The organism is Candidatus Kaelpia aquatica, assembly GCA_030765335.1.
In the GTDB taxonomy this organism is placed as follows: domain Bacteria; phylum Omnitrophota; class Gorgyraeia; order Kaelpiales; family Kaelpiaceae; genus Kaelpia; species Kaelpia aquatica.
In genome coordinates, this window is the sequence record JAVCCU010000001.1 from 1 (window position 1) to 57,671 (window position 57,671).

At 39.0% G+C, this 57,671-nt stretch carries 51 protein-coding genes and 4 tRNA genes (1 of these 55 running past the window's edge); 27 read left to right on the forward strand and 28 right to left on the reverse strand.

What is annotated here, in order from left to right:
* The 27 genes from P9X27_00005 to dnaA form a co-directional block, all read right to left on the reverse strand.
* On the reverse strand, nt 1-1,370 hold a 1,370-nt coding region (locus P9X27_00005; GenBank protein MDP8252775.1), incomplete at its 3' end, for a hypothetical protein.
* Nucleotides 1,371-1,566: 196 nt separating this feature from the next.
* Complete coding sequence (locus P9X27_00010) at nt 1,567-2,988, reverse strand: hypothetical protein (protein MDP8252776.1); 1,422 nt, start codon at nt 2,986-2,988, stop codon at nt 1,567-1,569.
* 114 nt (nt 2,989-3,102) lie between these two features.
* On the reverse strand, nt 3,103-3,765 hold the full coding sequence (locus tag P9X27_00015) for a rhomboid family intramembrane serine protease (protein ID MDP8252777.1): 663 nt from the start codon (nt 3,763-3,765) through the stop codon (nt 3,103-3,105).
* A 42-nt stretch (nt 3,766-3,807) separates the two neighbouring features.
* On the reverse strand, nt 3,808-4,254 hold the full coding sequence (gene dtd, locus P9X27_00020; GenBank protein MDP8252778.1) for a D-aminoacyl-tRNA deacylase: 447 nt from the start codon (nt 4,252-4,254) through the stop codon (nt 3,808-3,810).
* Nucleotides 4,251-5,744 (reverse strand): hypothetical protein, encoded by a 1,494-nt coding sequence (locus P9X27_00025; GenBank protein ID MDP8252779.1) that lies wholly within the window; start codon nt 5,742-5,744, stop codon nt 4,251-4,253. Before P9X27_00025 ends, dtd begins: the two co-directional genes overlap by 4 nt.
* A gap of 17 nt (nt 5,745-5,761) precedes the next feature.
* Complete coding sequence (locus P9X27_00030; GenBank protein ID MDP8252780.1) at nt 5,762-6,514, reverse strand: glycosyltransferase family 2 protein; 753 nt, start codon at nt 6,512-6,514, stop codon at nt 5,762-5,764.
* Nucleotides 6,515-6,734: 220 nt separating this feature from the next.
* The gene (locus P9X27_00035) at nt 6,735-9,281 is read right to left on the reverse strand and encodes a glucoamylase family protein (protein ID MDP8252781.1); all 2,547 of its coding nucleotides are present in this window, start codon (nt 9,279-9,281) and stop codon (nt 6,735-6,737) included.
* Between the two features lie 73 nt (nt 9,282-9,354).
* The gene (locus P9X27_00040; protein MDP8252782.1) at nt 9,355-9,930 is read right to left on the reverse strand and encodes a carbohydrate binding domain-containing protein; all 576 of its coding nucleotides are present in this window, start codon (nt 9,928-9,930) and stop codon (nt 9,355-9,357) included.
* Nucleotides 9,931-9,999: 69 nt separating this feature from the next.
* A complete protein-coding gene (locus tag P9X27_00045; protein ID MDP8252783.1) occupies nt 10,000-11,193 on the reverse strand; it encodes an ROK family protein in 1,194 nt (397 codons plus the stop codon).
* Between the two features lie 19 nt (nt 11,194-11,212).
* A complete protein-coding gene (locus P9X27_00050) occupies nt 11,213-12,481 on the reverse strand; it encodes a sugar ABC transporter substrate-binding protein (protein ID MDP8252784.1) in 1,269 nt (422 codons plus the stop codon).
* Nucleotides 12,482-12,560: 79 nt separating this feature from the next.
* Nucleotides 12,561-13,748: a hypothetical protein gene (locus P9X27_00055; GenBank protein ID MDP8252785.1), complete on the reverse strand. Its 1,188-nt coding sequence runs from the start codon at nt 13,746-13,748 to the stop codon at nt 12,561-12,563.
* Nucleotides 13,741-16,794 carry an efflux RND transporter permease subunit gene (locus tag P9X27_00060; GenBank protein ID MDP8252786.1) on the reverse strand — a complete coding sequence of 1,018 codons (3,054 nt, stop codon included), beginning with the start codon at nt 16,792-16,794 and terminating at the stop codon, nt 13,741-13,743. Before P9X27_00060 ends, P9X27_00055 begins: the two co-directional genes overlap by 8 nt.
* A gap of 14 nt (nt 16,795-16,808) precedes the next feature.
* Nucleotides 16,809-20,279, reverse strand: a complete 3,471-nt coding sequence (locus P9X27_00065; protein ID MDP8252787.1) for an efflux RND transporter permease subunit — start codon at nt 20,277-20,279, stop codon at nt 16,809-16,811.
* Nucleotides 20,280-20,292: 13 nt separating this feature from the next.
* Entirely contained in the window at nt 20,293-21,549 is a 1,257-nt protein-coding gene (locus P9X27_00070) for an efflux RND transporter periplasmic adaptor subunit (protein ID MDP8252788.1), read from the reverse strand.
* Nucleotides 21,546-23,789, reverse strand: a complete 2,244-nt coding sequence (locus P9X27_00075) for a TolC family protein (protein MDP8252789.1) — start codon at nt 23,787-23,789, stop codon at nt 21,546-21,548. Before P9X27_00075 ends, P9X27_00070 begins: the two co-directional genes overlap by 4 nt.
* 88 nt (nt 23,790-23,877) lie before the next feature.
* The gene (locus P9X27_00080) at nt 23,878-24,525 is read right to left on the reverse strand and encodes a hypothetical protein (protein MDP8252790.1); all 648 of its coding nucleotides are present in this window, start codon (nt 24,523-24,525) and stop codon (nt 23,878-23,880) included.
* A 111-nt stretch (nt 24,526-24,636) separates the two neighbouring features.
* Entirely contained in the window at nt 24,637-26,181 is a 1,545-nt protein-coding gene (locus tag P9X27_00085) for a hypothetical protein (protein ID MDP8252791.1), read from the reverse strand.
* Nucleotides 26,182-26,227: 46 nt separating this feature from the next.
* Entirely contained in the window at nt 26,228-26,800 is a 573-nt protein-coding gene (locus P9X27_00090) for a carbohydrate binding domain-containing protein (GenBank protein ID MDP8252792.1), read from the reverse strand.
* Entirely contained in the window at nt 26,797-27,417 is a 621-nt protein-coding gene (locus P9X27_00095) for a hypothetical protein (protein MDP8252793.1), read from the reverse strand. Before P9X27_00095 ends, P9X27_00090 begins: the two co-directional genes overlap by 4 nt.
* Nucleotides 27,418-27,455: 38 nt before the next feature.
* Complete coding sequence (gene rsmI, locus P9X27_00100) at nt 27,456-28,148, reverse strand: 16S rRNA (cytidine(1402)-2'-O)-methyltransferase (protein ID MDP8252794.1); 693 nt, start codon at nt 28,146-28,148, stop codon at nt 27,456-27,458.
* 13 nt (nt 28,149-28,161) lie between these two features.
* A complete protein-coding gene (gene glmS / locus P9X27_00105; protein ID MDP8252795.1) occupies nt 28,162-29,976 on the reverse strand; it encodes a glutamine--fructose-6-phosphate transaminase (isomerizing) in 1,815 nt (604 codons plus the stop codon).
* A 54-nt stretch (nt 29,977-30,030) separates the two neighbouring features.
* Nucleotides 30,031-30,103: transfer RNA gene (locus tag P9X27_00110), tRNA-Glu, on the reverse strand.
* A gap of 96 nt (nt 30,104-30,199) precedes the next feature.
* The gene (gyrA, locus tag P9X27_00115; protein MDP8252796.1) at nt 30,200-32,629 is read right to left on the reverse strand and encodes a DNA gyrase subunit A; all 2,430 of its coding nucleotides are present in this window, start codon (nt 32,627-32,629) and stop codon (nt 30,200-30,202) included.
* 22 nt (nt 32,630-32,651) lie between these two features.
* Entirely contained in the window at nt 32,652-35,105 is a 2,454-nt protein-coding gene (gyrB, locus tag P9X27_00120; protein ID MDP8252797.1) for a DNA topoisomerase (ATP-hydrolyzing) subunit B, read from the reverse strand.
* Nucleotides 35,102-35,386, reverse strand: coding sequence for a DciA family protein (locus P9X27_00125; GenBank protein MDP8252798.1), 285 nt, complete (start codon nt 35,384-35,386; stop codon nt 35,102-35,104). The genes gyrB and P9X27_00125 overlap by 4 nt, the downstream gene beginning before the upstream one ends.
* A 3-nt stretch (nt 35,387-35,389) precedes the next feature.
* The gene (gene dnaN, locus P9X27_00130) at nt 35,390-36,484 is read right to left on the reverse strand and encodes a DNA polymerase III subunit beta (GenBank protein ID MDP8252799.1); all 1,095 of its coding nucleotides are present in this window, start codon (nt 36,482-36,484) and stop codon (nt 35,390-35,392) included.
* A gap of 213 nt (nt 36,485-36,697) precedes the next feature.
* Complete coding sequence (gene dnaA / locus P9X27_00135) at nt 36,698-38,053, reverse strand: chromosomal replication initiator protein DnaA (protein ID MDP8252800.1); 1,356 nt, start codon at nt 38,051-38,053, stop codon at nt 36,698-36,700.
* A 101-nt stretch (nt 38,054-38,154) separates the two neighbouring features.
* Between dnaA and rpmH the strand changes: the two genes are divergently transcribed.
* From rpmH to P9X27_00255, 24 genes are all read left to right on the forward strand, one after another.
* Nucleotides 38,155-38,292 carry a 50S ribosomal protein L34 gene (gene rpmH / locus P9X27_00140; protein MDP8252801.1) on the forward strand — a complete coding sequence of 46 codons (138 nt, stop codon included), beginning with the start codon at nt 38,155-38,157 and terminating at the stop codon, nt 38,290-38,292.
* Between the two features lie 301 nt (nt 38,293-38,593).
* The gene (gene yidD / locus P9X27_00145) at nt 38,594-38,827 is read left to right on the forward strand and encodes a membrane protein insertion efficiency factor YidD (GenBank protein MDP8252802.1); all 234 of its coding nucleotides are present in this window, start codon (nt 38,594-38,596) and stop codon (nt 38,825-38,827) included.
* Nucleotides 38,828-38,833: 6 nt separating this feature from the next.
* The gene (gene yidC / locus P9X27_00150) at nt 38,834-40,309 is read left to right on the forward strand and encodes a membrane protein insertase YidC (protein ID MDP8252803.1); all 1,476 of its coding nucleotides are present in this window, start codon (nt 38,834-38,836) and stop codon (nt 40,307-40,309) included.
* A gap of 14 nt (nt 40,310-40,323) precedes the next feature.
* Nucleotides 40,324-41,166: a ParA family protein gene (locus P9X27_00155; protein ID MDP8252804.1), complete on the forward strand. Its 843-nt coding sequence runs from the start codon at nt 40,324-40,326 to the stop codon at nt 41,164-41,166.
* Nucleotides 41,087-41,920, forward strand: coding sequence for a ParB/RepB/Spo0J family partition protein (locus P9X27_00160; GenBank protein MDP8252805.1), 834 nt, complete (start codon nt 41,087-41,089; stop codon nt 41,918-41,920). Before P9X27_00155 ends, P9X27_00160 begins: the two co-directional genes overlap by 80 nt.
* Nucleotides 41,921-41,923: 3 nt before the next feature.
* Complete coding sequence (locus tag P9X27_00165) at nt 41,924-42,427, forward strand: nucleoside-diphosphate kinase (GenBank protein MDP8252806.1); 504 nt, start codon at nt 41,924-41,926, stop codon at nt 42,425-42,427.
* Nucleotides 42,424-43,284, forward strand: a complete 861-nt coding sequence (locus tag P9X27_00170; protein ID MDP8252807.1) for a YicC/YloC family endoribonuclease — start codon at nt 42,424-42,426, stop codon at nt 43,282-43,284. Before P9X27_00165 ends, P9X27_00170 begins: the two co-directional genes overlap by 4 nt.
* Nucleotides 43,285-43,298: 14 nt before the next feature.
* Nucleotides 43,299-43,532 (forward strand): DUF370 domain-containing protein, encoded by a 234-nt coding sequence (locus tag P9X27_00175; protein MDP8252808.1) that lies wholly within the window; start codon nt 43,299-43,301, stop codon nt 43,530-43,532.
* Nucleotides 43,525-44,088, forward strand: a complete 564-nt coding sequence (gene gmk / locus P9X27_00180) for a guanylate kinase (GenBank protein MDP8252809.1) — start codon at nt 43,525-43,527, stop codon at nt 44,086-44,088. The genes P9X27_00175 and gmk overlap by 8 nt, the downstream gene beginning before the upstream one ends.
* A 27-nt stretch (nt 44,089-44,115) precedes the next feature.
* The gene (locus tag P9X27_00185; GenBank protein ID MDP8252810.1) at nt 44,116-44,310 is read left to right on the forward strand and encodes a DNA-directed RNA polymerase subunit omega; all 195 of its coding nucleotides are present in this window, start codon (nt 44,116-44,118) and stop codon (nt 44,308-44,310) included.
* Entirely contained in the window at nt 44,307-44,828 is a 522-nt protein-coding gene (locus tag P9X27_00190; protein MDP8252811.1) for a flavoprotein, read from the forward strand. Before P9X27_00185 ends, P9X27_00190 begins: the two co-directional genes overlap by 4 nt.
* Complete coding sequence (locus tag P9X27_00195; protein ID MDP8252812.1) at nt 44,825-45,463, forward strand: phosphopantothenoylcysteine decarboxylase; 639 nt, start codon at nt 44,825-44,827, stop codon at nt 45,461-45,463. The genes P9X27_00190 and P9X27_00195 overlap by 4 nt, the downstream gene beginning before the upstream one ends.
* A 19-nt stretch (nt 45,464-45,482) precedes the next feature.
* Nucleotides 45,483-45,554, forward strand: a tRNA-Cys gene (locus P9X27_00200).
* A gap of 89 nt (nt 45,555-45,643) precedes the next feature.
* Nucleotides 45,644-45,729 (forward strand) — tRNA-Leu (locus P9X27_00205).
* A 14-nt stretch (nt 45,730-45,743) separates the two neighbouring features.
* Nucleotides 45,744-45,820, forward strand: a tRNA-Val gene (locus tag P9X27_00210).
* A gap of 33 nt (nt 45,821-45,853) precedes the next feature.
* Nucleotides 45,854-47,575, forward strand: coding sequence for a threonine--tRNA ligase (gene thrS / locus P9X27_00215; protein ID MDP8252813.1), 1,722 nt, complete (start codon nt 45,854-45,856; stop codon nt 47,573-47,575).
* Entirely contained in the window at nt 47,559-48,104 is a 546-nt protein-coding gene (infC, locus tag P9X27_00220) for a translation initiation factor IF-3 (protein ID MDP8252814.1), read from the forward strand. Before thrS ends, infC begins: the two co-directional genes overlap by 17 nt.
* Nucleotides 48,105-48,113: 9 nt before the next feature.
* The gene (rpmI, locus tag P9X27_00225; GenBank protein ID MDP8252815.1) at nt 48,114-48,311 is read left to right on the forward strand and encodes a 50S ribosomal protein L35; all 198 of its coding nucleotides are present in this window, start codon (nt 48,114-48,116) and stop codon (nt 48,309-48,311) included.
* 22 nt (nt 48,312-48,333) lie between these two features.
* Complete coding sequence (gene rplT, locus P9X27_00230; GenBank protein MDP8252816.1) at nt 48,334-48,690, forward strand: 50S ribosomal protein L20; 357 nt, start codon at nt 48,334-48,336, stop codon at nt 48,688-48,690.
* Entirely contained in the window at nt 48,690-49,988 is a 1,299-nt protein-coding gene (locus tag P9X27_00235) for a potassium transporter TrkG (GenBank protein MDP8252817.1), read from the forward strand. Before rplT ends, P9X27_00235 begins: the two co-directional genes overlap by 1 nt.
* A gap of 30 nt (nt 49,989-50,018) precedes the next feature.
* A complete protein-coding gene (locus tag P9X27_00240) occupies nt 50,019-50,672 on the forward strand; it encodes a TrkA family potassium uptake protein (GenBank protein MDP8252818.1) in 654 nt (217 codons plus the stop codon).
* Nucleotides 50,669-51,685: a phenylalanine--tRNA ligase subunit alpha gene (pheS, locus tag P9X27_00245; GenBank protein ID MDP8252819.1), complete on the forward strand. Its 1,017-nt coding sequence runs from the start codon at nt 50,669-50,671 to the stop codon at nt 51,683-51,685. The genes P9X27_00240 and pheS overlap by 4 nt, the downstream gene beginning before the upstream one ends.
* Nucleotides 51,682-53,793, forward strand: coding sequence for a phenylalanine--tRNA ligase subunit beta (gene pheT, locus P9X27_00250; protein MDP8252820.1), 2,112 nt, complete (start codon nt 51,682-51,684; stop codon nt 53,791-53,793). The genes pheS and pheT overlap by 4 nt, the downstream gene beginning before the upstream one ends.
* Nucleotides 53,794-53,808: 15 nt before the next feature.
* Nucleotides 53,809-55,113, forward strand: a complete 1,305-nt coding sequence (locus tag P9X27_00255; GenBank protein MDP8252821.1) for a replication-associated recombination protein A — start codon at nt 53,809-53,811, stop codon at nt 55,111-55,113.
* 9 nt (nt 55,114-55,122) lie between these two features.
* Here P9X27_00255 and P9X27_00260 read toward each other — a convergent pair whose 3' ends face one another.
* Complete coding sequence (locus tag P9X27_00260; GenBank protein ID MDP8252822.1) at nt 55,123-55,743, reverse strand: hypothetical protein; 621 nt, start codon at nt 55,741-55,743, stop codon at nt 55,123-55,125.
* Between the two features lie 291 nt (nt 55,744-56,034).
* Here P9X27_00260 and P9X27_00265 point away from each other — a divergent pair, with 291 nt between their 5' ends.
* From P9X27_00265 to P9X27_00275, 3 genes are all read left to right on the forward strand, one after another.
* Nucleotides 56,035-56,952: a hypothetical protein gene (locus P9X27_00265; GenBank protein MDP8252823.1), complete on the forward strand. Its 918-nt coding sequence runs from the start codon at nt 56,035-56,037 to the stop codon at nt 56,950-56,952.
* A 20-nt stretch (nt 56,953-56,972) separates the two neighbouring features.
* Nucleotides 56,973-57,527 carry a flavin reductase family protein gene (locus P9X27_00270; protein MDP8252824.1) on the forward strand — a complete coding sequence of 185 codons (555 nt, stop codon included), beginning with the start codon at nt 56,973-56,975 and terminating at the stop codon, nt 57,525-57,527.
* 73 nt (nt 57,528-57,600) lie between these two features.
* A protein-coding gene (locus P9X27_00275) for an HAD hydrolase-like protein (protein ID MDP8252825.1) crosses the window boundary here: on the forward strand, nt 57,601-57,671 show its start. Its footprint extends 469 nt past the window's final position; the window shows 71 of its 540 coding nt (coding positions 1-71); the start codon lies at nt 57,601-57,603; its stop codon lies beyond the right edge, outside the window.

Here is a 57,671-nt window from a genome sequence, read left to right on the forward strand (position 1 = left end):
CCAAACAATGCATAATGAGAATCTGGTATGTCATAATTTTCTGTGTTACCTTTTATAACTCCTACAAACTCTATTGGAACCTGTCCTGCCTCAACTAATAAAGCGAGCTCTTGATTCTGTGAATCAAGGGATGATAAGTCATTAGTGCCTATTACGGCATACTGAGCAGGTGCTCCACCCATCAACCCAAAAAACTCGACACCGTTATTTATATTATCTATCTCTATTTGACCACTATCTTCATAAACAACCATCGTTCTATCTGTACTAAAAACTGCAGCTTCATCTGTAATTGCAGCTCTTGCAGCTTCACCGATTAAACCCCAACCTTCCTGAAGAGCTACTACTACATTGTTATCTAAATTCTCTAAATCTACCTCTCCTGCTATAATCCCTTGAACCTGCACACCAAAAACAGTCGCCGTTAAACCATCTGCACCTAATGCTCTTTCTTCCATGTTGCTACCAGCAAGTGCATCATAGCTGCTTTCTACCTCTACCTGACTATCTGTATTACTTGCTACAACAATGGACGAGCTATTGTCTTTCTCTTCATAATAATCTATAACACCTTTAATAACAGCTAAAGTTTCCTGGGCTGTAAGATCAGCACCAGCAGCTGCTGTAGTTACATTTATAACAATACCTCTCTCCTCTAATATAGATATCTCCCCTATTAACCCTGCTTTTAACCCCATTAATATAGTTCTATTTATTGCAGAATCATCATAGCAGTCTTCCATTCTATCCTCCATTCTACGCAATATAGCAATCCGCTCCTTTTCATCAGCCACGGCAAACAACTCTAGGTCTTCATTGGTTGCTGTAATGATATCCTCTTCACTTGTATCTTCTAAGCTCGATTCAGCAACTTTAAAATCCTCAAAACTGTTTAGAAGCTGATCCTGTAAATCTATAGCTTTATTTCTTAATCTTTTCAATGTATCACCTATATCAGAGTAAATTTTATTCAACATATCTACATTATAATTTTGTTCATTCATCTTTTCTAAAGAACTTAATAATCGATTATATTGATCCTTACTTACTGTTGCCCTAAATCCCTCTGGATTAGCTAATATAGTATCTATACCACCTATAGCGTTATTAATAATCTCTGGAGTTATGCTACCATCAACTATAGAACCTAGATCAATAATACAGGAATTAACAACTGCTATGTCTAAAGGAACGATTTCTTGTAACGGCAATTGTAGCATAGTGTTAGGTGCTCCTGTTCCTATTGAAGATGTATCAAAAGATTGCTCTATATCTAAGCCATGGTTACCAGAAATAAACGCAGATGCTTGCGCTCTTAAAGGTAGTGAAACCAAAAGAGCTAAAATTATTAAATTTGTCATTCTCTTCATTTCTCTATTTTCTATTTCTACTAGTATTTATACCATATATTTTAGCTATTGCCAAATCTGTCAACAATTTTTTTTATTTTTTCTTAAAAAGTCATATCTGCAACTTTTCTACTTTTTTTCTTAAAAATATTATATAAAAGTAAAAAATAATTCCTTAGAAATAAAAGTAACATATGGAATAATAAAGAAAATACTACTAATTACTTACTAAAACTAGATTTTGATGGTTGTTCTCTATAAAATAGGCAAGCTGTTGGCGGTAAATCTCATCTTCATTTGAATCATACCTTAAAACCCAATATTCCATCTCAAATCCTTCCAAGCCGTCTTTAAAGGTAAAAACTTTCTTTTCCTTTCCTATCTCCCCATTCGAGAGAATAATATTTCTTGTAAGAACCGCGCTCTCTATTCCCCACTCATAGCCTGCCTCTAAATCACCGAAGTCTTCAAATAAGACTAGGTTGATATATCTTGCCGTATAGGCATTACCGACATCAAAAAGAAACTCTTCTTTTGAACTATCTAAATCACGTATTCTTTTAACAGATGCAAACTCTGCCTCAACCCCGAAATAATTAACACCATCTTCATAATAAAACAATTCTCTCCATAAAAGGCTCTCTAGCTCTTGGAGCTGATCTAGTATATTTAGTTGCAACTTACATAACTCTATTAAGCTAGAGTAACTCTGGAATAATGCCTGACCATAAGCATGCCAACTATAAGGCAGATCAAAAAGATGCCCTATGCCTTTTAAATCAGAGGATAATTCACCTTCTGTATTATTAACAACTGGAATAGAATTACCTAATTCATACTCAAAAAGTTTACGTGAATCTATGAATAAAGAATCATTAAAATCAAAAGGAACATCATCAAGAGGGTCATCGTCATTAAACCACCTCTCTGTTACATATCCTTTACTCAGGTAAAAAATAACAGACAACTCTTTTGTTTTTTTAGGCCCCATTTCGCCCGGATAATATAATTTTCTATTTAACTCTATAGAAGAGAGTCCTGTTGAATCAAAAACCAGAGTAAATTCTCTTAAATCATCCGAAAATCTGCCTAGCTCTACCTTGATCACTCCTTCTAAAGTATCGTAATCTGTAAAGGTTTGCGTATCTCTCATTATCTTAACCGGAAATAATGCCTCTCTCTCTGAAAAATCCTCTTCATAGGGAGGAAAATAGTACTCTCTCTCAGGTGTAAAGTAGAAGAATATCTCTCTTAGCATATCTTCAAAATGGCCCCCTTCTTCTAAGTCCATCTGGGTAAGGGATATTTGAATTAAGTCTTCAAACAACCTTCTGCATGTTACTTCGTCTATCTCAACCCACTCATCATAGGGTAGGCCTTCTACATATTCTAATATATCAAGTGGTTCTAGCTCTTCTTCCCAACTCCAGGTAATAGCATTATCTGCTAAATCAGATGCAACATCTGTGGTACCTGACAAACTAACTGAGATCATAGTTCCAGAATCATCTTCTGTTCTAACTCTATTTTGAGGTAAATCTAAATTTGGCAGGGATGCAACAATAAATGGTGCATCTACAGCAAATATACTACTACTAAATAATAAAACCCCCGCAAGAACCAAAGACAAAACTCTCATTACGCCTCCTAAATCTCCTCTATACATATATCTCATATATAAGCTGGTCTGTCAAATATTTTTACATACTTTATAAAGTCGCCCCCATGATATTAACCTCTTGATTTTAATAGCTTAACGAAAGAGTCTTTTAAATAAAAGAAATATGGGCAAGATCAATATCCCAACAACAAACCCGCCGATATGGGCAAACCAGGCAACACCTGAGATATTAGACTCAGCAGCTAATGATGAGAACCCATAGAAAAACTGAAATATAAACCAGAGCCCTATAAATACATAGGCCGGCATCTTTACTACCTGCCAGAATATAAAAATAGGTATCAGGGTAACAATACGTGTTGCAGGATAGAGAATAAGATAGGCTGCTAAGATACCTGATATCGCACCTGATGCCCCTATTGTAGGCATAGCGGACGTGGGGTGAATCGCTGCATGAATAAGCCCTGCACCTACTCCTGATATTATATAGAAATAGGTAAAGCCCATATGGCCTAAGAGGTCCTCTATTTTATTACCAAAGACCCAGAGATATAACATGTTAGACAGAAAGTGAATCCAACCAGCATGAAGAAACATATAGGTAAAGAGGGTGAGGTAAAACTTAGGATCTTGAGAAAAGAATATCTTTACTGGAATAAGAGAGAGTGTATCTCTTAAATAAATATAGCTTGAATGTTGGCGCTGGCATAAAAATACAACCCCGTTAAGCACAATAAGTATTATCGTTATAAGGGGAAAATTGCGGGTTGGAATCTCATCTCTTAGCGGAATCATGGATTTAGTATATCATCTAATAGCACTTTGAGAAACCAGAGTTTATCTATCTTGACTATCAAGTAATATCGTAACAGGACCGTAATTAACCAGTTCTATATTCATATCAGCCCCAAAGACCCCTATCTTCACTTCTACTCCTTGGGACCTTAGGCAATTATTAAATTTAATGAACAGCTCTTCTGCTTTCTCCGGCTTAAGAGCTTTATCAAAAGAAGGCCTACGGCCTTTCTTGCAATCTGCATATAGAGTAAACTGAGATACTAAGAGTACTTCACCTTTAATATCCAGTAAAGATTTGTTAAGCTTGGCTTCACTATCTTCAAATATTCTTAAGTTAGCAATCTTTGCTGCCAGCCAATCAATATCACTATCAGTATCCCCTTCACCTATTCCGAGTAAGACAAATAAGCCTTTACCTATCTCTGATATAATCTTATCTTTTACCAATAGCTTCCCATATTTAACTCTCTGTAAGACTACTCTCATCTATTCTCCTTCTTTAACTCTTCTATCCGCCTTGAGAAAAAACCACCTGTATAGGCATCAAGGGCTGCGGTTAACTCCTCAATATACATCTCCTTCTTTATTCTATCAATATTCTCCTGCGGAGGGTTGTTTATTAAATCGATCTTTGCGCTCTTTCTTTCAAAGTACAACCTGTTTACTTCGTTTAAAATATCCAGCCTTAACTGGGTATTCAAGCGCGAGCGGGTATCGATATCGTCTTGATAATGGTTCCAGATTAAATCTTCTAAATCCCAGGTTAAATCAACACTCCAGTCTCTAGGGCCAACGTGGGACTGCCCTCCACTGCTATAGGTACCATATATTGTTTTATCATATCCAAGACCAAGTTGAGGCATAAGCGCACGGTATTTTAAAGACTTTCTCCAGGCTTTTATCTTCTCAGGATTAACATCATTATAATCTAAGGATGCCTGCTGGATCTCTAGAGCACTGGGTTCAAAAGAGAAAAGACTCTTATAACCTCGCTCTAGGAACTCCCGGCCATCCTCTCCCTCTTCAAATAATCCTAAAGAAGTCGCAAGGTAGAGCTTGCCCTTCCTATCCATTGTGAGCATGTTAATGCTCTCTGTAGGCAACCCCTCATAAACCTTGATAGCCTTCTTTCTTCCCAAATAAACTTTAAAGAATCCCTTATCAGTTCCAAGATAGATAAGGTCTCCTGAGCTATCATCCTGAAGTATAGAATTAATCGCTATACTGCCCAAGCCTTGAATGTAGGCTTTTTGAAAACTAGAGCCATAATCGCTGGATATAAATAGACCTGCAGCTGTACCAAGGTAGATAACGCTAGAATCTTTACTGCTAACAGCTACAACTCTTGGAACATAGGATAGGCCTTCTTCTACCTCTTCCACTTCTTCTATCTCTATACTCTTATCCCTTCCTGGAATTGTAAAAGTCCTCTGGAACCTGCGAAAATCCTCGCTTCTATAAATACCTAGATCTGTTGCTAGATAGAGGTAGGGCTTCATATAGTCTATCCAGTAAATCTCTATATTACGAGGAAGGGCAGCAGCTTTTTGAAAGTCAGAGATACCATCTTCACCCAGATATAGCCCCGAAGATGTTCCCAGCAAGAGCTTATTGCCCTTTCTCTTAAAAGAGAGGCATCTTATATCTTTGCCCTGACCGCGAAAAAGATAATCAAACCTCCCTGAGTCTCTTGTTGATAGCAGTCCTAAGTCAGTCACAACATATAAAAGCTTATGATCTAAGGGGTCTGGATAGACAAAGTTTATTTCACCTTCCTGAGTTTTATAGATAAATTTCCACTCTCTGTTCTCCAGCTTGTATAGAGAGTCTTTTGAAGCAAGATATAAGATATTATTATCTAGAGGATGGGCTATAACAAGCTTGCAGTCTACTTCGGTTAAACCTTTGATTCTAGTGAACTCCGCCCAAGAGGTGAAAGAAAAAACCAAAACGAGAACTGATAATAAGTATCTCATTTAAACCTCCTTTATCTTTAAGTTTTTCTCTTAAGTTCCTTATATTTAATTAAGCTTAAAAACTGATAAAGGGATGCAAAATAGGCCAACACAAAACCATAGAAACCATCTTTAAAACCCTGCTTCCTAAAATAACTCCTCAAAAATCTATCGATACTTCTTCTTAAGAATCTGGAGCTCTTTATCTCTTTACCTTGGTCAACCCACTTCTGAACCTCAAGGGTTGTCTGATTGTTTAACTTGTTTATAAAATCTGTAATATCGCGGTAAGAGTAATGTATGATATCTGATTTTAAGGGAGCCGTATCACCATCTACAAAGGCTATTGGATGGACATGCGACTCTTCCCATTTGAATCTATCTTTGAAGAACATCTTAAGTTGGGGTGAAGGATACCAGCCGCCGTATTTAACCCAATAGCTGCCGATATAATTACGCCTCGGTATTGAACATGCTACAGCCTGAGGTGAAGACTTCAAGAACTCTTCTATCTCTTGTTTTAATTCCTCTGTAACTCTCTCATCAGCATCAAGGCTTAAGACCCATTCATTTTTGGCTTGCTGGTAGGCCCAATTTCTATGCCTGCCCTCGATATCCATCTTACGAACCAAGATCTTATCTGTATATTCTGAGGCCATATCTCTTGTTCTATCGCTGCTGTTATCATCAACAATGACAATCTCATCTGCCCAGCCTCTAACAGATTCGATACATTCTTTGATATTTTTCTCTTCATTCTTTGTAATAATTACTACAGATAAAGCAATCATAGTATCTCCTTATTGTTTAATTAGATAAAATCATATCTTTAAATATACGCTTTGTCAAAAAACTTATCACCCTTTGGTTAAATTTAAAAAAGCCTCTTGGATCTAAACCCATGGTTCAAGCTCTCACCGTGAAGCAATACTACAAAGAGAGTCGGAGGAAAGAATATAGTATATTTTTAAATCTAGGCTTGGTTCGAGATCTTATCCCTGCAGTTTAAGTCTATTCTTTTACTAAATTAATCTCTGCAAGCTCAAATCCATCTTTACACCCTTGATCATAGTAAGGCATAAAGAATAAATTATACTTACATTTAGGCGTGTTGTCGTTCTTATCAAAATCGTTAACCGCTATCGAGAAGCCTATTTTTAACCCTGGCTCAGGCTCAATACCTAAAATTTCAAAAGGTATTGCAATCTCAAGAATATATCCCGACTCTATAATCTTAGACTCCAGTCTTATCTCTTCAAATATTTTGTCCTGGAACCAGGCATAATGCAAAGGTCTTTTTCTGTCACTAGAGGGTGCAAAGCCAAGCTGAAACTGTTTTTCATTGCCCCAGCGAAGATTCTTATTCTCGGGAGCAATATATATCTCTATGCTATCCTGCTTATAGATTTTATCTGGAATATCCTCTGCAACAACCTCATTATCTGTTACTTCAACCCAGAAATATAGAGACTCTTCATCCCAGCCCAGGCTAAACTTGGCATCCAGATCATCAGGGGATAGCGTGACAGCTCCGTGCTCTATTGTTTCGCTAGCTTTTAAAGTGTAATCATAATCTCCAGCCTTAAAAACCCGCTTATAGTCAGCATTAATGAGGGGCTTTTCGTCTGGCTCAAGCTCCATAGTCCCGGATTTAAACCCGACTCTATCCATGGCTTTATTGATATATTTATTAGACATAAAATAATCCCAAACAGATCCTGTCAGATAGTTTTCAATCATGAGCAGCATCGCGCCTTGGTCTATCCCAATAACAATCTCTGAATACCAATCTTTGTCCCGGTTCAAACTATCGGAAAAACCATATCTACCCCAAACATAATCTTTGTAATGACTATACATCCAACGCAATGCAGCTATTGTCTCCCTAGGAGCAAAAGGAATCGAACCTCCTAGAGCCGTAAAAGCAACGGTCCCATCATAATAAGCATAGCCCGGAGGAGCACCATAAGCATCGTAGCCGGCCGGAGATTCACAAGCAGTAAGCCCCCAAGAGTTTTCGTTAAAAGTCATGGAGTTAAATTTATTGTTAATGCAGAACTCCCTGTTGGCTAAAGTTGCATTGACAGATGATTGGAAATAATCAGCATAGTCATCATGTTTATTCCGAAAATCAACCCAAATATGTGAATATTGATGAGTAAACAGAGGTGGTGAAACTAAGCAGGTATAACCCTCATAACTCCAAATAGGTCTTCTTATTTCATCCCATACCTCAGGAGAGATAGGATAAGTAGGAGACCCGATTGCAAAAAGGTACATCAGCATCTGCTCGCCGTACCTATTCCATCTATCCGGCAAAAATCCTGTCTCAGGCATCCAGCCCATACATAGAGTATCACCTTCAGCTAGCATCCAATCCCACTCTACTCTCTCATAAAGTTCTTCCGCCAGCTCTCTGACTTTAGAGCCGAAGTATTCACCGGCAGCAAGAGCCCCGGCTAAAAAAAGAGCAGTATCAATGGAGGAGAGCTCACAATTCCAGACTCTCTTGCCATTATCCATACCTACAAAGTGATAAAAAAATCCATGAACATTTTCCAATTTATCTCTAAAATAAAAGAGCGTATTTAAAGTCCTCTCTAAAGCCTCCTCTTTGCTGATCCACCCTTTTTCAACTGCAATAGGATATGAGCTTAAGGCAAAGCCAACTGCAGCAATAGAGGCTACCTGAAAATTATCATCTTTAAAGTTATTTGCCTTGTCTTTAATAAGACCTGTATCTGGATTGGCTTCGTTCCAAAAATAACCAAACGCTTTTCTCTGAATTAATTCCAGAAACTGCTGATCTGACAAACATGACATATCCGGTTTCGGAATCCTTTCCCGAGCAGTAGGAAATAGAACGGAACAAGAGTCGCTTAAAGTCTCAGCTGCTGTAAAGTAGATATCGTCTACGTATATTGTCCCTTCTTTCTGAGTTGCTTTCCAATCTTCAAAAACTATAACAAGCTTTCTCATGCTGCCCCACTCTAAGGCGCCTACAAATCGATCTAGGTCTACCGTATACTCTCTCCATTCATCGCTAAGTCCTGTTATGTAATAAGCACCTTTCTTGCCTTGAGAGTCTTGGACCTCCAATTTAAAATCTTTCGTATACCCTTTATCTCTATCTCCTTTGGCCCAAATTACTATCTGCTTATACTGACTTAAATCGACAGCTCCAAGATCAAACCAGACACCATTAAAAGCTGAGGATGGAGAGTCAACATCGTAATCTATTCTCAAAGAATATCCGCTATCACCTACATGGGTTAGGGATGAGAAAGAGTCATAACAACTCTGAGAGTAATCGTTAGGGGCTTTATCCCAAGCACCGAAATCACCTAGGCTAGACTTGTTCTCTTTTTCGTTAAAATGGCTTAAGAGAAATATTCCCGGAACTTCTGCTTGGGCTATCGGCTTTAGGTCTTCCTGGAATTCCTGGCGGGATTGTTCGCGCTTCTCTCTAATATTTTTAACTTTTAAATATCTATTTGTAGAAAATATAACTATTAAAATCACAAAAACCAAGGCTGCTATTAAAGAAATTTTCCTCATCTATAAAACTTTCTGTTTATGCAAAGGCGGAGTATGTTCTACTCCGCCTTGATAGATTAATTACAATTTTTTGTTATTCAAACATGACATCATCAAAATAGACAGTTCCCTCTTTTACTTCACATCTCCAATCTTCAAAGACTACAACAAATTCGTCCAGATTAGTGAAGTCGGATATCCCTGCTACTCTTGCAAGAGGAACTTCTATCTTCTGCCATTGATCTGTAATACCTGTAACATAATACTTTCCTATCTCACCCTTGTTGTTTTTCATCTCAACCTTGAAGAGAGGAGAGAACCCTCTGTCTTTGTCACCCTTTACCCAGATAACAAAGTTTGTATATCCAGATACATCAGAACCGTTCAGCTTCATCCAAAAACCATTGTAGGCTGGGTTTGGAGAGTCAACATCATAATCCAACCTCAAACAGAAACCTTTTCCATCTCTGGTGTCGCTAGTACTAAAACTCTCTATGGCTGTCTGAGAGAAATCCATTGGATCTCTATCCCAAGCACCAAAATCTCCACCGATATTGCTTGGTTTTACACCCGAATCAAAATCGGAAACCAGAAGATCTTCTTGTGCAAAAGATACTGCCGTAGCTACAAAGAGAGCCACCAAAATAAGATAGCTAACTTTTTTCATCATCCCACCTCCTTTTTATTTTTGAATCTTTTTATTTATGCCACATGGGCCATCTTTTGTCAAGTTTTTAACTTAAACCATTAAATAAGTAAAGATGTGCTGAATTACAAGGCTTACCGCACCTAAAGCTACGGAGTTTTCGCCCAGCTGAGTAGGTACAATCCTAACCTGATTGCCTATCTCTTCAAATGTCTTATCTCTAACAGTTTTTTTAATTACATCAAGCAGCACAGAGCCGGCTCTCTCAATACCACCGCCTATTACAACCACTTCGGGATTAAATATTTGAATAAGGTAGGCAATCCTTACGCCTAACTCCTCGCCTGCCTCTTTTACCAGACTTACTGCAAGCTCATCTCCAGCTCTCACAGCTTCAATAATGGATTTAAAGTCTATTTTAGAGCTATCTCCTCTAGCTAATTCTAAAATCTTAGAATCACTCTTCTCTTTTACTCCCTCTATTGCAGCAGCCCTAAGGCCCAAATCGGCCTCCCAGCGATCTAATCCTCTCCAGCGATTCTTCTCTTCTTTTCCTAATGTAGGCAATCCTAACTCTCCAGCGCAACCACCAGTGCCTCCATAGATCTGACCATTGATAACAATACCGCAGCCGACACCGGAATACATAAAGATAAGATTCTTAATATCGCTTTCAAGCTCAAACTCTCTCTCTCCAAAAGCAGCAACAGTTGCATCGTTCTCTACAAAGACAGGGATCTGGAACTTTTGCTCTAGCATATTCTTTAAAGTAGATATATAGACGCTGCCCATCTGTCCCGGCCAACGTATCGTACCGCCTTTTCTATCTACAATACCGGGTATACCTATACCGATACCTTTTATCTGGTCCCTCTCAACGTTAACTTCCGATATTACCTCTCCAATAATATCGGATATTGCATTTATCATAGCATCCTCAGTACCTTCAGGCCGAACCTTCTCTACTTTAATCAAAACATTTGCCTTCAAATCAGAGACAACGCCTATGATATTAAGAAGATCTAAGCCTATTCCTATGATATAAGCAGCCTTTGGGTTTAATTCTAAGACAACCGGCCTTCTGCCCCCCGTTGAAACATCAAGACCGCCTTCTATGACCAGACCCTTTTGAATATAGGTATTGACGTAGTTGGATACCGTGACGATATTTAACTCTGTCTCCTTAGATATTTCCGTACGAGTAATGGGTCCTTTTCTACGAACTAAATCGAGGATTGAAAAATTTTTCCGCTCCCTGTCCGTTAAAACCTCTGTTGCTTCTACCATGCTTACCTCCTTTTAATAATTACTCCCTCAGGAGTTTGTTACCTGCCTCTACAATCTCGGGCAAAATATCATCCAGTTCAGCTTGACCGTTAAAAAATAAATCCAATTTTGGTTTAACATACAACTCTTCTATCTCTCTCCAATTAGCACTAAATGGAGGGAAGACCACGCTCTTGACTACTTCATTGAGCATTTTTTTATTCAGTGGCTTCTCTTCACTGCCAGCCCAGTAAGGGCCTTGAGCAACAGATATCCTGCTTGGCTGCGCTAATCCTATAGAGGCAATACGTTCCATAGCTTGAGCAGAAGTTAAAGCCTTTATTGTCTTCCAGGCAAGCTCAGGATTCTTAGATGTTTTCAATATGCAATATGCTGTTCCTCCCGTTGCAACCTGCCGTATATCCTTAGGACTTTTAGGAAACATTGCTATATCCCAATCAAAGTTCTCTATATTCTGCAATGCCGGCGTCTCCCATATCCCTGAACCTAACATCGCAAGGCGTCCGGTCATAAACATCATCTGCACACCCATACCCATATTTATAAGGGCAGAGGGTGTTGGAGATACTTTATGCTTTAAAATAAGATCTCTATAAAACTCCAGTCCTTCTCGCGATGCTTGAGTATTCAGCCTTATAGAGCTAGGGACTTTAACATTATCTACAAGCCCGCCGCCGTTAGCTAAAACAAAATTCTGCCAGGCCCAAGTATAAAAACCATAGCTCTTAATCTTACCTTTTTCATCTCTTTCGGTAAGGCGCTTTGCAGTTTTAAGAAGAGCATCCCAATCCCAATCATCATCGGGGTAGGGAATATTATGCTGATCAAAGATATCCTTATTATAGTAGATGCAGGCAAAAGGGGCAATATCTCTGGGTATACCGTAAATATCACCTTCGATAGTAAAATGTTCAATAATGGGCGAGAAAAAATCATTTAATACAAAACTCTCATCTTTTTCTACAAAAGGACTAAGGCTTAAGAAAACGCCTTTAGAGTAAAAACTTGTAAAGAGTCCTACCTCTACAGCTATAACATCAGGCGCATCTCCTCCTGCTATTCTAGTTAAAATCTTGCTGCTATACCCTCCGTAAGGAGTATGCTCTAAAACAACTTTTATCCCAGGATTGTCTCTCTGCCATTCTTTAATAACAGACGTAATTATCCTAACCTCTTCGGGGGAGCCCCAAAAAGCAAAGCGTACCTTGTTACTATCTAAGGCTGGATCCTTACCACAGCCCCATGCTAGTATAGATATTAAGATTAAAATACTTTTTGTAATCTTCATAATAAACTTATTAAGGTAATTATTTAAATTTTAAAATAACTTTTTATAATTGTCAAACATATTTAAAATACTAAGAGGATCAATTGCCTGAAAACTCTACAACATCATTTTTAGCCACAGATTCTTGAGGTAAACTCAGGAGAAACTCTGCTGCAGAAGTCACCTCTCTAACCTCTTTTACTTTGAGTTTTGCAATCAGCCTACCCTCTCTATAGATAAAGCATTCCATTCCTTCTTCCACACCGTCTCTCCTGCCGCGGTCAATTACTATAAAACCATCTGCTGCGTTAACAGCAACTACTTTGGCTTGGATGCTATTATCCCCTACCTCTATTCTGGGTAATTCAACCGCAAACTCTTGGTCGTCATAACCCATCTTCTTTATCTCCTCAAGAGCCATTTCAAGATCCTGCTTTAAGCGTGTAACTTCGAGCATCTTATCTTCTAAAATTTGATTAACGTAACCTATCCGCTTTTCAAACCTATTTTTACTTTGTTCCTCTTTTAGCATTGTCTGCTTAAAATCATCCAGCCTTTTTTCAGTAGCCATCTTATCCACTTGAGCCTGTTCTAACTGAAGAGCTAAGCCCTGTTTGTCCTGCTCTAATCTTTCCAAGCCTCTTATAGATTCGAGCTTCTCTTCTTTCTCCTGCTCCAATGATTGGGAAAAAGAAGAGACTATACCTCTAGTCTCAGCTAATCTCTCCTCTAGCCCTTTTTTCTCATCTAATAGCTCTCCTGTAAGCTGGCTCAATCGCTCTCTCTCATCTTCAAATCTTAAAATCTCTTCGTCTTTTTTCTCAAGCAACCTTTTAAGATTGCTAAGCTTTAATTCTAAAGATGTCTTCTCCCGCAGTAGATTAGACCAAAAATCATCTCCCCTGCCGTCCTCTGCTTTGACTCTTTTGGTCAATCTCTCTTTTAGATCTTCTCTCTCTCTAACCAGCCTGGCAGCCTCATCTTTTAGCCTATTGTTATCATCGGCCAACTCTTCAAGCTCTTCTTCTGTTAAAAGTTTGTTCTCTTCTAATTTTGCCATCTGACTTCTATAAGCTGTTAGTTGGGTTCTAATATCTTCTACCTCTATTTTAAATTTATCTAGTTCAAACTCTAAATCTCTATTCTTTTGATGCCAGAGCGCTTTCTCTTCTACATAGCTAGAGTATATCTTTCTATTCTCCGTGCCTAACCAGAAAGCAGATACTAAAGAGAGTATCGTTAGGACTGTCACCGTTGAATATATAACTATTTTTATATTATCATTCATGCTTTATCTTTAAAAATACACTCATACGATTCAATCTATATTTTAAATCTTCCAATATCATATAGCCAGAAGGAATTACAAGGAGGGTCAATACGGTAGAGACAGACATTCCTCCAATTACAGTCTTTGCTAGCGGTGACCAGAGATTGGAAGACTCACTCTTATCTAATGCCATAGGCATAAGACTGCAGATTGTTGTAATAGAAGTCATAAAGATAGGACGTAATCTATGTTCAGCACCTCCAAGGATAGCTTTTTTTAATTCTACGCCTTGCCCTCTTAAAAAATTTATATGATCGACCATAACTATTGCATTATTGACAACAATACCTCCCAACATCAACATCCCCATAAGAGCTCCGATGTTAATAGATGTATCTGTATAGTAGAGCGTTGGGATGACACCTATTGCAGCTAAAGGAACGGTGGCCATAATAATAAACGGCTGAGTATAAGACTCAAAGAGTGAAGCCAAAACTAAAAAGATTAAAAATAGCGCTGTAATGACCGCAAATTTTTGTTGACGCTCATTCTCCACCATCAATTCATAATCTCCGCTAAACCTATAGGTGTAATTCTCTGGCATCTCAAATGTATCTAAAGCCTCCTTACATCTTTCAATGGCTTTATTTAAGTCTAAGGAGCCTCTGTTCGCACTAACCTGAACCATTCTGGATTTATTTTTATGCCAAATTTCACTTGGAGCTATATCAAATTTTAAATCTGCAACCTGTTTCAATGGAACTTCCACTTTCTCCTTATTTACAAAAGTTATATTTTTTAAATCGTCAAAACTATCGCGATCAAGCTCACTTATCCTCGCAACAATCTCAACTTCCTTGTTCTCAGTATGAAAAAAACTAGACCTTAGACCCCGTATCTTACCATGCAATTGATAGGAAATATCTTTAATCGTTAATCCAAACATGCTGAGTTTATCTTGATCCACTATAATTCTTATCTCCGGCCTACCCTCACGCATTCTTATCTTTTGATCTGTAATCCCTTCAACCTGAGAGAGGCTTTGGGCCATCTTCATTGCTATCTGCTTCAAAACATCGTAGTCATAACCATTGATATCAATAAATATTTCATTGCTGCCTACTTCTTGAGGTAGTTGAAAATATATAAAGGCATCGAAATTCTTCATTGTTTCATCCATTTGGGGGCGAAGCTCTTCTATGAGATCGTTTGTCAATTTATCTCTTTGATCAAGTGGTTTTAACTTTACATACACCTTGGAAGACCATCTCTCTATTCTAGAAGATACAGTCCGTACTTCAGGAACATCTTTTAAGATCTTTTCAACCATCGCAACTGCTTTATCAGACATCTCCAGCTTCGCGCCTGTAGGCAGCTCAACATGTACGGTAAATTTGTTCTGTTCTGTAATTCCGATAAACTCTCTGCCGATATGTTCCTGAAGAGGCCAGACCCAGACAACAGTTGCTATCATAACTAATATCAGGAGATACCTGAATTTTAAAATGAATTTTAGTGAGCCTATATAAGCTTCTCTAACCTTTTTAATGTTCTTCTTACCTTTCTTCAAAAATGACACTCCTCCACCCATCTTAATTATAGATGAGGCTAAGGGAATCAAGCTTAAAGCTACAAAGAGAGACGCAAGGAGAGAGTAGACAACTGTCCAGGTCAATCCGCTGTAGAGCAATCTAATCTGTTTACCGACAAACATTATCGGCAAAAACGCAACTACAGAAGTAATGGTTGAAGCTGCTATTGCCAGGCTGACTTCCTGACTGCCTTTTAGCGCAGCCTCTCTTTTTTTAAGCCCTTGCTCCCTTTTTTTGAAAATATTCTCAAGCACAACGATGGAGGAGTCAACCAACATGCCTATACCTAAAGCCAACCCAGAGAGAGTCATAACATTTAAAGTCAAACCCTGCATAAACATGATTGTAAAGGTGGCCATAACAGAAAGCGGGATAGAGAGTGCGATAATAAATGTTGGAGCTACATCATGGAGAAAGAGCAGCAACACAACAACTGCCAGCGCTCCACCGAACATAAGTGATTTACGGACTGTATCAATGGCCTCTTGAACATACTCAGCCTGCTGAAAAGTAGGTTTTATTATTACATCCTCGGGAAGCTCCTCTCTTATCTTGGAAAGCTCCTCAACTAGCATCTTATCAACCTTTATAGTGTTAGCCGTAGACTCTTTCTGTATATAGATAGAGACAACAGGCCTAGAATCAACTCTAGAAATATCCATGGGATCAAGGAAGGAATCCTTAATCCGGGCAACATCTTTAAGCCGAATAATGGAACCTTGGGGATTCATGCTAATCCCAATATCTTTTATATCCTCAATGCTTTTATACTGACCCATGAGGCGAATTAAATTTTTTACTTTTACCTCTTCCACCTCTCCTAAAAGCAGGTCTAAATTGTTAGCTCCTACAGCATCAATTAACTCCCCTAAAGATATATTGTAAGACTGCAGGCTGTTCTCAGTTGCTTCGACAATAATCTTTCTCTCTCTACCTCCGGCTATCTCTATATTCGCCACTCCCCCTATTCGCTGTAATCTAGATTTGATTTTCTCGTCCACAATCCTTCTCAACATCTCAGGGGTATATCTCTCTCCCGTTACAGCAAGTATCACCATTGGGACGTCTGTCTGTTGATACCGCGCAATAACCGGCTTCTCTATCTCATTGGGCAGCGAGTCCTTTACTCGGCCGAATTTTTCTCTAACCTCCAGAGAGGCAAAATCCATATCAGTGCCCGGCTCAAATCTCAAAATAACTCTAGACTCTCCTTCTTCAGATATAGCTATGAGCTCTTTAAGTTTACTCACATCACTTATAGCTTCTTCAACCGGTTTTGTAACAAGGCGCTCTACGTCGGGAGAAGGCACGCCGCCTCTAATCCTTATAATGATGCTTATGGTGTCGTAGCTGTAGTTAGGCATCAGCTCAACGGGCAGCTGTATTAAAGCAATATAACCTACAAGTATGATGCCTAAAAAGATCATACTCATTGCAACCGGTTTTTTTATCGAGAACTCAGGTAGATTCATAAGTTAAGCTCAGGTTATGTCATTCTATACCACCTACCAGGACCGCTTGGCCCTTCTGGAGTAATGATTTTTTTCTTCTGCAAATCTTTGAGATCCCTGGCTGCTGTAGCAATAGAGACATTGAACATCTGCACATATTCCTGTCGCCTCAGTCTACCTTGTTGGCGTAGATGCTCTAGGGCCTCTATCTGCCTCTGGTTTAAATCTAAGTATTGAGCTTTCTTTTCTCTGTCTTCTTTTATTACTGCATCTTCTTCTCTCTCTAATTTTGTCCCTACAACATCTGGCTGCTCTTGCTGCCGCGGCTCTGGAGAAGATACTAGTCCTTGTTCAACTTGGGGCAATATCTGCTTTCCTCTACCCTCTAACATTTTTACAGCAACGATGTATAATGCCGGAATTATAAAAAGAGTGAGCAATGTAGAAGAGGATAACCCTCCGATAACAGCTATAGCCATAGGAGCTCTCAGTTCTGCCCCGTCACTAAAGCCCAATGCAAGAGGCATAAGGCCGAGAGTTGTAGTTAAAGCTGTCATCAATATCGGTCGTAACCTATTTTGAGAAGCCTCTAAGACAGCCTCATAAGTAGAGAATCCTTCTTCCCTTAATCCATTGATATGGTCTATGAGAACAATGCCATTATTAACAACTATTCCACCCAAGATTATTACTCCCAAAAAGACAACTATATTGAGAGTGGTATGAGTAAGCAGCAAAGCAACTGTTATGCCTATCGCTGCTAAAGGCACAGAAAATATAATAACAAATGGCTGCCAAAAAGACTCAAACTGTGCAGCCATTATCATGTACACAAGTATTATAGACAGCAGCAGGGCAAAGAAGAGGCTTTTAAAAGATTCCTCCATCTCTTTGCGCTCTCCGCTAAGCTGCACCACGTAATCCTCCGGAATATCCATATTGGATATCTTACTATCTACGCTATTTGCAATCTCGTTAAAGCTTCTCTTGTAAACATTGGCTGAGACTAAAACGGTCCTCTCTTGACCTAATCGCTTGATTTCAGACGGCCCAACACCCCTTACAAGGTAAGCCACATCCGCCAATGGAATCTCAACCCCAAGCGGTGAATGTATAAGTATTCTTCTTATCTTAGAGAGATCCTCTCTGTCCTCGTCGCGCAATCTTGTTCTAATATCATACTCTCTGCCTTCTTCCTTGTATTTAGAGGCAACGTAACCTCGAATTGCTGCATTAGTTGCCAAAGATATGGTATTCACTGAAAGATTATAGAGCGCGGCTTTCTGTTTCATTATATTAATCTTTACCTCCGGCTGAGGAGGCATAAGGTCACTTTTAATATCATAAAGCCCTGCGATATCGCTCAGACTTAAGACTAAACTCTCTGAAGTAGAACGCAAAACATCTAAATCACGTCCTCTGATCTCAACATTGACCGGCTTACCTCCGCCCATAGCTGCCTTGAATATTGTCTCTTGCAGAATATATGCCAGCTCTGCCCTTTCCAAATCAACAACCAATAGGTCTTTCTGTAGCTGCTGCACAATGTCCTGACTTTTTCTATAATAGGGTGATTTCTTTGGAAACTCCTTTAAGTTGATCACTATCTGGGATTGATGAGACCCCAAAGTCTCTACGGACCCTCCATAGTCTTTCTCTTTAGAAGAACCGATGGTCACGCTAACACCTTTAATATCCGGATATTTAAATATGGTTCTCTCTATTCTCTTTATAACTCTATCTGTTACCTCAATCTTTGTACCTGTAGGCATGTCGACCATTATCATGAACTCTCTCTGATCAACCTTGGGCATCAACTCCCTGTCTATCTTAGTCAAGAGATAGAGAGAGAGGCCTGTTACTGCAATAACAAGAGCAAACCCGATCTGCTTAAATCTCAAGAATGATTTTAATGTATTCGCATATGAGATACGCAATATCTTCATCCAGACCCACTCTTTGCGCTCTTTATTCACTCTCTTTATTTTAGAGGCGAGGCTGGGGATCAAAGATAGAGCAACAGCAAGAGAAGCAATGAGAGCAAAAATAACAGTAAAAGCCAGCTCTTTAAAAAGCTGCCCTGCAACACCTTGAACGAATATCAGCGGAAGAAAAACCGCTATCGTTGTCAATGTCGAAGAGAAAATGGCAGCCGCCACTTCAGACGTTCCGTCAATAGCCGCTTCTTTGGCAGGCCCGCCAAGCTGCCTCTTACGGATAATATTCTCTATAACAACAATGGCATTATCCACAAGCATACCAACGCCCAAAGCAAGGCCACCTAAAGACATGATGTTAATGGATAGCCCCCTAAAGTACATAAGGCTAAAGGCAAACATAATCGATATAGGTATTGAAAGCGCAACTATTAGAGAGCTGTAGATGTTCATCAAAAAGAAGAAGAGAACAATGAAGGCAAGCACGCCTCCTTGCACCGCAGCATCTCTAACTCCATTAATTGAATCCTGAATAAACTTAGACTGATCATAGACAATCTCAATCTCAACTCTGCCCTGCAGCCTCTCTTCAATTGCAAGAAGCTTCTTCTCAACAGCCTTCACTACTGTAATGATGTTGGCCCCCGCTTGCCGTTGAATTCTCAGGGCTATATTGTCGCTGCCGTTATAACGCGAGAGATTGGTCAAATCCTTAAGCGAATCTTGCACTATGCCTAAATCACCTAAGTGAATTATTCTTTTATCCGAGCTTTCACCTTTTGACTCTCTTATATATTCTTCATATTGCGTCTTTGGCGGATCAACATCCTGTACTTCAACAACAACGTTCTCGATCTCTTTAACCGCCTCAAACTCACCCATTGTCCTGATCAAATATTCATAAAACTTCTCTTTAATTGTCCCGGCAGGAAAAGTAAAATTTGTCTGCTTTATAGATTCAGCAACTTTTAAAATCGGAATGCGATTGGCGTATAGCTTACCTTGATCAAGTGCAACTAGAATCTCCCGCTCTCGACCTCCTACGATCGCAGCTGAAGCAACGCCGTCTATCTTTTCCAGCTCATCTTTAATCTCTTTTCTGACTAACTCTCTTAACTCTCTAGACGGAAGGCTTCCTTTTATAGATAGTATAGCAATGGGCGTCTCAAAGGGATTAAACTTCATTACTATCGGGTCTTTGGCTCCCATGGGAAGTCGCTCTTTAACCAGATCTATCTTTTCTCTAACACCCAGGGAAGCAAAATCCATATGTGTGCCCCAATCAAAATCGAGGATAATAAGAGAGAGCCCCTCTTTTGAAATCGAAGATATTTTCTTAAGCCCATTCACTGTGCCTACCGCCTCTTCGATTATCTTTGTTACAAGGGTCTCAATCTCTTCAGGTGAGGCATTCTCATAAGTTGTGACAACACTAATTTGAGGATAAGATATTGATGGATAGAGCTCTTGAGGTAAACGCACCCAGGAGATAGCACCCAGGAGCATGATGCCCAAAAAGAACATTGTTACTGTAACCGGTCTTTTTACAGAAAAGCTAGGTAGATTCATTATAGAATAATTATTAAAACAGTTTTTCCTGTTTCTCTATAATTTTGACAGGGCTACCCGCAGAAAGTTTTTTCATTCCCGGTGTCTCTGTGACAATTAGATCGCTTTCTTGAAGACCTTTTTTAATAACAGCAAAGTCAGTCGTAATATGCTCAACAGAGATTTGACGGTATGCTACTTTACCCTCTTCTACAATCGCGGCATAATAAGCCCCCTGCTGTATCGAGACAGAAGAACTTGGAATAACATAAGCATCTTTTTTTCTAAATACAGCGACAGATGCCCGCGCAAACATTCCGGGCCTAAGAAGCTTTCCTGGATCAAGCACCCGCATACGCACATTAAGCGTCCGTGTTCTTTCATCCACTTCAGGAAACAGTATTTCTACATAACCAAAGAAAACTCTTGTCGGATAAGTATCTACTTTGATTTTTACTTTCTGTCCTGATTTAATCTTAAAAATATCTCTCTCTATGATCCCTGCCTCTACAAACGTATTATCCGGGTCTATAAACTTGCAGATCACATCATTAGATGTAATGAACTCCCCTACCTCTTTCTCTTTTTTACCTATAACACCATCCTGCGGAGCTTTTAATTGCAGCTTCTCTAATTTCAACTTGCTCAGCTCCAGCTCTTTATTGCTGACTGCTACTTTAGCTTTAGCAACATCGGTCTCAGCCTGCACTTGATCCAGCCTATCTTTGATAATTGCACCCAACCCATAAAGCCTTTTAACCGTCTCATATCTTTTAAGAGCTGCTTTATACTCTGCCTCTGAAGCCTGCAATTTTGCTTGTGTCCATTGGATCTCTAAATTAACATCTTTGGGGTCAAGAGCTGCAAGAAGATCATTCCTCTTAATCGCTTCGCCTTCTTTAAAATTGGCGCTCTTTAGCACACCGTTTGTTTCAAACTTAAGCTCAAGTATTGGAAGATTTCTAACTGTACCGGCCACGAATAACTCATCTGTAAAATCAACCGGCTTCAGCTCATAGGCTTTAATCGGAACTTCTTCCTGGGATTGCTGTGGAAATAGCGAAGAGATATCTTGAGGTTTCTTCTCTGTAGAGCTCTTCTTTTTTGGTCCTTCTATTAACCGCTCTTTTTCTCCTTGGGCTAGGGGCTTGTCATCTTTATCTTGAGAATTAAAAAGTCTCTGTACCCCTAAAAATAGAAAGGCTATGATAACTACGTTCACGACAATAAATACAATCTTTCTTGGAGCAAAAAACTGTCTTACTTTAGATAAATCTAAAATTTTTTTCATTGCATTATCTCCACATTATCTCCGATTCTCAAACCCTTAAAATTATCCCCGATGCCTTTTTCCAAATAACAGGCTGATGTCCCTTCCTCTATACGAGCAGGTACAAGCAAAGCATACTCTCTACCATTGCGATAGACTACAACCTTGCTTGATGAAGTCAAACCTTTCACATCTCCGATATTAAGAATAGCCATTCCATACTGATTGTTGACTCCAATTATTCTACCCTCTATACCTGTTAAAGCTGCCTCTTTCCTCTCTTTTTTAAAATCCGGGAGCAAGAAAGGAGTATAACTTGCACTGGTAGGGGAGTTCTCGCCAAAGTCCTCCCAAGCAGCTATTACCGGCCTGCTGGTTGTTAAACTTAAAAAGCTTTCAACTTCACATGCTTTAGAAAGACCAGAAAGAGCCATATAATAACCTATTAAAGCACGGTTATAATTTACTTTTTCGTTAGCATAATCTAAATATGATTGCATTAGTGCTGTTATATCCGCTTCTTCTATTTTCATCTTACCTTCTGTTACCTTTAATCGCTTATTCAAGAAATCCAGTTTATTCAAAGATGTTTCTATTTGAAAAAGAGAAGATATGTAATTTGCATAAGACTTACCAACTTCAGCAACAATAGTCTCTTCAGATTCAAGCTCTTCGTTTAAAGACTTAAGATGCTCTATTTGAGCGGTGCTTATATCCGCAATGCTACTCAATCTGTCTACCAAAGAAAACTCCGTTGATCTTGTAAGAGATTCGGTTGTCTCTGACAGACTAAAACCGCCTGCCGGTCTGCTCTGTTTTGTTACAGAACTACTCAATGTACTTGTACCTATAGGCTTCGTCACTTTTAACCCTACATACCAACTATCCCTGAAAACCTCATCTTCTGTTTCATAGCCTTCAGCCATCTGACCAATTTTACCCGTAAAGCTCACTCGACACCTATTTTTAGCTTTTGCTATCTGTTGATTTAAATTGTTAAAATGACTTACCAATTGCCTGATTCGCAGTTCGGAGCGTCTTGTCTTAGCAATCTCTAGTGCCTTATCCATATCAATGTTGACTCTTTCAAAAGGCAGCCAATTAACAAAATTTATCTCTTCATCTTCTGGTATATTTAAAACTTGTCTAAAAGAAAGTTCCGCTAAAGAGAGTTCTTTTTGAGCTGATATGAAAAAAAACTTGACCTGATGATAGGAGGATGTTAACTGCTTATACTCTAATTCTGTAATTAGATGCTGCTGATAGAGTACTTCTCCTAAAGCAATGATCTTGTTAGCCTCCTCAAGAAGCTTATTAAAAGTATCCCAGTTCATCCTATTCAACACAACATTGTAGTAGCTTCTTTTTAATTCCAAGGCATAATCGGCATAAAGCCTCTTATGTTCATAGAGCGAAAGTTCTTTGTTTATCTCGGCTTGCTCAATTTTATACCTTAATTCACCGCCATAAGATATAGGCTGCTCTAACTCTAATTCGTATGATTTCGAAAAAATACCAACATCTTCGACAGAAGTACCGATTGTATCGATAACTCTGATTATAGCGTTAGGAAAAAGCTGCCGCTTGGCCTCTCTTTGCTTGAGCTGTGCAAGTTCATATTGACTCTGGGCAACTTTTAGATCCCTGTAGTTTTCTGCTCCAATCTCTAACCATGGCCGCCAACCCCAGATTGCCTCCTGCCATTCTTGTTCATTTTTAGGACCAATACGCTTATTTGGCATAAAACTAAATGCTTTAGGAAGATCTGCTGCTTTATCCACAACTTTATCCACAAAAGCCTCTCTGATAGATGGAAATTTAATATCTATACTCTTTTTGTTTAACAGCACATCGTACTTACTCGTTTTGCTCATGGCAAACTTTATACCATCCACTTTCCCAGGCTTATCAGCAGTTGGCTCATAGCCTGGATAAAACTCCACTTCCACATATTCTAACCCAGGTAAGTCAATATCTGTTTTTAACTTATGCATACAAAGAATATTACTACCAATAAGATCAAAAAAAAGATATTGATTATCTTTAATCCAATATGCGAAATAAGTAGGAGATTGATTGAAATTAAATTTTAAAGTAAATACGCCATCTTGAAATACCTTTTCAATGCTATTCAAGCTAACCGTATCATCAGAATATGATACGGTTATTTGCAACAATGATACGGTTAGCAGTAACCATATCATAAATGATATGGATAGCTTTCTTGCTGCTACTTTTGAAACTAATTTATATATAACCATATCATAACCGTATCATTTAGAATTTCTCAAAAATAGCTTCTATTGTCAAGTAGAAAATGCCGCAAACAAAGGGATTGAACTGCAGATATTAGTCTGAAACCTGATTTATGTCGATTAAATAGTCCTGCCTTGCAAGGATATGAGCAACACGTTCAAGCTCTTTTATCAGTCTTTCTTTTTCCTTGGGATCTTTCAGGGGAGGGATTTTTATGACTATCTTGTTTTGCCCAAAGATTATACTTATCAATACATCTATTTCTCGTTCTTCAGGAGTCTTACTCTCTTCTTGAATATCCTGTTCGGTTTTTTCTTCTTCGCTAATAAATACATCTTCTTTTGTCTGCACCTTAATCCTAAGGCCGTATTTATGCGCAGGCAGATCCTCTCTCTGTCTATTTGCAGCATCTTTAAGAATTAAAGGTAGCGCCTCTTCTATCTCCCTTGCAATCCTCGCCACATCAACTGCATGTTCAATTTCAGAAACACCCTCCTCAAATTCTAACTCGATTGTCTCGATTCCAAAAATAGATTCCGGCATTATGTAGAGATAAAAATCGCTGCCCATGGGTGATACAATATCTCCTGCCTGCTGAGGAGCCATGTAAGGAAAATGATAGACTTCGCTCTCTATCTTCTTCAAAGGCGTATACGCAGATTTACCGTATTCACTCCCTAAACTATAATCCCAACTATTTTCATTACCCTGCGCAAAGGATATAGAGGACTGTAAGAACATGATAACCAAAAACAGAAAGCTAACTCTGAGGATCGAAACTCGCTTCAGAAAATATATGTTCATAGTTGCTATCTTAACAAACGGCGGCTTATAATGCTACAATTTTCAAGATTAAATATCAATGGCTTCTGGGTAGAAGACAGGGGCATTCTGAACTTGAAGATTATTATTATCACTCGCTGACCAATATTGAGCAAGAACATTGGTACGGGCTGCCTCATAGTCCATGCCTTGATTTATAACTTGTTCTGTAATCTCCTGGACTGCGTTGGCAAATTTTTCTGATGTTATATCACCTAAAATTCTTGCAACCTCTTCGTCTTGAAAAGCACGCCACATTACCTGCCCATATTGTATCGCATCTTCAAGTGAACCTTCGCCTAAAGTCAGGCTAAAATTCACCGATTCTATGGTAGCAAGCTTAGTCAAAGGATCATATTCTAATATTTTACTTATGGAAATTGTATTATAACTTACCGTTCCATCTTTGGATTCTATATGAGAAACGCTTAAAATCTCCGACGCTCTATCAAATTCATCGTATTGATAATATTGAAGAGATGTAGTAATTAAATCAGGAGATTGATCATCGTTAAAGCGTGTTATTTCAAGTACTTGAGGCATATATTCTATATCGCCATCTTCATTGACAGATAAATAAAACTCTTTTATATCAACAGTCTCTTCATAACTACGAGTATATTCTCCAAGCAAAGATTCAGTAACTTTTCTATGATAACTTCTAGTCTCTCTCAGATTAAAATCCATCTCCAAAACATTTTGATAAAAATTTGTAATAACTCCTGTCTCTAAATTTTCTATCTCCTGATACAATTTAACCACATAGCCAAATGCATTGGATTCTTTATTATTAACCCCCCACCACTGACCTGCATTTTCAAGATTCTTTACATAATTATAACTATCTTTATATACAACAAACTCTATTTCTGGGTTATCATCATCCTGCGCATATGTAGGCCTACTTGTTTTAGAAAATGTCCAATCCATAAAATGTTTCTCTTCATCTCTTAATGCAACCTGTATTGGTATCAATGTGTCCGGGCCGCCAAGTTTATCGTTTGATATGCTGTGATTAAAAGTTATTGAAAACTTTTTTTTCTCATGCTGACCAGATGTCTCTGCTATTCTTTTTAAAGCCTCTTCTATATCTTTATCTGTAACACCTTTTTGTTGTGTCGCATACTTCTCGATAAGCCGTTTTGCAATCTCTGCATTTGTTCCATTAAAAGATATTGCCCCATTCTTACCCACGCTTCTACTAGGACCAGCAGCCTTGATTGGAGCAAAAAATTGATCGATGCGCATTTTTTCAAACTCTCTGGTTCTATTTCTTGTGTAAGCAATCATCTGTAACGATGCGCTTAAATTTTGATAGCTACTGCGCACCTGTTCCCCTGATTTTTTTCCTATCAATAAACTCCTTATGTTCTCCTCTCTACTTTCTAGCTCTGCAAGAGATAATGCAACAGCGTCGGCGTAAACCTCCGCGGCTGAACTAGGCGATGACACACCCATAGGCTCCTCTTCCCCTGAACCACCATAGGCGTTTACATCCGCAGAGAACATACAACAGATAGATACCGTTATTAGGCCAAAAATTAATTCTTTTAAAAAGTCTTTTTTCTTGTTCATGATGCATTTATACCATATCTTTTACTAAAAAGCAAATAAGAGCATCTTATTTTAGATAAAAATCATCTATATAGCAACGTCCCGCTTCTATACTGGTATATCGTTTATCTATAAATATGTTTATTTCTACTATATTAGAGAATTTTTTATCTTTTAGACTATTTAGCGACATCTCTACCTTACCCCACTCACCAGAGATTTGAGAGCTCATCTTTGTGACTCTATTACCAAATTTATCTTCTATTGTGATCCCTACTATTTTAGAAAACCCTAGCGTTGACTCTCCTTTAATCCAAAACCCGAGTAAGTCATATCCGCTAAAATCATGCTCTGAAACATCTAACCACAAGCCTCCTACAAGATCTGCTCCAGACCTAAAATCATAATCAAGAGCTATGGCTTGACCTTCTTCTCCTATTCGGATGCGATCTTGGAGCTCAGCTTTGAAACTCACCTGCTTATCATCAGATACCGCCTCCCATGCTCCGCCCTTATATTCATCTGCATTAAAATCCTGCAAGATAAAGGCCTGCTCTTTAGGCTTTGAAAAGCCACCAGCTACATTAGTACAGCTATAGAACATTGTAGAGATAATTATTATACATATAGACTTTCTCATTGTTTTACCACAATCCGCGGTTCCTTGATGGAGTAACTGCCTATGCCATCACGATCACTGCCTTTAGGTACAACTATTTTGATGCTCTCTATGTCCGCAATTGCCTTAATCTCAAAAAGGACCAAAGGTATTAAGATAAGCGTAGGGCCCTTAAGTTTTGCATTTAATATTTTAGAGCGGCTTTTGTCTTTTAACCCAATCTGAATATCTAAAGACCTAGGCCCTTTTTTACTCGGCAAAACTACCATCTCTAGAGCATAGTCTTTGGCTTCTTCGCCAGGCATCTCCTGAGGTAAAAATATCTCACACTCCGGCATGCGCCTAGGTAAAGAGAAATAGCTTATACTTAGAACTCTGCTCTCTCTATCAATGCCGGCAGTCATAAAACCCAAAGAGCCTATCTTGGTCGTAATCCATCTTTTAGAGTCTTCCTGAAAAAGAAAGTCAAAACTATATGCAACCTTGGATTTAAAATCGAAATCAGGATACTCTTGGTGAAGTTCAGGATTAACTATAATGGCTTGAGGTAAAGTGAAGACGATGCTCTGGTTTTCTTCAGCAAAGCATAGAGAGCATAGAGCTAAAACAGTAACAAACACGCTGTTTTTTATTCCCATAATAACCTCATCAATATTCTAACATCTGCATAGAGATTTTACAAACCTCTATTACCATTTAACAATACAACCATCTCGCCCTTTAATTTAACTTGATTGCACTCTATACGCTTTAGGAGTTCTGATGTTTTACAACGTAGCAACTCTTCATAAATCTTTGTTAACTCTCTGGCTAAGCAGAGATCTCTATCGCCCATTACAGCTAAAACATCTCTTAATAGTTTTTCTATCCTGTGAGGACTTTCATAAAATATGATAGTCCTAGAATCCTCTCTTAAAGCTTCAAGTCTCTGCTTTCTTTTACCGCTCTTGCGAGGTAGAAATCCTTCAAAAGTAAATCTATCTGTAGCTAGACCTGAAGCTACTAATGCAGTTAAAAAGGCGCTGGGGCCAGGTATAGGTACAATATCTATACTGCATTTTAACGCCTCTTTTACAAGATAGAACCCGGGATCTGAGATCCCAGGAGTACCCGCATCGGAAATAAGAGCATAGGTAGCGCCCTCCTCTATCTTTTTTAAAACAGCTGGGGTCTTCTGCTCTTTATTGAAATCGTGAAAAGAGACTCTCGGAGTATCTATGCTATATCGATGGAATAATTTTTGAGCTCTACGCGTATCTTCACATAGAACAACCTCTACCTCTTTAAGAATCTCAAGGGCTCTAAGGGTAATATCCCCTAAATTCCCAATAGGAGTTCCGACCAAATAGAGTCTTCCTTTGCTGGACATTTGAAATAAAAGATTATTCTACAGTTACGCTCTTTGCAAGATTACGAGGCTTATCAACATCGCAGCCCTTTTTAAGCGCAATAAAATACGCTAAAAACTGCAGCGGCAGCGGAGTAAGCAGCACTGTGAGAGATTCTCGTATCTTGGGCATTTTAAGCGTTCTGAAACAGATTGATTCTGTTTCTAAATCATCCTCTGTTATAAGTCCTATCAGTTTCCCTTTTCTAGCTTTTATCTCAAGCATATTAGATAGCATCTTATCCCGCACTTTACCTGCAACAGATATGACCACCACTGGGAGCTGTTCTTCAATTAAAGCTATCGGACCATGCTTCATCTCCCCACCTGGATATCCTTCAGCATGAATATAAGATATCTCTTTCAGTTTTAAGGCCCCCTCTAAAGCATTGGGGTAATTGATTCCTCGAGCTAAGTATAGAAAATTTGAAGATTGATACAGCTCTAACGCTAAATTTTGGATGCTATCTTTTTCGGCAATTATCTTCTCTAAATAGAGCGGCACCTTTTTCAAGTCCTGTATATAGCTCTTTAAAAATCCGGCGTCCTTAGCAAAGCGCAAGCTGGCTAACTTTAAAGCTAAGAGCTGTAAGACCATAATCTGAGCCAAATATGCTTTAGTCGAGGCCACGCCTATCTCAGGCCCGGCAACAGTATAGAGCACTTGATCGGATTCTCTGGCAATAGTTGAGCTCTCCACGTTAACCAAAGAGAGCGTTTTAAAATTAAACTCCTTAGCAAGGCGCAAGCTGGCTAATGTATCTGCAGTCTCACCCGATTGGGATATAGATATAAAAAGCGTCTGCTCTTCAGGCACTGGATTTCTATACCGAAACTCACTTGAGGTGTCTACAGTAACTGCTATACCTGCCATATCCTCTATTAAGTATTCGGCAATTAGGCCTGCATGGTAGGCTGTACCGCAGGCAACTATTACAATCCGCTTTATATCCTCAAAAAAGCTATCTTTGATCGGCAATTCAACCTGATCCTGGCTTATATAATGTTTAATAATATTTTTTACTACCTCAGGCTGTTCGTATATCTCTTTAAGCATAAAATGCGAAAATCCATTTTTGCTAGCTAGAGATGTAGCCAATTTTAACTCTGAAGGATTTTTAAGCCTCTCTTTACCGTTAAAATCTTTAATAGAAAAGCCGTCTTCTTTTACTATTGCCATCTCTCCATCGTCCAGATATATGACGAGCTGGGCCTCATCTATTAACGCTGTTGCATCTGAGGCAAGATAGTAACCATCTTTACCTATGCCCAGAAGTAAAGGGCTTAACATTCTGGCGGCAATAATTTTATCCGGCTCTCTCTCAGAAACTACCATTAAAGCATAGCTGCCCTCCAGTCTTGGCAAAACCTGCCGCACGGCCTCTTCTAAATCATCTGCATAATACTCCTCTATAAGATGCGCTATAACCTCAGTATCTGTATCTGATCTAAACTTGTGGCCATTTTTCAAAAGTTCGGTTTTAAGCTTTTGGTAGTTTTCAATAATACCATTATGCACAATGACAATCTCTTCTTTACAGTCCAAATGAGGGTGAGCATTACACTCGTTGACCTCACCATGAGTAGCCCAGCGTGTATGCCCTAAACCTAAGCCGCCCTTCATATCTAATGATTTGAGATTTTCTTTTAATACTTCAACCTTGCCAGGCTTTTTGACGGTTTGAAATCTTCCGTTATTCAATACAGATATGCCGGCAGAATCATAGCCTCTATATTCTAAGCGCTCTAAACCTTTTTCAAGAATCTTAAGAGCATCTTTCTTGCCTAAATAGCCAACTATACCGCACATTTTTACCAGTACCCCCCTTTTTACCCGCTCCTTATCTTGCCGCTAATATTAACACGTCCCCAGCCGGGTTTGAACCGGCGCCGACGACTCGAAAGGCCGTTGTCCTAGGCCGCTAGACGATGGGGACTTCTTTTCTACTTAAATACCACTTTATTAAGTTTACCACTTTATCTCGATTTTGCAAATAACTCTCTATTTTTTAAAGTTACTACCTCTAAAAACCTTACTCATCTTCTTTAATAACCTTAGCAAAAGAGACAACTCGATCCTTGTCGGCCGTCCGGACAATGCGCACCCCCGAAGTGCTTCTGCCTATCTCCCTAATATCTTTTACGGAAGTTCTAACCACCTGTCCGCTTTGAGTCATCAAAACGATGTCGTCTTGATCACTCACGATCTCTGCCCCTATAACCTTACCTGTCTTGGTGGGCAGTTTCATATTTATTACACCTTTACCAGCGCGAGATTGTATCCTATAAGCCTTCACGGCTGTTCTTTTGCCAAATCCTTCCTCGGCAACTGTTAAAATGCTATCCTCTTCTTTAACGCAACACATGCTGACTACTTGATCTCCCTGAGCCAGCGAAATACCTTTAACTCCCTGAGCGCTGCGCCCAGTTGACCTAAGCTGCTTTTCTACAAAGCATATAGATTTTCCGTTCTTCGTCGCCAAAAAGACATTGTCTTTACCATCGCTGATTTTGGCGCAGATAAGAGAGTCTTTGCTTCTTAAGAAGATAGCGTTCACCCCGCCCTTGCGTGGTCTTTTAAAATCACTTAACTTCATCTTTTTGACAACACCAAAAGCTGTAGCTAAAACAAGAAATTGGTCGGAATCAAAATCTCTAACAGGGATAAAAGCAGTGACCAGCTCTTCGCTGTTTAAACTTAAGATATTGACAACGGCTTTACCCCGAGCCGTATGGCTGGCAGCAGGTATTTCATGTACTTTTAACCAATAAAGTCTGCCGCTATTGGTCAAGAAAAGCATGTAATCATGGGTAGAGGCAATAAACAGTTGATTGACGAAATCACCCTCTTTAAGATCCATCCCTATCACACCTTTACCTCCGCGCCGCTGACTTTTATATAAAGAGATAGACTGTCTCTTTATATAGCCCAGATTGGATACTGTAACAACCATATCCTCTTCCGCGATTAAATCTTCAACTTTAATCTCCTTAACCTCTTCTACGATATCGCTCATTCTCTCGTCGCCATACTTATCTTGCACCTCTTTAAGTTCTTCTTTTATTACTTCCATAATCTTCTTATCGCTATTAAGTAAACTTTTAAAATATTCTATCTTCTTTATAAGCTCTAAATATTCTGCCTCTAGTTTGCCTACCTCTAAGCGTGTTAATCTTTGAAGCTGCATCTCCAATATAGCTTGGGCCTGTATCTCTGTTAGTTTAAGGTTTTCAACCAGGCTCTCTTTTGCATCTTGCGTATTTTTAGCCTTTTTAATTAAAGCGATAACTTTATCAATGTTTGCCAAGGCCAGTTTTAGCCCTTCTACTATATGTGCTCGTCTCTCTGCTTTGACAAGTTCAAATTTTGTCCTTCTAACTACAACCTCTTTTCTATGTTGAACAAACTCTGCAATCAATTGTTTCAGCGTTAAGACTTGTGGCCTATTGTTCACAAGGGCAAGTAAAATAATTCCAAAAGAGACTTCCATCTGAGTATGTTTGTAAAGTTGATTCAGAACAACTTCAGAATGTTGATCCTTTTTAAGTTCTATCATAATGCGAATACCTTCTTTGTCAGACTCATCTCTTAGGTCAGATATGCCCTCTATTCTCTTCTCTTTGACCATGTCAGCAATCTGTTCTATGAGGTTAGACTTGTTTACTTGATAAGGTATCTCTTTGACAATAATAGCTTTTTTATTTCCTTTAAGCTGCTCAACCGCAGCTCGAGCACGGATCTTAATAATCCCTTTACCTTGGTTATAAGCGTCTCTTAACCCTTCGCTGCCATATAATATCCCACCTGTTGGAAAATCAGGCCCAGGAATATATTCTGTTAACTCTGTTATAGCAATATCAGGGTTGTCTATATAAGCAATTGTTCCGTTGATAACCTCTGTTAAATTATGAGGCGGTATGTTTGTTGCCATACCAACAGCAATACCTGAAGAACCGTTGATAAGAAGGTTAGGAGCTCTGCTCGGTAGGATGGTGGGCTCTTCTAAGCTTTCGTCAAAATTGGGCTTAAAATCCACTGTATCCTTTTCAATATCAGCAAGCAGCTCTCCGGATATCGCCGCAAGCTTAGCTTCGGTATACCGCATTGCCGCTGCCGAATCACCGTCTACAGAGCCAAAGTTACCTTGGCCATTTATGAGAGGATAACGCATAGAGAAGCTCTGCGCCATACGTACTAAAGAATCGTAAACAGCTGTATCACCATGGGGATGGTATTTACCTAAAACCTCTCCGACTATACGAGCGGATTTTTTGTAAGGTTTATTAGACTCTAAGCCCAACTCTTTCATAGCAAACAGTATTCTTCTATGAACAGGCTTAAGCCCGTCTCTTGCATCTGGTAAAGCCCTTCCCACAATTACGCTCATTGCGTAACTCAGATAAGAGGCTTTCATCTCATCTTTAATATCTACGTGTTTTATATTCTGCTCTCTAGCGTACATATCTTTCCTCTCTTTTTAAAAGCTATACATCTAAATATCTTATCTCGTGAGCATGTTCCTGGATAAAATTCCTCCGGGGTTCAACCTGATCACCCATAAGTGTAGTAAAAATATTATCCGCTTCCACGGCATCTTCTATGGATACCTGCACTAAGGTCCGGACATCGGGATCCATAGTGGTCTCCCAAAGCTGGCTAGGGTTCATCTCGCCTAAACCTTTGTAACGCTGTATCTGCAAACCTCGCTTACCCTGACTTTCGATATTTTCTAACAGCTCCTGTAAAGAAAAAAGCTCTGTTGTTTCATTGTTTTTTAACACAAAAGGCGCTTTGCTTTGAGTCTTTTCTTGGGCAGATTTAAAATAGTCTTGAGGACTGAACCCGACCTTGATAAGCTGTTTTAGCTGTTTTGCAAGATCCATCTCTTCCCAGATTTCTATGACCTCCAAACCTCCTGTATTAGAGAAATTCTTTTCTTCGATATCAAATTCAATATCTCTCTTTAATTTTTTTTCTAATGAAGCAATGTATGCACTAAGCTCTTCATCTGTAGATAACAGTTGCTCTTCTTTTTTAAATCTTACCCTATAAAGCGGCAGAGTCTCTTTGCTGCTATCCCAATGCTTAATGTAGTCTCTTGCATCGATGCCGCGCTTTTGAATTAATTTGGTAATCCGCCTGATCTCAACAAGAAGAAGCAAGAGGCTTAACAGTTTATTTCCAGAAACTTTCTTACTGTTTTTTGCATCTAAAGTATACCCTTCCATGCCAAGCTCTAAAACAAACTGGGCCATCTCATCTTCGGTTTGAATATATTTTTCACGCTGCCCTTTTTTAATCCTATAGAGCGGCGGCTGTGCAATATATATGTGTCCGTTTTCAAGCAAGGCAAGCATTTTTCTGTAAAAAAATGTCAAAATTAAGGTTCTGATATGAGAACCGTCGACATCTGCATCACACATAAGAATTATGCGATGGTAGCGCAGTTTTTCAATGTTAAACTCATCTTCAATGCCGCTGCCTAAAGCACTGATGATAATTTGAATCTCATTACTCTTTAAAACTCTATCTAAGCGCGCTTTTTCTACATTGAGAATCTTACCTTTTAAAGGCAAGATGGCCTGAAATTTTCTATCCCTCGCCTGTCGGGCTGAGCCGCCAGCAGAATCTCCCTCTACAAGGTAAATCTCACAAAGTCGAGGATCTTTTTCAGAACAATCTGCAAGCTTGCCAGGTAAACCTCCGGCTATATCTAATGCACCTTTTCTCCGTGCTAATTCTCTAGCCTTACGCGCAGCGTTCCTCGCTCGAGAAGCAAGCACTGCTTTAGCGACAATCTTCTTTGCTGTAGAAGGATTCTCTTCAAAAAACCCGCCTAAATGCTCATTTATCATAGACTCTACAATACCCTGGATATCACTATTACCTAGTTTGGTTTTAGTCTGGCCTTCAAATTGAGGATCGGGGATTTTCACGCTGATTACTGCAATTAATCCTTCTCGTACATCGTCTCCTGAAGGTAAAGTCTCATCATCTTTAATCATCCCTTTGCTTCTGATATAGCTATTGATTGTTCTAGTTAAAGCTGAGCGAAACCCTGAGACATGCGTTCCTCCTTCGATAGTATTAATATTGTTAACAAAAGAGAAAATATTTTCGTTATAACCATCGTGATACAATAAAGCAACCTCAAGAATAAGGGTGTCTTTTTTAGTTTCAAAATAAACAGGCTTACCATGTAAAGCATTTTTGTTTTTAGAGAGATATTCTACAAAGCTGACAATACCTCCTTTAAACATAAACTCTACATCTTGACTTGTTCTTTCATCTTCTAATATGATCTTTAAGCCTTTATTAAGAAAAGCTAATTCTCTTAATCTGTTGGCAATAATGTCGAATTTAAATTCTGTAGTCTCTTTAAAAATATCTGGACCAGGTGCAAATGTAATTTTGGTTCCGGTTTTCTTACTATTTCCTATCGTAGTCAGCTTTGTTGTTGGTTTACCATGCTCGTACCTCTGATGATAAACCTTGCCGTCTCTTCTAATCTCCGCCTCCAGCCACTCTGATAAAGCGTTGACCACGGAGACGCCAACACCATGTAAGCCGCCTGAAACCTTATAAACCCTGGCATCAAACTTACCGCCAGCGTGGAGAGTAGTTAAGACAACCTCTAAAGCAGCTTTCTTCTCTGTTTTATGTCTATCAACAGGAATACCTCTACCATTATCTATAATTGTAATACTGCCATCGGTCTGTATGCGAACCTTAATATTGTCGCAATACCCCCCCATCGCCTCGTCTATACTATTGTCAACTACTTCATACACCAGATGGTGCAAACCACGTATAGAGGTATCACCGATATACATAGCAGGTCTTTTCCTAACAGCTGCAATGCCTTCTAAAACCTGGATGTTAGTTGCGTCATACTTCTCTTTTTGCTGCTTTTTTTTAGACTCTTCTTTTTCTTTCATCTTCCCACTCTGAATTTTATCTCCTCTATAATTCCCTGTTTAAAAAAATCTGCCAATCCCTCTTTAATCTGTTCTATTTTTAGAGAACAAACATACATCCAATCGCTATCATCGACATCTATATAAAGAACTCTCTTGTTTAATGCACCTGGCTTTGCGTGTTCTACAAAACTCTCCGCAATCTTGTTCCAGGCTGCAATTATTTTACCGCCTTCTGTGTTTTTATTTTGAATCTCCTCTAAAACACTTTTCAGTTCTTGCTCTAAAGGGTTATCACTCATTTTTTATATTAACTGCATAGGCAAAACGAGATAGAGATAAGTAGATCCCAGCCTAATGATTCCAGGCTTATCCACTCCGTTTAATTCAAATATTACCTCGCTCTGATCTATGTTTTTCAAAATATCCAATAAATATTGAGGATTAAAACCTATTATTGTTTCCTCTCCTTTATAGTCTGCTTCTAGCTCTTCACGTCCCTCCCCTAATTCGGGAGTCACTTTTGATATTACAACCTTATCTTTATAAACCTCGAACTTAATGGCAACTGATTCAGTTGTTGTCATAAGATTGGCTCTCTTGATGGCTTGAAAAAAATCTTTTGTATTTATTTTTAATCTATTATTGCTCTCTAGAGGTATTACCTCCTCATAATTAGGAAAGTCCCCCTCTATAAGGCGTGTAATTAGTTCTGTACCGGGTAAAGAGAATGCTATTTGGTTGTTTTTCTCGGAGAGACTTATAGTTAAATTATTTTCTGATTTTTCGCTCATTTTTAATAACTCCGATACTGCTTTTTGAGGAACTATATATTTCCCTGACCATCCTGTTTTAATGCTCTCCTGACAGAGTGCAAGTCTTCTGCCGTCACTTGCTACAAGCTTTAAAGAGTCTTCATTAAAATCAAACAGGATGCCGTTTAAAACATACCTTGTCTCTTCTTTTGAACAAGCAAAATAAGTCTTCGATATCATTGAAGCAAGTTTTTTTGCATCTATTTTAAAACTTTTACCTTCTATTTTTGGAATATCAGGATACTCCTGAGGTGAAAAACCTAATAGTTTAAAATAACATTTTTCTCCTCTTAATACGACTCCAAAATTTTTTGTCTCTTCTATTAATATATCGTCAGATGGTATCTCTTTTAATATGTCGTAAAATTTTTTTCCTAGAGCCGTAATCTTACCCGGTTGTATTACCTCCACGGTTATTTTTTTTCTAATACATATCTCAAGATCTGTAGCTGTGATAAATAGTTTATTGTCTTTTGCTTCTAATAATAGATTGGATAGAATTGGTAATGTTGATCTTGTAGGTATTGCTGCTATTACATCTTGTAAGTGTTGGGTTATCTCTGCTCGATCTACACGTATCTTCATAAAACCTCCTTTATCTACATACTCTTTAATAGTAGTTTCTTTTAAGATAGTAGTCTGTAGTAGTGGTTGTTGAAAAGTGGAAAACTAATAAAACAATTATAAGTTAAGCCAACTATTCATCCACAACTATATGTTATTTAAAAGTGTACAACCTTTTGTTAACCATGTTTTACTATTAACTATCCACATATCCACAGGTTATCCACAGCTAAACTACAGGTTTTTATCTATTTTATGCTCCAAGTTATCCACAATATTCTTTAAATCAGACTCTCTACTCTGTTTTATTTTTTGTATTGCATGCATAATTGTAGTGTGATCTCGGCCCCCAAAAGCTTGACCTACATCGTTTAGAGATAAATCAGTATATTTTCTAGCAAAAAATATTGCTATTTGACGCGGTAGTACAATATTTTTTTTACGCGACTTACTCTTTAAGTCTTCGACTGATAAATCAAAAAATTGTGCCACTTTATTTTGAATATAAGGTATTGATATCCTGCCCTCTTCCTCTTCTACCATATCTTGTAATACTTTTTTTGCCAAAGCAATATTAATCTTCTCTTCTATTAAAGTAGAGTGTGCCACTACTCTAAGCAATGCACCTTCTAACTCCCGGATATTTGAAGATATTTTCTCTGCAATATAAGAGATAACATCTTCCGGTATTAATAGTTTTGCATGCATTACTTTTTTCTTTAAGATTGCCATACGAGTTTCATAGTCCGGTTTTTGTACATCAACAACTAATCCCCAATGAAACCGCGAGACCAACCGTTCTTCTAGGTCCGGGATCTCTTTAGGTGAGCGGTCGCTAGAGATTACTATCTGTTTGTGGGAGTCATAAAGCGCGTTGAAGGTATGAAAAAACTCTTCTTGCATCCCTGTCTTGCCTGCTAAAAATTGTATATCGTCTATTAATAAAAGATCAACACTGCGATAGCGTTCTCTAAACTTTGCAGTACTTCTATTTTGTATTGCTCCTATAAGCTGGTTAGTAAACTCTTCAGATGATATATAGTGGACTTTGAAATCGGGATAGCGATCAATAATTCCATGGCCCATAGCATGGAGCAGGTGGGTTTTCCCCAGACCTACCCCGCCATATAGAAACAACGGATTGTAAGCTTTTGCAGGCGACAAGGTAATTGCAAAAGTTGCAGCGTGTGCAAGTTTATTGCATTCTCCAACCACAAACTCTTCAAACGTATTCTTAGGGTTAAGCTTCTCCAATATTTTTTTGGATATTAATCGCGTTGTGTTTTTTGGCGCATCTTTATGGCTTAGCGCTAAGTCTTTCTTTTCAGCTCCTTTGCTCGGCTCTTTAATAGAAAGCTTAATTTTGAATTCTACCCCAGTAGTCTCTTTTAAGAAAAAAAGAATTTTATCCATATATCTTTCTTGGATCCAATTGCTGAAGAACATATTGGGCACAATAAGCTCCATTGTGTTTTCAGAGAGGACTTTAACTTCAAGAGGTTCTATCCAGAATTTATATGTATGACTGCCGAATTCTTGAATCAGCCTTTGCTCCACTTCTTCCCAAAAAGAGACATCTTGTTTCTGCATAAGCAGTAATTATAACAACCGATAGATAGTGTTGCAATATTTAAGTTGCTTTAAGCGGGTACTTTTTTTATAATAATCCAAATAGTAGGAGGTAATTAGCTATGAAGAAAAATTTAAAGCCGGTTTCCAATTTAAAAAGAAAACGAAAACATGGTTTTTTGAAGAGGAACTCTACAAAATCTGGGCAAGCAATTCTTGTTAGAAGGAGAAAAAAGGGACGTGCCCAAATTGCGGTTTAATGGATAAGCGCTTTAGCCCTCTTAAGAGGGAGAGAGAGATTCAGGCGGTTTTTTTAGAGCGTAAGCGGTTCAGCAGCAAGAACATTATCCTTTATTATAAACCAAGATTAGATAATAATGTTAAAGTCACTTTTTTTGTGCCTAAAAAAATATTTAAACGGGCCTGGGATCGCAACAGAACTCGGAGAATATTGCGGGAAATTTTTAGAAATTATACTTGGACTAGCAAAGGATTGGATATTATATGCATTGTCAGAACGCTAGAGCGGAAGATGTTGAGGTTCAAAGAGATAGAGCCTCTCTGTCTGCCCTTATTAAAAAAGATAGTTTAATCTTCATTATAGTTGTTATTAGATTCTATCAATATCTATTAGCACCGCTCTGGACTTCAAAGTGCCGTTTTTACCCGACATGTTCTAATTATTCTATTCAAGCACTGCAGGAGAAAGGTTTTGCAAAAGGGATTTGGTTAACCGTAACAAGAATATTAAGGTGTAACCCCGTTTTTCCTGGGGGGTATGACCCTGTGAGGTGATAAGAGATGGAAAACAATAAGAGGATACTTCTTGCAACAGCGTTGGCTTTTTTGGTGATGCTTGCTTACCCCTATTATGCAAAAAGATATATGCCGCAGCCGTCGCACGGTGTAGTCTCCTCAGAGTCAGATGTTTTTATGGCAGAGGAAGATCCAGGAGTTGTTGGGGTATATGATACGGTTATCAGTGATGATACGGTATATGATACTGTTATTGAAAATCAAGAGTTAAAAATTGGACTTAATACTCAGTCTGGAGTAGTTAGGTCGATAGAAATAAAAGAAGGATTAGAGCAGATTAGTCTTTACCCTTTGCAAGATAAAGGGTTAGGGTTGTTGATACCAACCGTATCAACCGTATCATTTGAAAAAAGTAAGAGCTATGATACGGTTGGTATGGTTCTAACTGCAGATGGTGCTAGAAGAGAGTATAGCTTAAACAAGCATCTTTTTGTCTTCAATGCAGCAGGAGAATCTCAACTACTCTTTTATATGCCTAGTAAATACGATGTCTCTATGCGCGAGTCTCGTTATTTGCGGATTATGGTAAAAGATGACCAGCAGAATACCGAGAGCATTAAGATCGGAAGCCTCTTAAAGAAGAAAAGATTTTTTAATTCCGTAGATTGGTTTGCCATCTCTTTTCAGCATTACTCTATTCTCTTTGATCCTAGCCAAGGCGTGGATCTAGAAATAAAACCTTCAAGCAATCAAGAGGGGTTCTTTTTCGTTATAAAAGGAAATACAGAGGATATCGAGGTTTTAACATATATAGGACCTAATTCTAAGCCGATATTGTCTTCTTACGATGATAATTGGTTGGATTTGCTAAATTACGGTAAGTTAAATAATGTAGTAAAAAGTTTGCTAGGCATATTTTATAGGGCCTCTCGTAATTATGGTGTGGCCATTATTATGCTAGCGCTGCTATTAAATCTTATCTTTGCTCCTTTAACATTAAAATCCCAAAAATCTATGAGAAGGATGCAGAGCTTGCAGCCTCAGATGCAGGAGCTGAAAGAGAAGCATAAAGATAATCCTCAAGCTGTAAATAAAGAGATGATGGAGCTTTATAAGAAGCATAAGGTCAATCCTATGGGCGGTTGTCTCCCCATGGTCTTGCAAATCCCGGTTTTTATAGCGCTGTATAACACCTTGATGCGCAGCTACGAACTAAAGAATGCATCATTTTTATGGATTAAAGACCTCTCTGTTCCTGATAGGCTTTTTATGCTTTCTAAGAGTCTGCCTTTAATGGGTAATGAAGTTAATTTACTGCCTATTTTGATGGCGGCATTAATGTTTGTTCAGCAGAAGTTTTCTCCTACGTCTAAGGCCTCTAGTAATAGCGCTATGCCTAACATGTGGTTCTTGCCCATTATCTTTGGGGCTATTTTTTATAAGTTCCCAGCAGGATTAGTCTTGTATTGGTTTACTAACTCACTCTCTATGCTTGTTTTGCAAAGCATGCATAAAAAGTGATTTTCACGTGAAAAATGATAATTGCAATATCAAATCAGAAAGGCGGCGTTGGTAAGACTACCACTGCCATCAATCTAAGCGCAGCCCTGGCCTCCAAAGGTGCCGGTAGAATTTTGCTGATCGACTTTGATCCTCAGGCTAATGCAACAAGCGGTGTTGGTGTAGCCAAGGCAGAATTAAGCAAGTCTATATACGACTTTATATGTTCAGATGCCGGCGAAGAGGTTATTCTAAAAACGGCAATACCAAATCTCTCTCTCTTACCTTCGACAATCGGTCTTTGCGGAGCCGAGATAGAACTTATCGAGAGTGAGGAGCGGGAATTTAAGCTCAAAAACAAAATGGCTGCTCTTTCAAGCCAATATGACCATATTATCATCGATACTCCGCCATCGCTAGGTATCCTGACAGTCAATGCTCTTGTAGCGAGTGAACGTGTGATTGTCCCCGTACAGTGTGAGTATTATGCCTTAGAGGGGCTTATCGATTTTTTAGGTACACTAAACCTTATAAAAGATAGATTGAATCCTTCGCTTGACATTTTAGGGATTTTGCTTACAATGGCAGATTATAGAACTAATATTGCTCGTGATGTGGAAGAAGAGATACGCAATAACTTTAAAGAGCAGGTTTTCCACACAGTTATCCACAGAAACGTGCGTTTGGCTGAAGCTCCAAGCCATGGCCTGCCGATAGAGCTATACGATCCTAAATCAGCAGGAGCGTTGCTATACAAAGAACTTGCGGATGAGGTTTTATTAAGAGTAGGAGGAGTTCATGGAAAAGAAGAGAGGTCTGGGCAAGGGGATATCAGCTCTTATTCCGGAGAAGAGCGCCAAGAGTTCCAGCCGCTATAAAGATATTGAGATTGCTAAAATCACGCTCAACCCATATCAGCCTAGAAAAGAGTTTTCTAAAACCGAATTACTCCATCTTCAGCAATCAATCGCAAAAGACGGCCTCTTGCAGCCCATAGTAGTTGTAGAGGAAGGAGAGTCTTTTAAGCTCATAGCTGGAGAGAGGAGGCTTAGGTCGGTACAGAGCTTAGGCTGGGAACGCGTCGCAGCTTTAGTTCTTCATAATATAGAGGAGGTTGAGCTTCTAAGAAAATCGCTCGTTGAGAATGTACAGAGAGCAAATCTCAATCCCATTGAAGAGGCTCAAGCTTATAAGAGGTTGATGGATGATTACGGGTATTCTTTAGAAGAGACTGCAAAAGAGGTCGCAAAGGATATCTCAACCGTGTCAAATGCTGTACGACTGCTTGCGCTTCCTGAGAATATACAGAGAGACTTAAGTCAAGGATTGATCTCTCCTGGCCATGCCAGAGCTTTATTGATGTTGGGGAAGGGTTCACAGATGCAGAGTTTTGCCGATAAGATAAAGTCTGAAAAGCTGAGCGTTAGGGAAGCTGAAAAAAGAGCTAAAATGAAAAAGGGCAAACTTGTCCTAGAGCCTAACCTCAAAGCAGCGCTAGAGGAGCTGCAGCGGAAAATAGGCTCTAAAATTAATGTTGAGATCAAGAAAAGAGGCGGGAAGATAGAAGTTCTTTTTATGGACAATGAGGATCTCCAGAGAATAGTGGCAGTGCTTTTAAACAGGGAGGCATAATATATGTTAAACCAAGCCTTAGTGCTGATTAAACCGGATGGTCTTAAGAAATCTTTAACAGGTAATATTCTCACCAGATTATCAGAGACAAAGCTTGAGATTATAGCGGCTAAGATAGTTAGGGTATCTAAAGAGCTGGCCGAAAATCATTACCAGCATCTTAAGGACGAACCCTTTTTTCAAGAGTTAATTCAATACCTTCAAGGTGAGCTCCATCAGAGAAAAAAGGTGATGGCTATGATATACTGGGGTGAAGATGCATTAGCAAAAGTGCGTGATATCGCTGGAGCAACTAATCCTGAAGAGGCTAGCCCAACTTCTATTAGGGGTCAGTACGGCCGCATTACTACAAAAGGCCTTTATGAAAACGTCGTCCATGCTTCTTCTAATGCTGAAGAGGCGGAGAGAGAGATAAAACTGTGGTTCCAACCCGATGAGATAATCTTTGATCTCTATGCCACTAAGAGAGTGGTATTAAAAGAAGAAGGAGCGAGGGTGTGGGCATGAAAAATCAAAACAAAATAAGGAGCATGACTGGTTTTGGAAAAGGGAGCGTCAGGAGCGATAGATGTTCTTGTTACTGTGAGATTAAGAGTGTTAACCATAGGTATTTAGAGGTTAACACTAAAATGTCAGACGAGTTTGCAAAGATAGAGTTAGAGATTAAAAGAATTGTTAAAAATCAGATTTCCCGCGGTGCAGTCTATCTTAATCTTAGTTTTGTCTACGAGGAGGGCATGGACCTTAAAATTAACGACCGCCTATTTAAAAAACTTCTTACACTTGAAAGAGAGATTGAAGCTAAGCATGGCATAGCACAGTCTCTTAATATTCATTATATCTTAAGTTATCCCGGAGTAATAAGGCAGGCCCGTCCTGATATCTCATCAGCTGAAAAGAAAAGACTTGTTATTGAAGCCCTTAAAGATGCGTTGACATCATTGATGGCTAGCAGGGACAGAGAAGGCGGGGCGCTGCAAAAAGATTTGTTTATTTGTTTAAACAAGATAGAGAAGAACCTTCAAATTGTAAATTTAACAGAAAAAACGAGAGAAAATTCTCTCTCAAAAAAGATGCAGAAAGAAGCAGTCCGGATGCAGCATGCTCAAAGTACGGCATCTTTGCCAGCCCTAGCGTCTGTTAATGAAGAGATTGTGCGCCTTACGACTCACATCAAAACTCTTCGCAAACTTATAAATAAAGGCGGAGTCGTGGGTAGAGAGCTCGATTTTTTGGCCCAAGAGATGAATCGAGAGGCCAATACTATATCAGCAAAAGCACTCTCTTCTAAGACAGCCTGTTTTATCGTACAGATTAAAGCGGAGATCGAAAAAATAAGAGAGCAGTCTTTGAATATTGAATAAGGGAGACCTAAAATATGAAGGCTCTAAATGTCGGATATAATAATACAGTATCTTTAGATAAGATAGTTGCCGTAATAAATGCGGATTCTAAGCCTGCGCGCAGGTTAAAAGAGCGGGCAGAGCGGGAGGCCAGACTTATAGATGCTACCAGCGGGCGGAAAACAAGGTCCTGCCTTATAACCAGCAGCAACCATTTAGTGCTCTCAGCTTTAAATACTCAGACAATTTCACAGCGTATAAATGAATAGAAAAGCAAAACTGTTTATTATCTCGGGTCCATCCGGCGCAGGTAAGACCACGATTGCTCGGAAGCTCTTTCAAGAAGTCGAAGGATTAGCCAGGAGTATATCTTGTACAACAAGAGAGAGAAGAGAGGCAGAGAGAGACGGTATAGATTATAGGTTTATTAATAGCGGCAGATTTCAAAACCTCATTAAAGAGAATGCTTTTCTTGAATGGGCCATAATACTAAAGAATTACTACGGGACGCTAAAAGATGACGTAGAGGCTCAGATAGCCGGAGGTAATGATGTTTTGCTTTGCATAGACGTACAGGGGGCGGCGCAGGTTCTTAAGAAAAAGTCTGATACGGTAGCGATATTTGTAATGCCGCCCGACATAGAAGAGCTGCGGGCTAGGCTGCTTAAGAGAGGGGAGAGTAAAAAAGAGATTGAGAAGCGAATAGGTTTAGCCAGTAAGGAGATTAAAAGAGCTCCTCACTATCACCATGTTGTGTATAATGGTGTTTTACATCAAGCCGTAGATTTGGTAAAATCTATAGTTTATGCGGAACGTCAAAAATGATTAGATAGTTTAAAAGGAGGAGTCAAGATGTCTTATGTAAAACTGGATGATATAAGAGGTAATATAGAGAGTATATATAAGGCTGTTATAATAACGGCTCAAAGAGCTGTAGAAGTATCTGAAGCTATGGCCAATCAGAAATTGGTTACAAAGCAAAAGCCGACGAGTTTTGCTATTCATGAACTTCAGGAAGGGAAACTTAAATACAAAAAAGTAGGATGAAAACTGTTTTACTGGGCGTAACAGGCAGTATTGCAAGTTATAAAGCAGCTGATATAGCTTCTAAATTAACGCAGCAAGGCTGCAAAGTCTATGCTCTACTAACAGAGAACGCAAAGAGATTTATCACGCCACTTACATTTAAAGCGCTGACAGGTCAGGAGGTCTTTGACGATATGTTTAAAGAGCGTCAGACTCACATATCGTTGGCAGAGGAAGCTGACTTAATTCTTGTTGCGCCTGCTTCAGCCGGCTTTATATCTAAACTTGCTTCAGGGATTGTCTCTGAGTTACTACAGCTTACTATAATATCTTCTTCAGCCCCTCTTTTGATATGTCCTGCTATGAATGAAAATATGTATCGTAACTCGATTATACAAGAGAACATTGCAAGGCTAAAAAAACATGGCTATAACTTTTTGGGTCCTGATAAAGGATGGCTAAGTTGTGGGAATACCGGAGAAGGCCGGCTTTGCGACATAGAGGATATTTTAAAGAAATCTTTAGAATTACTAAAATGAATCTCCTTATTTCTTTTGGCCCCCTTAAAACATATATTGATGATGTCCGTTGCATAACCAATAATTCTAGCGGTATTATGGGTTATAGGCTTGCCGGGGAAGCCTTACGGCGTAAATATAATGTAAAGGCTGTAGTGGGGTCGACAAATTTACGGCCGCTTAAAGGGTTAAAAGGCTGGATTGAAGTTGAGAGCCACTCCGGACTTAAAAAGGTGATGGATAAGGAGTTTCAATGGGCGGATATTATTATTATGGGAGCTGCTGTCTGTGACTTTATGCCCCTTAAAAAGAAGAGCGGTAAGATCAAGAGATCTAACGCAGGTTTAAACTTGCAGCTCAAAGCGACCAGCAGTATAATAGGCTCCCTTTCCAAAAAGAGAGGGCGCAAGGGGAAATTTTTAGTCGGGTTCTCTCTAGAGAGTGAATATTTTATAGCCCGCGCTATTGATAAACGCAGCAGAGATGGTTTAGATATGACCTTGGCATTCTATTTAGACAAAGACAGCACGCCTTATGGAGAGAATCATTGTGAATCTGCGATTGTGGCAGAAGATTTTATAATTAAAATGCCTGTTTTAGATAAAACTATTTTAGCAAAGCGTGTATTAGATATTTTAGATAAACGGTACATTTAATTTAGAATAAAAAAATAATGGCGGCGTAGCCAAGCGGAAAGGCAGTGGTCTGCAAAACCACTATGCAGCGGTTCAAATCCGCTCGCCGCCTTTAAAAAATTGAGATAGAGCCTTGCAGGTGACAAGAGAGGCTTTATTTGATACTATATTGAATTAAGGAATTTTAAAAATGGGATTTTTGCCGGGATGGCGGAATTGGCAGACGCATCGGACTTAAAATCCGATGTTCCGTGAGGGACGTGCCGGTTCAAGTCCGGCTCCCGGCATATTTGTACATCATGGGCGGTTAGCTCAGTTGGCTAGAGCGCCACGTTGACATCGTGGAGGTCACAGGTTCAAGTCCTGTACCGCCCACCATATAGCAGAGAAGTAGAATAGATTATAAAAATTATGGAAGAGAAACTTTTAAAAATTCGCCACAGCAGCGCCCATATAATGGCTGATGCCGTACAGCAGTTGTTTCCAGCTGCCAAGCTAGGTATCGGTCCGGCTATTGAAAATGGGTTTTATTACGATTTTGATTTAGAGTATAGATTAATTCCGGAGGATCTTGAAAAAATTGAGAAAAAGATGGAAGAGATTATAAACAGTAAGCATCTTTTTACGCAGAGCTCTCTATCTAGAGAGGAAGCCCAAAAATTATTTAAGGAGAGAGGAGAGGATTACAAGCTGGAGCTGTTAAGCGAGCTAGAAGATAGCAAGATAAGTATATATAGACATGGAGATTTTAGCGATCTCTGTAAAGGGCCTCATCTTGAAAACACATCTCAATTGGGAGCATTTAAACTGCTTTCAATAGCAGGTGCCTATTGGAGAGGAGAAGAGTCCAACAAAATGCTGCAGCGTATATACGGCGCTGCTTTTGTGACTAGAGAGGAGCTAGAAGAACATCTTGAGAGATTAAAACAGGCTGAAGCTAGAGACCATCGTAAGCTGGGTAGAGAGCTCAAGCTTTTTACGTTTTTTCCTCAAGCCGGAGCCGGGCTTGTCTTCTATCTTCCTAAAGGGTGGATGCTGAAAAAGACAATAGAGGATTATATATTTAAAAAACATCTTCAGGCAGGATATGAGATTATTCAGACTCCTCAAATATTAAAATCTGATGTTTGGAAGCAGTCTGGTCATTATGATCACTATAAAGAGCACATGTATATATTTGAAAGTGATGGAGTAGAATATGCAATCAAGCCGATGAACTGCCCAGGTCATATAATGATCTATCAGGCGCAGCGGCATAGTTACAGAGAGTTGCCGCTCCGTTTCTTTGAGGCCGGGACAGTATATAGGCATGAGAAGACCGGAGTTTTACACGGCTTATTGCGTGTCCGGGGCTTTACTCAGGACGATGCTCATATCTTCTGTCGCGAGGATCAGCTTGAAGATGAGATAAAATCTGTGATCAAATTTATGCAGGATATTATGCTGGATTTTGGTTTTGAAAAACTCAAAATAGAACTCAGCACTCGCCCTAAAGATTCAATCGGCACAGATGAAGAGTGGCAGAAAGCTACAGTTGCTCTTGAGAACTCACTTAAGGATTTAGAGCTTGATTATGAGACTTGCGCTGAAGAGGGTGCATTTTATGGTCCCAAGATTGATATTAAACTTAAAGATGCTATAGGACGTTTATGGCAATGCGCTACCATTCAATGTGATTTTGCAGGACCAGAAAGATTTGATTTAACCTATGTTGGAGAAGACGGAGGACAGCATCGTACTATAATGTTACATAGGGCTATTCTTGGAAGCTTGGAGCGTTTTATCGGTACTTTGATAGAGCATTATGGCGGGGATTTCCCTCTCTGGTTAGCCCCGGAGCAGGTAAGACTATTGCCGATTTCTGAAAAATTTCTTGCATATATGGTAGAATTGAAGAGAATATTAGAACAAGAAGGAATAAAGGTAACAATGGATTCCAGGTCTGAAACGCTTGGTTATAAGATAAGAGAGGCAGAGTTAGAGAAAGTACCCTATGTTTTAATAGCTGGAGGAAAAGAAGAGGTTGCCGGAACAGTTTCAGTGCGATCTCGCAAAGGGAAGGAGGAGAGTGTTATGGAGATAGAGATGTTAATAGTTAAATTAAAGGAAGAGATAAGTGGCGCAACCTTATAAGAGGAAGTTTGATAACAGGAGACGTATCAGGATTAATGTTAATAGATTGATTCGGGCAGAGCGAATACGAGTTATAGATGCAGATGGAACACAGATTGGTGTTGTTCTATTGGAAGAGGGATTAAAGATTGCCCAGCAGAGGGAGTTAGATTTAGTAGAGATCTCTTCAGGAGCTTCGCCGCCGGTCTGTAGAGTAATGGATTTTAACCAATATAAATATCAACAAGAGAAAAGAGCTAAAGAAGCTAAAAAGAAACAGAAGCAGGTGCATTTTAAAGAGATCAGGTTTAAGCCTAGAATAGAAGAGCATGATTATCAAGTTATTCTTAAAAGGGCTCGCAAATTTTTAGAACGTGGAGATCGCGTTCGAGTAAGGGTTTTCTTTAGAGGAAGAGAGATGGCTCATCCTGAATTGGGTGATATTATAATGAAAAAATTACTTGGCGATATTGAAGATATAGCAACTGTGGAGAAGTCACCTTCTCGCGAAGGAAGGTATCTGATAACTATTTTATTTCCGAAGAATTAGGAGACTACAATGCCTAAAATGAAAACAAAGAAGGCGGCTAAGAAGAGACTTAAAGTAACTGGGGGAGGAAAGCTTAAAAGGGCTAAAGGGGGTAAGAGCCATCTTATGAGAAAGAAGCGTTCTAAGAGGCGATTATCTTTAAAGGAAGGCTCTTATGTGAGTGCTGCTGAAACTAAAAAAGTGAAGACGATGCTCCCATATGATTGAAGTTAAAAGGAGGTAGTAAATTATGGTAAGAGTAAGACGTGCGCCTGCCAGAAAAAAGAGGCACAATAAAGTTTTAAAGATGGCCAAAGGTTATCGTGGCGGACGCGGAAAACTTTACAGAACAGCGCTGGAGACTGTTAGAAGGGCTCTGGTTTATAGCTATAGAGACAGGAAGGTAAGAAAAAGAATATTTCGCAGGCTCTGGATAAATAGAGTATCGATAGCCTGTAAGAACGAGGATTTTTCTTATAGCAAGCTGATCAATGGCCTAACTAAAGCAGATGTGCAGCTTAACAGAAAACAACTAGCGCAGATGGCTCTAGATGATAGAGAAGGTTTTAAACAGATAGTCTCCTTGGCCAGAGAACATATTGGTTGATGCAAATAAAGCCTGCAAGAATAATAATTTTTAGTTTTCTCTCAGTTATAATTGCAGGGACATTGTTGCTTCTATTGCCGGCTTCAACCTCTCAGCAGGTATCTTTTATAGATGCTCTTTTTACGGCAACTTCTGCAACCTGTGTTACAGGGCTTATTGTTAAGGATACCGGTTCTTTTTTTACTCCTTTAGGGCAGGGTATTATTATGCTGCTTTTTCAGTTTGGCGGATTAGGGATAATGACTCTCTCTACAATATTTGCTCTTATGCTGGGCAGGCGCATAACAATCACAGGACGTAAAACTCTCTCTCTAGCTTTTGAGAATGTAGAGTTCGATATGAAGCTGCTACTCAAGGGCATCGTTATCTTTACTATATTGATAGAGCTATTAGGGGCTTGTTTGTTTAAGCTGTTTTTTCCTGAGATGGGGATATTTAGCGCACTCTTTCATTCTGTGTCAGCATTCTGCAATGCTGGCTTCTCTCTTTTTGAGACAAGCTTTCAAAAATTCCGTTCTTTAGGAAGTATCAATATCCTGACAACAACTTTAATTATTGCTGGTGGTCTGGGTTTTTTAGTGCTCTTTGACCTGATGCGTTGGGTAAAGGGCAAGATTTTAAAAAAGAGCAGCAGATTAACTTTACATAGCAAGATTGTTATGGTTGTGAGCTTAATATTAATTCTTGTGGGCATGTCCTCTATTTTTATAATCGAAGGAGATCATCTTTTTTCAGAATATTCTTTTTCTGAAAAATGCTTTGCTTCTTATTTTCAATCTGTTACAGCACGCACCGCGGGTTTTAATACAGTAGAGATTGGAGGTCTTCAAAAAGGATCTAAACTAATGCTCGGCGCCCTTATGTTTATCGGGGCTTCTCCGGGTTCTACTGGAGGGGGGATAAAAACGGTTACTTTTGCTCTGGTTGTCTTAGGGCTTATAGCATTGCTCAGAAGAAGCGCACAGATAAGAATCTCAAAACGCGCCATACCGATGCATGTTTTTGAAAAAGCAATTGCAATATTTGTTTTAAGTATTGTTTGGATTTTTTTTGCAACCACAGTGCTCTCTATAGTAGATAACAGAAGTTTTCTAAATATACTGTTTGAGGTTGTCTCCGCTTTTGGCACCGTAGGGCTCTCCTGCGGTATCACTGCTGGTTTGACCACGGTAGGTAAATTGATTATAATTCTAACTATGTTTTTCGGAAGGATTGGTCCAATGACTCTGGCTATTGCTCTTGCAAATCGCAACGAAGCAGATTTTAAATTGCCGGAAGAGAATGTCATGGTCGGCTAAGTTGATTGTATAACTAGGAGGTTGGTAACCATGAGACAATATGCTGTGATAGGACTTGGTAAGTTTGGTCAGAGCGTTGCTCTGACTCTTCTTGAGGATGGTGAAGAGGTTGTAGGTATTGATTCTGATGAAGAGGTTGTAAAACAACTTGCGGATAAATTAACAAATGCTGTTGCAGCTGATGCTGCCAATGAAAAAGTACTTACAAAGCTAGGTATTCAGGATGTTGACGTTGCAATTGTCTCTGTTGGAGGCGATTTTGAGGCCAGCATCTTAATCACCCTTCTTCTAAAAGAGTTAGGTATCAAAGAGATTGTAGTTAAGGCAAATTTAGAAGGGCAGGCAAAGGTACTAGAGAAAGTAGGAGCTACAAGGGTTATTCAGCCCGAGAGAGATATGGGTATACGGCTTGCAAAATCACTCTCCTCTCCGCGTATCATAGACCATATCGAGCTCTCTAGCGATCATAGTATCTTAGAGATGTCTCCCCCTGAGGATTTTATCGGCAAGTCTTTAGGTGAATTGGATATTAGGGCGCGGCATGGTTTGAATGTTATTGCGGTTAAACATGAAGGGGGCGAAGTAGATATATCTCCTCAAGCAAATCATTTGATAAAGAAGGGCGACCTTCTTGTGGTTATAGGTCAGAATGCCGACATAGAGAAAGTTAAGAAAAAAGTATGAATATAGAAGATCTCAAAGAATTATATCAAGAGGCAGAGAGCGGTCTTAACGAAGCTCTAGATTTAAAAACTCTTGAAGAGGTAAAGAACAGATATCTGGGCCGTAAGGGCAAGATAGCAGAGATTATTAAAAAGATTCCAGCTTTACCGGAAGGAGAGAGGTCTCTTTTCGGTAAAGAGATCAACGTTCTTAAAGATCGTATTAGTAAGATTATTGGTGAAAAACAGGTTAGCATTCAAGGCAGTCAATCTGCAAAAGTTAAAACAGATGTTACATTGCCAGGGAGCAGGTTTGAATCCGGAACTCTTCATCCAATTACTCTTACAATGCAGAAGATAGCCAGAATCTTTCAGCATATAGGTTTTAGCTTGATAGACGGCCCGGAGATAGAGACAGACTACTTTAATTTTCAGGCTTTAAATATTCCCCAAGATCATCCGGCTCGGGATGGCCTTGCTACTTTTTATCTATCTGACTATAGATATCTTTTGCGATCTCAGACCTCGCCTGTTCAGGTTAGAGTTATGCAGAAAGTTAAACCGCCTCTTAAGATATTGTCTCCCGGAAAAGTTTTTAGACCGGACAATCTCGATGCCAGCCATTCTTTTATGTTTCATCAGATAGAGGGGCTGGTTGTAGATAGAGAGACCAATTTCTCACATCTTAAAGCCTCTTTAGAATATTTTGTAAAAGAGTTTTTTGGCCCCGAGACTAAAACGAGGTTCAGGCCTCACTACTTTCCTTTCACTGAGCCTTCTGCTGAGTTAGATATTGCCTGTATTATCTGCGGCGGGGAAGGTTGTTCTGTATGCGGACGGAAAGGTTGGCTGGAGATACTTGGAGCTGGAATGGTCCACCCCAATGTGTTCAAAGAGGTTGGTGTTGATCCAGAAATTTTTCAGGGTTATGCGTTTGGTATGGGTATAGAGCGGATAGCAATGTTAAAGTACGGCATAGATGATATAAGGATATTTTATAACAATGATGTCAGGTTTCTGGAGCAATTCTCATGAAGGTCCTTCTTTCCTGGCTAAAAGATTTTATTGATATAGATGTATCAGTCAAAGAGCTCTCTGCCTCCCTCACCATGATAGGCTTAGAGGTTACATCGGTAGATAAAATAGAAGAGGATGACTATCTTCTTGATATAGAGGTGACTCCCAATAGGCCAGACTGCCTCTCTGTTTTAGGCTTAGCACGCGAAGTCGGGCTGGCTTTAGATAAAAGGGCAAAACATCCTAGAGTTGTATTCTTACCCAGAACATCGGTTGCTTGCATAAAAGAGGCAGGATTTGATATTACCATTGAAGACGGAAATGCCTGCCCTCGCTATATCGGCAGAGTTCTCTTAGGTGTCCGGGTTCAGCCGGCGCCTGACTTTATCAAAGATAGACTGCAGAATATGGGAGTACGCTCTATTAATAACGTTGTCGATATAACCAACTATCTCTTGCTCGAATTAGGTCAGCCTATGCATGCTTTTGATTATGATAAGATTAAGGATCATAAGATTGTAGTAAGAAAAGCTAGGAAGAACGAAAAGATTGTAACTATAGATGGAGTAGAGAGAGAGTTAAATACGGAGGACCTTGTCATAGCTGATTCTAAGCAGCCGGTTGCTCTTGCTGGAATTATGGGGGGGTTGGCAACAGAGGTTACTGCAAAAACAAAAAATGTTCTCTTAGAGAGTGCATATTTTGACCCGCCATTGATAAGAAGAACAGCTCAGAGGCATGGCTTGATGACAGAGTCTTCTTACAGATTTGAGAGAGGGGTAGATTTTGTTATGGTTGACACTGCTTCTAAATGTGCTGTTGATTTGATCCGTAAGCATGCATCGGATAATAGTTTGACCAATCCGACTGTAGTAATAGATAAAGCCAAAGACCTTATAAAGAAGCAGCTGCCTTTATCGTCAAAAGTTGTACTGAAGTTTGAAGATATCGAAAAGAAAATCGGAATTCTTCCTTCTAGTTTTTGGATTCGTAAAACAATTAAGAATTTAGGCTGTGAGCCATTATCTATTTCAAAAAATATGATAAAGATAGAAGCCCCTAGTTATAGAAGAGATTTGAGCAGCAGTATAGATTACATTGAAGAGATAGCGCGTCTGTATGGATATGACAATATACCAGTCCAGGAACTCTCGACTCTTGAGCTCTCCTCGGAAGAAAAATTAAAAGAGTTTAACAGCGGTGATCTTACAAATAAAGTCAAAGACTACCTGGTGCGCGAGGGGCTGCATGAGACGATAAGCTATGCTCTCTTATCCAAAGATGAAGCAGCTAGACTAGATTTTCCAAATATGATCTTTTTGGATAACCCTCTGGTAAAAAGTTATTCCGTTCTAAGACCCTCTATTATGCCGTCACTTTTAAAGACAGCAGAGTATAATTTTAATCGCATGAACTATAATCTTGCTCTCTTTGAATCAGGCAAGACCTACTCTTATGCTCAGCAGGAGTCTGACGAGCTTGAGGGGCTCAAGGAACCCAGAGAGATCAAGGCGGCAGCGATACTGCTTAGCGGTATTAAATACCGGAATTGTTTTGGGCAAGAGTTAAAGCATACCTTTTTCGATCTTAAAACCATTATTGAAAGAATTTTAAATAATTTTGGAATCAGAGATTATAACATTACAACAGATCAAAATCATCTCTATGCTGATAGCTGCTCTGCAAAGATAATGCTTGGCAATGATAAGATTGCATCTCTTGGTAAAGTCTCTGATGAGATTAAAGATTATTATGGTTTAAAACGGGAAGTCTATATAGGTGAGATTGTATTAGATTTAGTCGAACGCTTTCAAAAGGACGATTCTAAATACAAAGAGATCTCTCAATACCCTGCTATTGAAAGAGATATCTCGTTGGTATTATCCAAGTCTATAGCGGTAGCCGAGGTGTTGTTTAAAATTAAAGATAGAGACGATTTAATACAAAATGTAGAAATAATTGATATATACGAAGGTAAGCAGGTAGGTTTAGGCAAAAAGAGCATTGCAGTAAGAATTAAGTTCCAATCTTTGGAAAGAACGCTGAAAGATGAAGAGGTTGATAGGATAGAAGCAGGGATTAAGGATGTTCTCTGTGCAGAGTTATCTTGTCAGATACGTGAGTAATTCTAAAAGCTTACCATGGTTACTCTGTTTAAAAAAGAGATAGAGAGCAGGTTAACTCTGGCTTCTCGAATGAGGCCAAGAGATCTCTCCGAATTTGTTGGCCAGGAACATATTTTATCAGAAGGCAAGATCTTAAAGAGAGCCATAGATGCTGACAAGATAAGCTCCCTTATTCTCTATGGCCCGCCGGGTGTAGGTAAGACTGCCTTGGCTTTGATAATTCAGAGCAAAACAGATTCTTATTTTAAACGGCTCAATGCTGTTGCCTCTAATGTTAAAGAGTTACGGCAGGTAATAAAAGAAGCCGATTTTAAATATAGTCAAAATAATAAAAAAACATTGCTCTTTATTGACGAGATTCATCGTTTCAATAAATCTCAGCAGGACACCCTTTTACCGGACATAGAAGCCGGCAATCCTATTCTTATTGGAGCAACAACTCATAATCCTTTCTTTGCTCTCACAGCTCCTCTGATTTCTCGCTCATTGGTCTGTGAGTTTAAGGCTCTATCTGTAGCTGAAATTATAAAGATATTACGTGCTGCTATCTCTGATCAAGAGAGAGGCTTAGGCGGTTTAAAGTTGAAAGTAGATGAAGAGGTACTAAAATTCTTTGCTCAGGTTGTAGATGGAGATGGGCGCCGTGCGCTCAATGCCCTTGAGATTGCTGCTTTAACTACAGCAGAGAATAAAGATGGCTGGATAAATATAGACCTTAAGATTGCTCAAGATTCGATTCAAAAAAAGGCTTTGCTCTATGATAGCGGAGAGGATAACCATTATGATACAATCTCCGCCTTTATAAAATCTATTCGCGGCAGTTCTCCAGATGCTGCCATATACTGGTTGGCAAAGATGATATATGCCGGAGAAGATCCCCGTTTTATTGCTCGGAGACTTTTAATAGCCGCTTCTGAAGATATAGGTAATGCTGATCCTCAGGCTTTATCTGTTGCTCAGGCTGCAGCTTATGCTGTTGAGTATCTCGGAATGCCTGAGGCTAGAATATCTTTAGCCCAGGCTACAACCTATCTTGCATCTGCTCCTAAATCAAACGCATCTTATATGGCTATAGAGGAAGCTCTTGGAGATATTGAAGGAGGTAGAGTACTGGAGGTTCCAGGCCATTTAAAGGATAGTCATTATAAGGGTGCGGAAAAATTGGGCCACGGCAAAGATTACAAGTATCCCCATTCCTATAAAGATGGCTGGGTTGAGCAAGATTATCTTCCTAAAAATGTTAGCTACTATCTTCCTAAAAATATTGGTTACGAGAAGAAGATCAAAGAGTTTTTAGACCAATTGCAAAGCTTAAGATAGTAACGGTAGTTATTTGATGGCTGTTGCAAGAAGTATCAGTTCCTTGTTGCTTAATATCTTTTCTATGAATTTTTCAACCACTTCTCGTAGAGCTTCTGCAGTTTCGCTCCCTGAGCTCTGGGCTTCATGGGAAGAATATTTGCGCTCCATCTTAGCCCTCTCTTCGTAGCGGCATATTTCGGTTTTGTCTCTTGCATTAAGAACGATAAACGTAATTGCAACTTTACCCTTTCCGGCCCCGGATTTAATACCTATATCATGGATATATTTTATGTAGGGTAGTTTTGCGGTTGGAGCGATAGATGATTTCCAGTAAAAAGAATTTATCTCCCCTCTAATTATTATATCTACGTTTTCTGGCTGATAGGTGATTCTAATAGAATTAAACAACTCTGCATCTCTTAAGTCTCCTGTAATCAATACGGTGAGTTCTTCATCAAGATTGGAGAGTCTCTCCGTATGCTCCTTCTCTTCTTCAGGTCTTAGGTCTTGAAATAAATCCATTCCGGCATTAAGGGCGATATTGCCTTTAGGGAATATAGGATGGTGAGTATACATCGTGACCATCTGTGGCTTAGAAGCACAGCCTAAAGCGAACAACATTAATAGTGGAACTATGTTTTTCTTCATTGTTTTTATTATAAAATTTAAATGAATAATAAGGCAACAAAGAAATCAAAATATTAAATTAACGCTGTAAAGAGGAGTTCAAAAATTAGAACAGTTTGGTGAGAATGTTAACCCTAAACTCCTAAAAGAACTGCCTAAATGGTTAAAACTGTATGTGCGTATTATGGCGATCTATGGTTTTAACATATAGTCGGAGCAAGGGTTAGCAGGTTTAGAGAAATGCATGTCTAATTTGTTTTTCAAGCCATTGCATGTTATAAATTATACAGAAATATATTTTTAAAAATGGCTATGAAAAACATACTTAAATTAGGATATTTGGGGGTTGTTTTATCTATTTTATTTCTGAGTTCTTTTGAATCAGAGACCTTTAATTGTAGGCGCTTAAAAGCACCCACAAGCCTAGAAGATATAATTGCATCCCGTTCTATTAAAATCCTTGTGTTGGATATGGATTTTACATTAGTCAATTCAGGAGAATCGATTGGTGAAGACATGATAGAGGCGCTTTTAAATGAAAAAGGCATGGACATATGCATTGTTACCGGGGCATTTTATGAGACTGTTGATAGGAGAGTGCTTTCTCAAATTAGGCAATATAACGAAACTCATCAGAGAAATTTTGATTGGACCAAGTTTTATCTTTTTACTGATACAGGTTCAGCAGGATTTGTGTTTGATGAAAGCGGTGAGTCTCGCAGATTTTTCAACCGCATTTTTTCTTTAGAGCAGAGCGTAGCAATAGAGCAAGTAGTTGAGGATTTCCGTGCTCAATATGGTCAAGATAGTATAGCTAAAACTTACGAAAGTCAGAGTAAGTTTACATCCTATTTCCGAGATACAGGATTAGAGGCCATGAATGAGTATGTAGAGTTTTTTAGTCAAAGATTAAGCAGTTTTGAAGTAAAAATAAGTTCTGGAGGCAATAGGGAGTCCATAGATATAACTATGGTTGATAAAGGAGAAGCCTTGAGGGTTGTAAAAACTATATTAGGTCTCAATAACGAAGATTTTATGGTTGTTGGTGACTCTTTTAAGGATGAATATAGTAATGATAAGTCAATGCTGCTAGAAGGAGCTCTTGTGTTTAATGTTGGAGAAGTTTCTTCTAGAGTCGGACTTATCAATACATCTGATTATTTTGATTCCGATACTTGTGGGCCTCAGCATACATTGAATTTGCTCAATTTATTTTTATATCCAACCTAGAAATGTTACAATATGCTCCTATGATTAAAAGAGAGATACCTTTGGATTATGCTCGTAGGCTTTTAAATCATGGTTGTGTTATTCTTGTAACATCTCATTTTAGAAATATTAATAATATCGTTACTCTATCTTGGCAGATGCCTCTATCGTCTAAACCGAGACTCTTCGCCCTCTCTATCTCTAGAAAGCATTTTTCAAATAAGTTAATAAGGAAAAGCAGAGAACTCACTATTAATATTCCCGGCAGAAATTTGATAAGAGAAGTTCATTTCTGCGGCTCCTGTTCCGGTAAAAGAGTAAACAAGTTTGATAAAGCAAGGCTTCATCCAGTAGCTGCAAATTTTATTGCAGCGCCTCTCATTGAGGAGTGTTTTGCCAATATAGAGTGTAAAGTACGCAATATGTATAATATAGGTGACCACACACTCTTTGTAGCGGAAGCTTTAAGGGCTATAGCTGACCCTAGTTGGTTTGATGGCAAATTTCTCCAATGCAACGATAAAGGTGTTCAAACTTTACACCATCTTGGAGAGAATCGTTATATGGTCTCTGGAGAAGTCATAAAGGCTAGATAAGATGATAGATAACAGGGACAAAATTAAGGTTGTTATCTTTGATCTAGGCAACGTGATTATCTGCTTTGATCATATGATAGCAGCAGAGAAAATAGCAAAGAAGACCGACAAAACACCACTGGAGATATATGATCTGTTTTTTGC

Bases quoted from the DNA above. Each gene is read 5' to 3' on its own strand.
- P9X27_00085 (MDP8252791.1), bottom strand. From the start codon at position 26,181: ATGAACAAGAAAAAAGACTTTTTAAAAGAATTAATTTTTGGCCTAATA.
- rpmI (MDP8252815.1), top strand. From the start codon at position 48,114: ATGCCTAAAATGAAAACAAAGAAGGCGGCTAAGAAGAGACTTAAAGTA.
- P9X27_00270 (MDP8252824.1), top strand. From the start codon at position 56,973: ATGATTAAAAGAGAGATACCTTTGGATTATGCTCGTAGGCTTTTAAAT.
- P9X27_00090 (MDP8252792.1), bottom strand. From the start codon at position 26,800: ATGAGAAAGTCTATATGTATAATAATTATCTCTACAATGTTCTATAGC.
- P9X27_00030 (MDP8252780.1), bottom strand. From the start codon at position 6,514: ATGATTGCTTTATCTGTAGTAATTATTACAAAGAATGAAGAGAAAAAT.
- gyrA (MDP8252796.1), bottom strand. From the start codon at position 32,629: ATGTACGCTAGAGAGCAGAATATAAAACACGTAGATATTAAAGATGAG.
- glmS (MDP8252795.1), bottom strand. From the start codon at position 29,976: ATGTGCGGTATAGTTGGCTATTTAGGCAAGAAAGATGCTCTTAAGATT.
- pheT (MDP8252820.1), top strand. From the start codon at position 51,682: ATGAAGGTCCTTCTTTCCTGGCTAAAAGATTTTATTGATATAGATGTA.
- P9X27_00040 (MDP8252782.1), bottom strand. From the start codon at position 9,930: ATGATGAAAAAAGTTAGCTATCTTATTTTGGTGGCTCTCTTTGTAGCT.
- P9X27_00060 (MDP8252786.1), bottom strand. From the start codon at position 16,794: ATGAATCTACCTGAGTTCTCGATAAAAAAACCGGTTGCAATGAGTATG.
- P9X27_00080 (MDP8252790.1), bottom strand. From the start codon at position 24,525: ATGTTCTTACAGTCCTCTATATCCTTTGCGCAGGGTAATGAAAATAGT.
- rsmI (MDP8252794.1), bottom strand. From the start codon at position 28,148: ATGTCCAGCAAAGGAAGACTCTATTTGGTCGGAACTCCTATTGGGAAT.
- dnaN (MDP8252799.1), bottom strand. From the start codon at position 36,484: ATGAAGATACGTGTAGATCGAGCAGAGATAACCCAACACTTACAAGAT.
- P9X27_00160 (MDP8252805.1), top strand. From the start codon at position 41,087: ATGGAAAAGAAGAGAGGTCTGGGCAAGGGGATATCAGCTCTTATTCCG.
- P9X27_00155 (MDP8252804.1), top strand. From the start codon at position 40,324: ATGATAATTGCAATATCAAATCAGAAAGGCGGCGTTGGTAAGACTACC.
- P9X27_00015 (MDP8252777.1), bottom strand. From the start codon at position 3,765: ATGATTCCGCTAAGAGATGAGATTCCAACCCGCAATTTTCCCCTTATA.
- yidC (MDP8252803.1), top strand. From the start codon at position 38,834: ATGGAAAACAATAAGAGGATACTTCTTGCAACAGCGTTGGCTTTTTTG.
- P9X27_00035 (MDP8252781.1), bottom strand. From the start codon at position 9,281: ATGAGGAAAATTTCTTTAATAGCAGCCTTGGTTTTTGTGATTTTAATA.
- P9X27_00175 (MDP8252808.1), top strand. From the start codon at position 43,299: ATGAAGGCTCTAAATGTCGGATATAATAATACAGTATCTTTAGATAAG.
- P9X27_00255 (MDP8252821.1), top strand. From the start codon at position 53,809: ATGGTTACTCTGTTTAAAAAAGAGATAGAGAGCAGGTTAACTCTGGCT.
- dnaA (MDP8252800.1), bottom strand. From the start codon at position 38,053: ATGCAGAAACAAGATGTCTCTTTTTGGGAAGAAGTGGAGCAAAGGCTG.
- P9X27_00010 (MDP8252776.1), bottom strand. From the start codon at position 2,988: ATGAGAGTTTTGTCTTTGGTTCTTGCGGGGGTTTTATTATTTAGTAGT.
- rpmH (MDP8252801.1), top strand. From the start codon at position 38,155: ATGAAGAAAAATTTAAAGCCGGTTTCCAATTTAAAAAGAAAACGAAAA.
- gyrB (MDP8252797.1), bottom strand. From the start codon at position 35,105: ATGAAAGAAAAAGAAGAGTCTAAAAAAAAGCAGCAAAAAGAGAAGTAT.
- P9X27_00190 (MDP8252811.1), top strand. From the start codon at position 44,307: ATGAAAACTGTTTTACTGGGCGTAACAGGCAGTATTGCAAGTTATAAA.
- P9X27_00055 (MDP8252785.1), bottom strand. From the start codon at position 13,748: ATGAATGATAATATAAAAATAGTTATATATTCAACGGTGACAGTCCTA.
- P9X27_00170 (MDP8252807.1), top strand. From the start codon at position 42,424: ATGAAAAATCAAAACAAAATAAGGAGCATGACTGGTTTTGGAAAAGGG.
- thrS (MDP8252813.1), top strand. From the start codon at position 45,854: ATGGAAGAGAAACTTTTAAAAATTCGCCACAGCAGCGCCCATATAATG.
- P9X27_00045 (MDP8252783.1), bottom strand. From the start codon at position 11,193: ATGGTAGAAGCAACAGAGGTTTTAACGGACAGGGAGCGGAAAAATTTT.
- P9X27_00050 (MDP8252784.1), bottom strand. From the start codon at position 12,481: ATGAAGATTACAAAAAGTATTTTAATCTTAATATCTATACTAGCATGG.
- P9X27_00265 (MDP8252823.1), top strand. From the start codon at position 56,035: ATGAAAAACATACTTAAATTAGGATATTTGGGGGTTGTTTTATCTATT.
- P9X27_00185 (MDP8252810.1), top strand. From the start codon at position 44,116: ATGTCTTATGTAAAACTGGATGATATAAGAGGTAATATAGAGAGTATA.
- P9X27_00165 (MDP8252806.1), top strand. From the start codon at position 41,924: ATGTTAAACCAAGCCTTAGTGCTGATTAAACCGGATGGTCTTAAGAAA.
- P9X27_00070 (MDP8252788.1), bottom strand. From the start codon at position 21,549: ATGAAAAAAATTTTAGATTTATCTAAAGTAAGACAGTTTTTTGCTCCA.
- P9X27_00195 (MDP8252812.1), top strand. From the start codon at position 44,825: ATGAATCTCCTTATTTCTTTTGGCCCCCTTAAAACATATATTGATGAT.
- P9X27_00240 (MDP8252818.1), top strand. From the start codon at position 50,019: ATGAGACAATATGCTGTGATAGGACTTGGTAAGTTTGGTCAGAGCGTT.
- P9X27_00075 (MDP8252789.1), bottom strand. From the start codon at position 23,789: ATGGTTATATATAAATTAGTTTCAAAAGTAGCAGCAAGAAAGCTATCC.
- P9X27_00125 (MDP8252798.1), bottom strand. From the start codon at position 35,386: ATGAGTGATAACCCTTTAGAGCAAGAACTGAAAAGTGTTTTAGAGGAG.
- P9X27_00065 (MDP8252787.1), bottom strand. From the start codon at position 20,279: ATGAATCTACCTAGCTTTTCTGTAAAAAGACCGGTTACAGTAACAATG.
- rplT (MDP8252816.1), top strand. From the start codon at position 48,334: ATGGTAAGAGTAAGACGTGCGCCTGCCAGAAAAAAGAGGCACAATAAA.
- P9X27_00235 (MDP8252817.1), top strand. From the start codon at position 48,690: ATGCAAATAAAGCCTGCAAGAATAATAATTTTTAGTTTTCTCTCAGTT.
- pheS (MDP8252819.1), top strand. From the start codon at position 50,669: ATGAATATAGAAGATCTCAAAGAATTATATCAAGAGGCAGAGAGCGGT.
- P9X27_00025 (MDP8252779.1), bottom strand. From the start codon at position 5,744: ATGAGATACTTATTATCAGTTCTCGTTTTGGTTTTTTCTTTCACCTCT.
- P9X27_00095 (MDP8252793.1), bottom strand. From the start codon at position 27,417: ATGGGAATAAAAAACAGCGTGTTTGTTACTGTTTTAGCTCTATGCTCT.
- gmk (MDP8252809.1), top strand. From the start codon at position 43,525: ATGAATAGAAAAGCAAAACTGTTTATTATCTCGGGTCCATCCGGCGCA.
- dtd (MDP8252778.1), bottom strand. From the start codon at position 4,254: ATGAGAGTAGTCTTACAGAGAGTTAAATATGGGAAGCTATTGGTAAAA.
- P9X27_00260 (MDP8252822.1), bottom strand. From the start codon at position 55,743: ATGAAGAAAAACATAGTTCCACTATTAATGTTGTTCGCTTTAGGCTGT.